This window comes from Cellvibrio sp. (assembly GCF_039207905.1).
Classification (GTDB): Bacteria; Pseudomonadota; Gammaproteobacteria; order Pseudomonadales; family Cellvibrionaceae; genus Cellvibrio.
In genome coordinates, this window is record NZ_JBCECX010000008.1 from 115,343 (window position 1) to 173,013 (window position 57,671).

The window sequence follows — 57,671 nt, forward strand, 5'->3', positions numbered from 1 at the left end:
CTCAATCAATTCCTGCTCGACAATCATCGTAAAGGACGCAAAACAGTCCTGTTGATTGATGAAGCGCAATTATTAAAAGTGCCGGTGCTGGAGCAAATTCGTCTGCTGACCAATCTCGAAACAACCACTGAAAAATTGTTGCAGATTATGTTGGTTGGCCAGCCGGAGTTGAAGAAGTTATTGGCGCGCCCGGCGCTGCGACAGTTATCGCAAAGAATTACGGCACGCTTTCATCTTGAGGCTTTGAGTCTTGCGGAAACCAAAGCTTACATTGCTCATCGATTAAAGATTGCTGGATTGCCAGAGCATCAGCGGCCATTTAATGATTCGATGATTAAAAAAATCCACACATTTAGCGGCGGCATTCCGCGCTTGATCAACGTCCTCAGCGAGCGATTATTGCTGGGAGCTTATGCACAAAACCATCATCATATTGATAAACATATTTTTGCCGCAGCGGTAAAAGAAGTTGCCGGCACCACAACCCAGGAAGAAGAGAAATTAGCAACTGCGCGCACCTCTTGGCACGTAGTCTTTGTGGCGGCGCTGGTGGGAATTATGGTGTGTGTCTGGTTCTTGGTTCCCGATGATGCTCCTCTGCCTGCAGCACCAGCGGTGGCACAGGTGGCGAGTAGTGCATCGGCTGGGCAAACATCTTCCGCGCAATCATCCATTGATAGTAAAAAGCAGCTTGCATCGGGTTCGCTCAGTGAATTGCGCAGCCAACCCAAACCCGTTCCAGCGGTAGTGGCAATGGCAACACGCGATGTGGCTTCTGCACAACTGGCTTTGTTTACCTACGTAGGTATTACAGCGGGCGATAAAAAGAACCCCTGTCTTGTCGTAAAAGATGCGGATTATGTCTGCGAAAAAGCGCGCATCAATTCGTGGGACGAGTTAAAAGATATTAATCGCCCGGGATTGTTAACGCTGGCCACGCCTGATAAAAAATGGGTGTACGCACTTTTGGTCGGGCTGAGTGAAAACCATGCGTTGGTGTTGGAAAACGGTGCAGAAAAAATTGTGCCTTGGAGTGAAATTGCCGATGTCTGGAATGGCGATTTGCTGTATGTGTGGTCGCGGCCGAAATCATTTGAAGGTGATTTACAGCTTGGCGATAGAGGTGATTTGGTGACCTGGATCGCTGAGCAATTTGCCACGCTTGATCAGCAGCCGGCGCCGTTAACCCGACAGTTTTTTACTGAGCGTTTGCAAAAGCGGGTAGAACTTTTTCAGTCGACGCAAAATATTCTCCCTAATGGTGCAATCAATGCGCAAACGTTGCGCCGTTTAAATGAAGTGCTGGGAGTTGATAAACTTCTGGTGGAATTGGATGAGCAAAAATTACTTGCTCCTACATTTGCTCCCACAGAAAAACAAGGGCTTTAGTTGTATGTCATTAATTTTGGATGCCCTTAACCGCGCCGAAAACGAGCGTAAGAATCAGAACGCAGTACCTGACCTCAATACCTCGCACAGCCCGCGGGAATTTAATTCCGGATCGGGTGAGCGCCGTACATTGTGGTGGATATTGGGCGGAGTACTTGCCCTCCTGATCATTATTGCAGTGTTATTTTTATTGTTTCGTCCGGCTGTATTAACGCAGCCAGTGCAAGAAAAAAGTGCGGCTGTGCAACAACCTGTTGCCGCTCCTTCGGTGGAACAAAAACCGGCTGCGGTCGTATCGAATAAAGCTGTCATAAAAACGGCTACACAGAATCCGGTATCTGATCCGGCACCTGCCGAAGTTCCTGTGGTGGAAGCCGCTCCCAAAGCAACGGCTCCCAGTGCAGCGGTGGAAAGCCTTTATGCAAGTGAGGATGCTACGCCGGTAGCGACAGTTGACGCAGGTGTTAATGAGCTTTATGCAGCGGAGGCGGCGACTACGGCATCTGAAACTATTGTTGATCCATTTAATGGCGCTGGTGATGTCGGTGGTGTTGGTAATAGTGCAGTGGCATCGGTCGCACCTGTCGAGCAGGCGCCGCCGCGCACTTACGACAGCATCACGAATATTCCCGATTTCAATTCTCTGCCTTGGAATATGCGTCAGCGTGTGCCGACTATTAGCTATGCGCGACACAATTATCTGGCGGGTGGAATCAGCAGTGTGGTGATCAACAACCAAACTACAGGCGTGGGTAATATTATTGGGACAGGGCAGTTTGTAGTGCAGGAAATTTATGTCGATGGCGTAGTGTTAAAACATGGCGATATCGTATTTAAACTGCGCGCGCTAACCGGTTGGATCAACATGTAGTTTTGCCCAAGTGGTCCGGACAAAAAAAAGGAGCTCAAGGCTCCTTTTTTATTTTGCGCACCGCGAGGTATTAAGACTGCGGAGCCATCTTGCTTTGCAGATAATTCTGGATACCGACTTTGTCGATCAGTGAAAGTTGGGTCTCCAACCAATCCACATGTTCCTCTTCTGATTCGAGGATGCTTTTCAGCAAATCGCGGCTTACAAAATCGCGCACGCCTTCGCACACGGTAATGCCATCGCGCAGGTCAGGAATGGCTTTCAGTTCCACTCTTAAATCGGACTTCAGCATTTCCTGGGTGTCTTCGCCGATATGCAGTTTGCCCAGATCTTGCAGGTTTGGCAGGCCTTCAAGAAACAAAATACGCTCGACCAATGCGTCAGCGTGTTTCATTTCGTCGATTGATTCGTGGTACTCGTGATCGGCCAGCTCTTTCAAGCCCCAATCTTTGTACATGCGTGCGTGGAGGAAATATTGGTTGATAGCAACCAGTTCATTACCCAGAACTTTGTTTAACACGGCTATAACGGTTGGATCGCCTTTCATGGAGTTCTCCTTATGCGATAAATACAAAAGGAGAGTCTGGCCTTCGCGGCAGGTGATGTCAAGCAAATAGCTTCGCTAAGTGCTTGATGGAGAAGGAAAAAGTACTAAAAATGGTAATGATTTAGATTCTGTTTTGGCCCGTTTTCAGGTATTAGGCCACTGCGTAGAACTGCGGTAAGCCATTGATCATAGGGGTATCGTTCAAGGCTTCGTCAAGGATTTCACGGGTCATTACCGAGCATTTGCCGCACTGGCTCGCAACGCCCAAGGCTTTGCGCAATTGCCCAAGCGAGTTTGCGCCATCATCGATAGCAGCTTTGATTTGGCGATCAGTAATACCTTTGCAAACACAGACGTACATAAACTATTCCGAAGTAAATTGCCTGAAATACGATCAACTGGCAGATGAATAAACTTTAATAGTAATGAGAATTTGTGTCAATGAAATATGGGAAGGAATCGCGTTTAGGATCGATTTATATTCTCTGTTATAACTGCTCGATAGGAGAGGGAATAATGTGCCAACAAAATCGTCATAGTTACAGTTTTGGCCGCACTATATAGAAAATCAATATGACTAGTCGGCGTGCCTGTGTATGATAGTCGCGCACTATCGATAAATATCGGGTAATCAATAAATGACCGTCATATATTCATAATCGATGAATAGTATTCTGGTTTCCTGTTCCTGATTTTGTCCTCATCCACCATTGAACGTTAACCATTAGGAGATTAGATATGGGCGTATTAGTTGGTAAAAAAGCACCGGATTTTACTGCATCAGCAGTATTGGCAAACGGTGAGATCGTAGACGGTTACAACTTTGCTACTGCCACCAAGGGCAAAAAAGCAGTTGTTTTCTTCTACCCACTGGACTTCACCTTTGTATGCCCTTCAGAGTTGTTGGCATTTGATCACCGCGTGGAAGAGTTCAAGAAGCGCAACGTGGAAGTGATTGGTGTTTCTATCGATTCACAATTCACTCACAACGCATGGCGTAACACTCCAGTTAACGACGGCGGTATTGGTCCGGTTCGTTACACTCTGGTTGCTGACATCACTCACTCAATTGCCAAGTCTTTCGACGTTGAATCTGCTGATGGCGTAGCTTTCCGCGGTACTTTCATCATCGACGAAGCTGGTGTAGTTCGTTCACAAATCGTTAACGACCTGCCAATCGGCCGTAACATCGACGATACCATCCGCACTGTTGACGCGTTGATTTTCCACGAGCAACACGGTGAAGTTTGCCCAGCTGGTTGGAAAGAAGGTGATGCAGGTATGGACGCGTCGCCAGCAGGCGTTGCTAAATACCTGGCAGAACACGGCGACAAACTCTAATTCAGTCTGAATTGGATGAAGCGCGAAACCCGGCAGAGATGTCGGGTTTTTTGTTTTTCGGGATTTATTTGTGTGGCGGCTGAATCGTTCTCTAGCAGTCCTGAAGTGCTCTGCTAGGCTTGTTACAAAGCATATCAATAATGAATGAAAGGCTCGTAATGGCACGACTTTGTCTAAAACCATTTTGGTGGATTACATTGAGCATGTCTTGCGCTGTATCCGGCTATTCGCGGGCGGAGGATGCTGATTTGCTAGCGCTTTCGCTGGAGACCCTTCTGCAGACCAAAATTACCGGTTCCACCCTTACCGATGAGTCCCTCCAGACAGTTCCATCCTCAATGACCGTCTTTACCCGTGCCGATATCCGCCGCTTGGGTTTGCAAAATCTTCCCCAGTTAGTGAACCTGGTTCCCGGTTATCAGGGTTACCGTTCTGATGCTTCTACGCTCAATCTAAGTATGTCCAGTCGCGGTCGCCGCTTGGGTAATAACGGTAGTGAAATACTGATTTTGCTGGATGGGCAGCGGCTCAATAACGATTGGTCGGGTGGGGCGAATCAAGGCGATAGCCTTATCAGCATTGAGAATGTAGAGAGGGTGGAGTTTATCCGCGGTCCCGGCTCTTCCATCTATGGCAGCAATGCGGTGATGGGAGTGATTAATATTATTACTGCTGGCCGGCGCGAGCTGGTAGTCGATGCCGGTAGTTATGGGCGTCGTCATACTAGTCTTGCTTGGAACTGGCAGGGTGAGGTCGGTAGTTTGGCGATTTACGCGGGGCGCACTGAAAGCGATGGTGAGCAGATGGAGATCTATGAGCCGTTTCCCAATCCTGCTACGCCAGTTTACGTAGGTGCGCGAGATCCATTTCAATCGGATGATCTTTATCTCAGCGCCAAAATGGGCGAGTTTTATTTAACCGCGCGCATTGCCGAGCGCGATATGAACGGTTTCTATGTATCTGGTTACGTGGACAACGACGTTAATCGCTATACGACTTCATCTGAAAGCGTGAATATCGGCTGGCAGCGCGAGTTTGATAATCAAATCTCCATCAAAGGCCATGTTTTCAACGGGCACAAAGCCTTCGATTTGCGTGCCGCAGCATCTCTTATTCCCTACTCAATTATCGACGGTGGAGTGCATGAGGATGAGATGGGGACACAGTGGATTCTTCAGGGCGAATTCGGCCGTGCCCATTGGTTAATGGGATGGGAATGGCGCAATCCAGAGTTGGTGGATACTGACGCGCACGTTGAATCGCCCACTAATCAGTCCTTGGTAAACGTACCCCAGGCTCCTGAGGATGACCGCATCATTAATGGCTTTTTTGGTCAGTATCAAACGCCGATCACTGATCAATTAGCACTGACTTTAGGTTTGCGTCGTGATAGCTATTCAGACTTTGGCTCGCATTTGAGCCCTAGGGTTGGATTGGTGCAGCAACTGGGCGATGCCGACACATTAAAACTGTTGTATTCCGAGGCGTTTCGCGCCCCAAGCCGGATTGAAACCTCGGTACTGAACAGTACTGGTTTTGAACAAAACCCTAATTTACGTCCGGAAACTGCCCAAACAACAGAGTTGGTTTGGATGCATTTGTTGAGCGAGGGTTACATTTCTTCAACCTTGTTTAGTACCGATGTTAAAGATGCGATTGTTGAAACTATAACCCCGCAATTTAAGCGCAGTTGGGGCAATAGCCAGCAAAGTGTTGCAGGATTGGAGTTTGAGTGGCAGAGCGCGTGGGGAGAGCACTGGGAGTCGCGGCTTGCGCTCACCCATATTATGAGCCCGGTGGGTTTCATTCATACGGAATCAAATAATTTGTTTAGTGGCAGCCTTAGCTATCATCGCAATCAGTGGACATACAGTTTGCTGGCGAATTATCAGGGCGCCAAACGCGACCCTAATGAACAGGAGTCGCCCGCTAATATCGCGACTACGGAATATACGGATTTTGGTGGTCATACCCTATACAGCACGCATTTGTCGTACCTCACACGCAGTGATGTAGAGATTTATCTTCATATCGACAATCTGTTCGATAAACAGTATTTGCTGCCAGCTAATCGTCCTTCTAACTATGTTGGTGTGCCGGGGGCGGGGCGTGTTGTCAGTGCTGGATTGCGCTGGGTATTTAACTAGCGAGCTGCAATTCTTTCTGTTTTAGTAATCCCGGTGGTAGAGTGCGTCAAACTTTTTTGGTCACTCTAAAATGAATACTTCTCGCAAACCTATCGATTTACATCCCAGCTGGCTCGCGCATTTGGCGCCGGAGTTTGATCTCCCTTACATGCAGCAGATGAAGCAGTTTTTGCTCATGGAAAAGCAGGCAGGAAAGGTGATCTTCCCTGAATCCAAATTTATCTTTAATGCATTTAATTCAACCCCACTTGATCAAATCAAGGTCGTTATTCTTGGGCAAGATCCTTACCACGGCCCCAATCAGGCTCATGGGCTTTGTTTTTCGGTTCAGCCGGGTATTCCTGCACCGCCATCATTACAAAATATGTTTAAAGAGTTGCGTCGCGACCTCGGGTTTACCATCCCAAACCACGGTTGTCTCCAAAGCTGGGCAAATCAAGGCGTTTTGTTGCTCAACGCTACTTTGACAGTGGAACAGGCTCGTGCCGGCTCGCATCAAGGGCAGGGGTGGGAGATCTTCACCGATAAAGCAATTCAATTGGTTAATGATCAGTGCGAAGGTGTTGTGTTTTTGCTGTGGGGAAGTTACGCGCAGAAGAAGGCTGCGTTCATTGATCATCGCAAACATCTGGTTCTCAAGGCTCCTCATCCATCCCCACTGTCGGCGCATCGGGGATTTATCGGTTGTGGCCACTTCTCGCAGGCAAATGGTTATTTACAAGGCCATGGTCGGTCACCGATTAATTGGCAGCTGTAAGGCACCAGGATAAGCCTGTTTATTATTTTGTCATTTTGACCATAAGTTCGGTGCAATTTCTATTGCTTAAATTTACACGTGAAAGCTCTTTCAAATAATTGACAGCGCTGTCACATAGTAGTAGTTTTGTGCGCAAATTAAGGGGAGGTATTCGTGCGCCAAATAGTCAAAGTGTTAGTAAGTGTTATTTATACGTAAAAAACGATAATTAAGGTTTTTATATCCAAAAAACCGTTCTAGAGTTAGTGCAACAAAAACTATAGCTAGAAACTCAGCGAAGAATTCATTCTCATCCCGAGAGTGAAAATGTTTGAAGTGTAGTCATCCCCGGCTGCAGTTCAGGCATGTGTGTACCGGAAAAACATAATTCCTGACGATAATAAAGGAGAGCTCCATGTACAAAACTATAAGCTTTAAGAAAAAAATACTGGCGACTGCCGTAGCATCAATTGCTGCAGCAAGTTTCAGCAGCGTGACGTTTGCACAAGATGACACCGTAGAAGAAGTAACCGTTACTGGTATTCGTGCGTCTGTTGCACAGGCGATGGATACCAAGCGTAATGCTGTGGGTGTTGTTGATGCTATTTCTGCGGAAGACATCGGTAAAATGCCTGACTCAAACTTGTCAGAATCTTTACAGCGTATTTCAGGTCTTTCTATTAACCGTTCAGATGGTGAAGGTTCTCAAGTAACTGCACGTGGTATCGGCGCAGAATTGAACATGGTTACCTTGAACGGCCGTGTTATGCCTGCTGTTGCTAGCGGCAATACAGGTGATTCATCAACTCGTGCATTCGATTTTGGTAACTTGGCATCTGAGTCTGTGTTTGGTGTTGATGTTTACAAAACCGGTCGTGCTGATGTTGCAACAGGTGGATTGGGTGCAACTATCAACATCAAAACCCTGCGTCCTTTGGAAGCAGGTAGTCGTGCAAGCGTTGGTGTTAAAGCAATTCAAGATGAGACCGTGCGCTCTGGTGCTGGTGATGAAATCACTCCAGAAGTTTCTGGTTTGTACTCTTGGGTAAATGACGATGATACCTTCGGTGTTTCTGTAACTGGTTCTTACCAGCGTCGTGATAGCTCAAACGCGAATAACTTCGTAAACAACTGGGCTAACATTAACAAGTGGGATGCAGCTTCCACTAGCCGCTTCCAAGCTGGTGCAAAAATCAACAACGCTCCAAACGAAGGTGATTTATACGCATTGCCAACCGATTTGCGTTATGAAGTACAGGACAACAAGCGTGAGCGTACCAATGCTCAAGCAGTTATCCAATTTAAGCCGACTGAGCGCTTAACAACTACTTTGGATTACACCTATTCTGAGCTTGACCGCACTTCTGAGCGTGCACAGCAATCAGTTTGGTTTAATACCAATGCAATCTCTGAATTAACCTTCGATAACGGTGCCGTTCGTACTCCAATCCTGTACCGTGAATCTTACAATGGTACCAAAGACGTATCTTTTGCTGGCGGTCAGCAAACGTCATTGACTCAAAACAACTCTCTCGGTCTTAACTTCGCATTTGAAGTTAATGATCAATTGAAGTTGACTCTTGATCATCACACCTCTAGTGCTAATAACTACACTCAAGGTCTTGAGCTCGGGTTAAATGCAAATGTTGTAACGGAAGAGTTTGTTGACTGGTCGAAAGAAATGCCACTCATGAGTGTCAAGATTAACGACAACCTTTTACGTGATCGTTATGACGACAAAAACAAAAATGGCATTAAAGATCCGGGTGAACAAACTCACGAGCCATACTATAACGGTAATGGTAACGGTATTGTTGATGGTGGTGATGTAAGTGGGGCAATGAGTAACAACCCACGCTCACATACCCGTACTGAAATTGAGCAAACCCAATTGGTCGGTGAATTCCAATTCAACGGCTCAGGTTTCTTTGAAAACGCTGGTTTGAAATTTGGTATTGAACAACGTACTGATGAAAACAGCAGCCGTGCTTCTGGCGATAGCCGTCAAGGTATCGGTAACTGGGATGGTGTTGATCCGACAGCATTCCCTGATCAATTCTTTGAAAGCCGTGATTTCGGAAAAGATTTCCCTGACTACGGTTCAACCACTAAAAATGATCTGTTCTTCGTTGGTGTTGATGCCAATATTCCTAAGCTTCGTGAAGCTGCGGAAAGCATTTATGCTAGCGGGAAGTATCCAAGAGACTTCTATGATTTTGTAAATGGTAAGGTGCAGTGGAATGGTATTTACACCACTAACCGTACCATCGAAGAAGAGAGCAAATCAGCATTTGCCCAGTTCAACTCTAACTTCGAGATCGGTGGTTTAGAGTCTAACCTGGTAGTTGGTTTGCGTTATGAAGAGACTGATGTAACTTCATCCTCTTTGGTAAATGCTCCAGAGCTGCTGTGGTGGCAAAGCGATAACGACTGGTCAGTTGTTTATGCACAAGAGAAAACCCAACAAAGAGAAACTGGTTCATACGATTACCTATTGCCGAACATTGACTTCGACATTAGCCCAATCGATTCTCTGAAATTGCGTTTCTCTTACAGCGAAACTATTGGTCGTCCAAGCTACGCCGATTTGCGTCCTGATGTTGGTCTGAACGATTTGTACCACCGCACTGCGAATGCTGGTGATGCAGGCCTTAAGCCAATGGAATCGCAAAACATCGATCTTTCTGCGGAATGGTATTACACCGATGACAGTTACGTGTCAGTAGGTTACTTCCGTAAGGACGTAGATGGATTTATTGGTACTCAAATTTTCGAAGAGAATGCATACGGTTTACGTGATGTGCGTTTAGGTCAACTTGCGACCGGAAGCGGAATTTCTCAAGGTGATGAAGCTGCGTTGCATGCATATGTACGTGCTAACTCAGATGACGCATTCCTTTCTCCGCACAATGGTGGTTTGTGGGTTCGTGCTGACAATGATGACCCATTGTTAGTTTGGGCTGTGAACAAGCCTGTAAATGACAAGGCAACTGTTATTGATGGTCTCGAGTTTGCAGCTCAGCATTGGTTCGGTGACTCTGGTTTCGGTGTTCAGGCTAACTACACAATGGTTGATGCTGATGTTGAGTTCGATAACCTCTCAACTGAAGGTCAGTTTGCGATGACAGGTTTGTCAGACACTGCTAACTTTGTTGGTTTCTATGACAAAGATGCATGGCAGCTGCGTATCGCGTACAACTGGCGTGATGCGTTCTTGTTGAGCCGTACCGCTGGTGGTGGTAACCAACCACAATACGTTGAAGAGTATTCACAAATCGACGTGTCAGCTGGATATGAGATCAATGAGAACCTGACTGTTACTCTCGAAGGTATCAACATCACTGGCGAAAACTATCGTACTCACGGTCGTTCAAAAGCTCAGTTGTTATCTTTGGAAGACTTGGGGGCTCGTTATCAGGTAGGTCTGCGTTACAACTTCTAATGCGGATGTTTTATATCTGATTGTTCAAACAAAGCCGCTGGTAACAGCGGCTTTGTTTTTTGTAGTTATTAAACTATAGCTCTACATTGAGGTAATCGTGTGCAGCGAAAAATAGTGATACTGGGCGGCGGTACGGCAGGCTGGATAGTGGCAGCGCGCTTGGCTGCTGAGCGTATAAAAATTGACTCCGAGCCCATTGCAATTACTTTGGTTGAATCGTCCGATGTTCCTACTATTGGAGTGGGTGAGGGGACTTGGCCCAGCATGCGCGATACGCTTGAGAAAATTGGTATAGGCGAGCAGGAATTTTTACAGTTTTGCAGTGCATCCTTTAAGCAAGGTTCTCGTTTTATTAACTGGTGTGTGGGTCAAGGCGAGAGTTACGATCATCCTTTTACGCTTCCGCCGGGATCTGGTAAGGCTTCTCGTGGTGCGACCTTTCAGGATATAAATCCCCCGACTTCTTTTGCACATTGGCTTTGTGTGCAGTCTCATGCAATTGATGCAGGAGTTGCTCCCAAGCAATTGCAAACTCCGGATTATGCCGGGGTATTAAATTATGGTTATCATCTTGATGCGGGAAAATTTGCCCAGCTATTGAAGATGCATGCGGTCGATCGGCTTGGAGTAATGCATGTTATCGGGCATTTTAAGACTGCAGATATTAGTGGTGAAGGATTAATAACAGCCTTAAATCTCGCTGATGGCACCAGGCTGGAAGCTGACTTTTTTATTGATGCTAGCGGAACGCATAATCAATTAATTGGTGGGGTATTACCAAGCGAATTTGTTTCTTTGGCGGATGTGTCCCCCAATGACCGTGCCTTGGCTATTCCAGTTGCGTATCCCAATGCGGATGATCCAATTCACAGCGCGACATTATCGACGGCGCAAGAGGCGGGTTGGATTTGGGATATTGGACTACAGCATCGTCGTGGAGTCGGATATGTATATGCAAGTGCATTCTCTACAGAGGAGCGTGCACGCGAGGTGTTAGCAGCGTATGTCGCAAATATTAATAAAGATGTTTCCGTAGCTGAGGCTCGGCAATTAGTTATCAATCCTGGTTATCGTTTAAATCCGTGGGTTGGAAATTGTGTTGCAGTCGGTATGTCCGCTGGATTTATCGAGCCTTTAGAGGCGTCTGCGTTAGTGATGGTGGAGCTGACAGCATCCTATCTTTGTGAGAATTTACCTGCACCAAATTCGGCTTTAGCGGGTATTGCGCTGAGATACAATACGCTTTTTGTTCAGCGCTGGAATCGGATCAGGGATTTTTTGCAGCTGCATTATCTATTAAGTGATCGCCGTGACTCTGCTTATTGGCGCCATGTAACTGAAAATATACCGGTCACCGATCGGTTGAAAAATTTATTGGAAGAATGGCGTTATCGCGATCCGGTGCTGAATGATTTTGGTCACTTTATGGAGTTGTTCCCATCCGCAAGTTACCAATATATTTTGATGGGGATGCAGCCTTCCTACATGAAGCTTTGCGTTTCTCGTACAGATGACAAGCGGAGAGAATTGCTAAAGGAAATAGAAAGCTCAATGGCAAAACGAGATGGTTACCTCACGCATTTGCCGCATAATCGTAATTATTTTAATAAACTAAAAGAAAAAATGAACAACTAGGTGGAGTTTGGTTATGGCTCAGTATCAATTGCTTAATAATATCGCCCATAAAAATTTGCGCATTATAAAACGTCGTGGTGCGGAATTAGGTGATGCTGTTGGAGGCAGCGTAGTTTATCCAACTGAATTCAATGAAATACATAAACACTACCCGATTTTGTTTCAAGCGGCAGAGAATGGAGGGTGGCTCACTATTGCTCTTTTTGGTTTTGAGATGAATGAAAATTTATTTTTATCGGGTGATGAATGGCTTGTGCCTTATATCCCAGCAGTAATTGAGCGAGAGCCGTTCATTATTGGTATGCAAGAGCGGACTTCAGGTAATGTGGAACCTGTTATTCACATTGATATGGACAGTCCGCGGATCTCAAAAAACGATGAAGGTGAGTCAGTTTTTTTACCCTTTGGTGGGAACTCTCCATTTCTGGATCGTATGGCCGATGTACTGTCGGTAGTGCATGAAGGTGTGGCAGAAAATGCCAGGATGTTGGCTGAATTCAAGCGTCTGGATTTGATTGAAAATATCACGCTGGATATAGAGTTCTCAGGTGGTATGCATTATAAAAATAATTATTACGCGACAGTTAGCAAAGAAAAATTGATGAAATTACCCGATGCCGAAGTAGTTAATTTGCATCGATCGGGCATACTTCGTTATGCCTATTTAATAATTGGTTCAATTACAAACATTCAACAAATGGTTGATATTAAAAATAGCCGTCTTTAATAAAAACAGCTGCAGTATTGCTACGCACAAAAATAAAGGTTAGAGAGGTCGGATATGCAGGCGATAAAAAATGTAGTCATTGTTGGCGGCGGTACTGCTGGTTGGTTGGCGGCGGCTGCCATCGGAAAAATATATCAAGGAAAGGTTAGTGTCACTTTGCTTGAGTCAGATGCCATTGGCACCATAGGTGTTGGTGAAGCGACTATTCCGACGATGATGGCATTTCATAAATTGGTTGGTATTCCAGAACAAGAGGTGATGCGTGCTACACACGCGACTTTCAAATTAGGAATTAATTTTAAGAATTGGGGCGAAATTGGTGAAGATTATATTCACGCATTTGGTCAGGTTGGACGTATTTTTTGGGGAGGTGAGTTCCAGCATTTTTGGGCTAGATCCCAAAAGCTGGGAATGAAAGCTCCCTTTGGCGCATATTGTTTGGAGCAGGAAGCTGCTCGTGCGGGCAAGTTTGCTATATGCGAGAACCCGGTTCTAAATTATGCGTTTCATTTTGATGCGGGCTTATACGCAAAATATTTGCGTGGCTTCAGCGAGTCTTTCGGAGTTGTGCGACAAGAAGGGAAGATCGAGCGTGTTGAGCAAGATGCTGATTCTGGTTACATCACTCGTTTGCATTTAGAAAATGGCTATACACTGGATGGTGATTTTTTTATTGATTGCACCGGTTTCCGTGGGTTGTTGATCGAAGAAACATTAAAAACGGGTTATGAAAATTGGCAGCATTGGTTGCCATGCGATACGGCACTTGCTGTGCAGTCATCCAAAGTTGGGCCCGCAACAGCCTATACCAGTGCCACAGCGCACGAGTTTGGTTGGCAATGGCGTATTCCGTTGCAGAACCGTACGGGTAACGGCGTTGTTTATTCAAGTGAATTTGCGGATCGCAATTGGGCGGAAAAAACTCTCGCAAACAATATTGATGGCGAGATGTTAATGAATCCCCGTTTAATTCAATTTAAAACCGGTCGTCGCAAATTGGGATGGAATAAAAACTGCGTCGCGCTTGGATTGTCCTCAGGTTTTTTAGAGCCATTGGAGTCAACCAGTATTCATATGGTTACATCAGCGCTGATCCGCCTTTTGCGATTATTCCCGTTGCGCGGAGTTCAGCCGGTCTTGGTTGAAGAATATAATCGTCAATCGCGCGAAGAAGCCGAAAGTATTCGTGACTTTATTATTTTGCATTATCACTCCACGCGTCGTACCGATACCGAATTCTGGAATTACGTGCGAACTATGCCTGTACCCGACACGCTTCGTCATCGTATGGATATGTTTGTTGAAAGTGGAATGTTGTTCTTGGGTGGTGATGAATTGTTCAGGAGCAATGGTTGGACGCAAGTGATGATCGGGCAGGGTTTTGCTCCACAGCACTACCAACCAATCGTCGACAACATGGCGGATAATGAATTCAGGGCATACATGAAAGGCTTTAGTGATCATGTTGCTAGCAATCTACGTTTGCTGCCAAATCATGAAGATTTCATTGCGAAGTACTGCGCCATGGAAGAGTTCAAGGCTCAGCCAGCATAAATTTTTATTGTTAAAGAACCCCAAAATATGCGTTTTTGAGCGATTGATCCCATATTTTTGGGTTCTTTAAATATTAAGTTTGACAGCGCTGTCATTAAGTTTTAAATTAGTCCCAGTTGATTGCTTTTACTTGGCTTTATCCTCGAACGAAGCTGAGCTTTAAATGGTTAATGGTCTCTCACCGTCGATGTCTGGTTGATGCATCGACGTCTCCCTCTTGCCCCCTGAGTTTCAGAGGGCTTTTTTTTGTCTCCGAATTACTGGCTTGCTTTATTTCCTCGCGAATCCCCATTCGCTGGCTAGGTTATTTGATGTGTAGCTGGCATAATCGACGCCCCGAATTTTCCGGGTTTGCCCTGTAAGTTGGTTGAGGGCGAGCCCCGTTTGGCGGGTGCTGCCGGTTTTGTCCTGCAGGCTCGCTTTTCTTGTCAGCTAGAGGATCACCATGAAGCCAGCAGTAAAACCCAGCAACCCCAATTTCTCATCTGGCCCTTGCAGCAAGCGCCCGGGCTACAGCTTGGATCAACTCGATATTTCTACCTTGGGGCGTTCACATCGCTCGACTATCGGTAAGGCGGCGTTGCAACGTGCGTGTGAAGACACTGCCGAATTGCTCGGTCTGCCGGAAGGCTATCGCGTAGGTGTCGTACCAGGTTCGGATACTGGCGCAGTTGAAATGGCCATGTGGTCGCTGTTGGGCGCACGCAGTGTGGATATTCTGCAGTGGGAGTCATTCGGTAAGGGCTGGTTGAGCGATGCCACTAAAGAATTGAAATTGAATGTCAATGCGCACGAAGCGGATTACGGTTTGCTGCCCGATTTGTCCAAAGTGAATTTTGATAATGATGTTATCTTCACCTGGAACGGCACCACCTCCGGCGTAAAAGTGCCTAATGGCGATTGGATTCCTGCTGACCGTAAAGGTTTGACCATTTGCGATGCGACCTCGTCTGTATTCGCAATGGAAATGCCGTGGGAAAAGTTGGATGTGATCACTTATAGCTGGCAGAAAGTACTCGGTGGTGAAGGTGCGCACGGTATGTTGATTCTCAGCCCGCGCGCGGTTGAGCGCTTGGAAACCTACAAGCCGTCATGGCCGATGCCAAAACTGTTCCGTATGACCAGTGGCGGTAAAGTTGTAGAAGGTATTTTCAAAGGCGATACCATCAACACTCCATCTATGTTGGCAGTTGCTGATTATCTTGATGCGCTGGATTGGGTGCGCGCAATTGGCGGTGTGAAAGAAACCATCGCGCGTTCAAATGCCAATCTTGAAGTATTGAAGAAATTTGTTGCGGCAAATGAGTGGATTGATTTCCTGGCGCAGGCAGATGAAACCCTGTCTAACACCAGTGTGTGTTTCACTTTGAAAGCAACTCCTGATCAAGTTAAAGCGATGATCAAATTGTTGGATAAAGAAGGTGTGGCTTACGACATTGGTGCATACCGCGATGCTCCTCCAGGTCTGCGTATCTGGTGTGGTGCAACTGTTGGTGCGGCAGATCTGGAAGCCTTGTTGCCATGGTTGACCTGGGCATACGAACAAGCCACGGCCGCCTGATTTGTTAGTGATTTTTCGCAAGGCCGTGTTTTTACACGGCCTTTTTGTTAGCGCTCTGAGGATTAATGATCATGTTTAAAATAAAAACATACAACGCGATTTCTGTAAGAGGTTTGAATCGTTTTCCGCGTGAAAAATACGAAGTCGCCAGCGATATTGGCCATCCAGATGCATACATCTTGCGCAGTCACAAATTGCACGGCGAAGACTTGCCGGCAAGTGTGAAGGCCGTAGCTCGCGCAGGTGCCGGCACCAACAATGTTCCGGTTGAGGAGTACACCAAAAAAGGTGTAGTGGTATTTAACTCCCCGGGTGCAAATGCGAATGCGGTAAAAGAGTTGGTGTTGACCGGCATGTTGCTGGGTTCGCGCGGCATACTTCCGGGTATGACCTATGTAAATAGTTTGACCCACATGACCGACGCGGACGAGATGTCCAAGTTGTTGGAAAAAGAAAAATCCAACTTTGCCGGTTTTGAATTGCAAGGTAAAACACTGGGTATTGTCGGCTTGGGTGCAATCGGTTCATTGATTGCGGATGCTGCACTTGCGTTAGGTATGAATGTAGTGGGTTTTGATCCGGCGCTGTCAGTTGAAGCTGCGTGGCGTTTGCCGAGTCAGGTTGGCCGTATGGAAAACCTGCAATCATTGCTGGCGCGTTCAGATTACATCACCTTGCATGTCCCTGCGATTCCAGCCACCAAACATTTGTTGAATGCTGACACGCTGAAAGTGACCAAAAAAGGCGCGACCTTATTGAACTTCGCGCGCGAAGCTATTGTGGATGCGCATGCTGTTGTTGATAGTTTGAATGCCGGTCACCTGGGTAAATATATTTGCGATTTCCCTGAGCCAATTTTGCTTAATCGCAAAGATGTTTATGCAATGCCACACATCGGCGCCAGCACTGAAGAAGCGGAAGAGAATTGCGCAATTATGGCGGCTGACCAGCTGGTGGATTATCTGGAAAACGGCAACATCAAAAATTCTGTTAACTTCCCGGCAGTGTCAATGGATCGTTCACCTGCAATCGGTGCGCGCATCACTTTCTCCAACGAAAATGTGTCTGGTGTGTTGGGGCATGTGTTATCTGTGTTGGCTGATCACAAAGTTAATGTGGTTGATATGGTCAACAAGAGTCGCGGTGATGTTGCCTACAACATTATTGACGTTGAGCAAGCTCCATCTGCTGCTGTTATCGATGCGCTCGCTAAAGTGGAGCACGTAATCGCGGTGCGCGTTATTTAAAGCAACTTATCCACATTCGAATTCGGGGGCAGGGTAGATGTATAAATTAGTCTTCTTTGTTCCTGAATCTCATCTCGATTCTGTTAAGGCAGCTGTCTTTGCTGCCGGTGCTGGGCGCATTGGTGATTATGACCAATGCAGTTGGCAAGTCCTCGGGCAAGGTCAATTTCGCCCACTCGTAAATTCAGCTCCTTTTATCGGCACTTTAAATCAGTTGGAAACTCTTCCTGAGTATCGGGTTGAAATGGTTTGCGCTGATGAATATATTCGTACTGCTATCGCTGCGTTACGCACAGCGCATCCTTACGAAGAGCCCGCATTTGATGTGTGGCAATTGACTGATCCGGAGTTGTTGCCATGAGTGCCGGAATGTTCGAGGCTATATCGCAGTATTTAATTCATGATCCATTGATCGACGTTGTACAACCGCAAGCAGCGGTAATCCTGTTGATTAGTAATGATGATAATCCTTCAATTCTGTTTACCAAGCGCGCTGCGCATTTGCGCCAGCATCCGGGCGAAGTTTGTTTTCCGGGTGGGATGTGGGAGCAGGGCGATATTGATTTGTTTGCCACCGCCCAACGCGAAGTTCACGAAGAAATAGGTTTGCCGAATACGGGAATCCAATTGCTGGGGCGCTTACCCCAATCCCACACGCGTGCGGGAACCCCCGTCACTCCATTTGTCGCCAGCTTTGATCCTGGCTTGCCGCTTTACGCTTCTCCCGATGAGTTGGATAGTATTTTTCTGGTGCCGCTCAGCGTTTTCAAAGAGGGTATCCAGGTGCGTGAAGATACTTTTGAACGGCACGGCAGAATGATTCAAATCCCCGTCTATCATTATCAAGGTTATGAAATTTGGGGCTTCACCGCAGCAGTGACTGCGCAGTTGCTGGACATATTGACCCGCACAAACAATTGGTCCGCATAAATCGCTGAATTGCTACTGATTCAAACTTTTAGTTCTCGAAGTGTTAAAAAGCGTAACTATTTGCGATAAGGATTGCACTTGCACTGGCGTAATTCGTTAGAATCCTGACGCTAGATATTAACAATAATGAGATTATCAACCGGTTAGCGGGCACCTGAGCTCGCTGTTTCAACTCATCAGCAGGTTATTACCTGGGTGGTTAAGGATGAACAATTACCAAACGCCCTTGCGCGATATCGACTTTACCCTTTTCGAATTATTTAACTACGCCGACCACTGTCGCGCGATTGGTCATGCCGCGTTGGATCGCGAATTGACCAAGGCTTTTTTCGGCGAAGCGGCGCGCTTTGCAGAGCAAGTATTAGCACCACTGAGTGCAGTGGGAGATGAGCAGGGCTGCCAATTGCGCGATGGCAAAGTCTTTACCCCGGCAGGATTTAAAGAGGCCTATGCACAATACTGTGCAGCAGGTTGGCCTACCTTATCGCGCTCCAGCGTTTATGGTGGCCAAGGATTACCGCAGTCGCTCGGTGTGATTCTGAGTGAAATCCTCGGCACGCCCAATTGGTCTTGGGGGATGTATGCCGGTTTGTCCCAAGGTGCTATGCACACCATCGAAACTCACGGTACCGAAGCACAAAAACAACAATATCTGCCCGCGCTTATTTCCGGCCATTGGACGGGAACTATGTGCCTCACCGAAGCGCAAGCAGGCAGTGATTTGGGCTTGCTAACTACGCGTGCTGAGTTGCAGACCGACGACAGTTATCACATCACCGGCACCAAGATTTTTATCTCCTCGGGTGATCACGATCTCGCTGACAATATTGTCCATATCGTGCTCGCGCGCTTACCCGGTGCTCCAGCGGGAACCAAAGGTATTTCCCTGTTTGTTGTACCTAAATTCCTCACGGCAGCGGATGGGGCAATCGTTTCTGCCAATGCAGTGAGCTGCGGTTCGCTCGAGCGGAAAATGGGTATTCACGGCAATGCTACCTGCGTACTGAATTTTGATGGTGCGAAGGGCTGGCTGTTGGGAGAAGTGAACAAAGGCTTGAATCACATGTTCACCTTTATGAACCTCGCGCGGATCGGCTCGGCATTACATGGATTAGCGCACGCGGAGCTGGGCTACCAAAAGTCCCGCCGGTATGCACGTGAGCGGTTGCAGATGCGTTCGGCAACGGGCGTGAAAAATCCCGAAGGCGCTGCTGATCCAATTATTGTCCACCCCGATGTTCGCCGCATGCTGCTTACCCAAAAATCATTGGTTGAGGGCATTCGTATGCTCTGCTACTACGCCAATATCAAAATGGATATAAGTCAGCACTCCAACGACTCCAGTGAGCGGCAGCAGGCTACAGACCAGCTCAGTTTACTTACACCGATTGTGAAAGCATTTAGTACAGAGGCAGGTTTCGAGTCTGCCAACCTTGCCCTGCAATGCCTTGGTGGTCACGGTTATATTCGCGAGTGGGGGCTGGAGCAGAATTTGCGCGATTGCCGTATCGCCACTTTGTACGAAGGCACCACCGGTATTCAGGCGCTGGATTTGCTGGGACGCAAAGTGCTGGGATCGGAAGGAAAAGCGCTATCACCACTGGTTGATGAGATAGACGCGTTTTTGGCTACTTGTGTTGGAAATGAACAACTCGCTGCACATGTTGCCCAATTAGCTACACTCAGTCAGGAGTGGCGGCAACTTAGTGTGAATATTGCGGATCGGGCTGAGCGCAACGCGGATGAAACCGGGGCGGCTGCGGTAGATTATCTGATGTATTCGGGCTATCTTGTGTTAGCGTTTTTATGGCTTAAAGCGGAAAAGACGTCGCTTGAGCAGCTTGCGCAACCGGTTTCTGATCCAGGTTTTTATCGCGCCAAGCTGGCTGCTGCCGATTTTTATTTCGCGCGCCTATTGCCGCGAACCATTAGTTTAGTGAGGGCGATTGAGTCAGGTGCGGATAACCTGATGAATTTAGCCAGCGATGAATTTTAATGTCGGTGTAACAATATCGATACAATAATGAAAGTGGAGAATGTCGAATGTCATTGAATTACAACAGAACACTTACAGACGTTTTTGCGGGATCCTGTAAAGAATATGCTGAGAGCAATGCGTTCACCTGTATGGATCGCACATTGACTTATGCTGATTTGGATCGGCTCTCTGGCCGTTTTGCCGCTTATTTACAGCAGCATACTAATTTAAAACCCGGCGATAGAATTGCCGTGCAGCTGCCGAATATTCTGCAGTATCCAGTTGCAGTGTTTGGTGCGTTGCGCGCTGGTATGGTGGTGGTGAATACCAATCCACTTTACACCGCACATGAAATAAAACATCAATTGAATGACTCGGGCGCTAAAGCCTTGGTGGTGTTGGCTAACATCGCTAAAAATGCGGCCGCCATTATTAAAGATACCAGTGTTGAGCAGGTGATCGTAACCGAGCTTGCCGATTTGCATTCCCCACTGAAGCGTGTGTTATTAAATTTTGCGGTAAAGCATCTTAAAAAAATGGTGCCGCCATTTGAATTCCCCAATCAAATAGCGTTTAACAAAACCCTCGAACTCGCTACCAAACCATGGCAACCAGTTGCACAAACGCCCGATGATGTTGCCGTACTGCAATACACCGGTGGAACCACTGGTGTAGCGAAAGGTGCGATGCTGACCCACCGCAATTTGGTCGCTAATATGGCGCAACTGAATGAGCGGATGAAAAATGTTTTCCGCCCGCGTCAGGAGTTTTACGTTGCACCTCTGCCGCTCTATCACATTTACTCTTTTACTATTCACTGCACATCCGCAGTGTCCTTGGGTAATCACAACTTGTTGATTCCTAATCCGCGTGATATTCCCGGTTTCGTAAAAACCTTGAAAGGAAAACCGTTCACATTTTTTGTAGGGCTGAATACCTTATTCAATGCGTTGATGCGCAACAAAGATTTTTGTGAATTGGATTTCAGTCATTTACGCCTTACCTGTTCTGGCGGTATGGCACTGACAGCAGAAACCAATCGCCACTGGATTGAGCTCACCAAAGCTCCACTCAGCGAAGGCTACGGATTAACCGAAACATCTCCGGTTGTATCCAATAACCCGATTGAAAATGTGCAACACGGAACTGTTGGTTTGCCGTTGGTTGATACGAATTGCAAAGTTATCGATGATGCAGGTAATAGTTTGCCGTCTGGTGAAGCGGGTGAATTGTGTGTGCAGGGCCCGCAAGTGATGAAAGGCTACTGGCAGCGCCCGGAGGCCACAGCAGAAGTAATTGACGCGGATGGTTGGTTTAAAACCGGTGATATTGCTGTTATTCAGCCAGATGGTTTTATTAAGATTGTTGATCGCAAAAAAGACATGATCAACGTGAGCGGTTTTAAAGTATTCCCTAACGAAGTGGAAGATGCGCTGAGTGGCCACCCAGATATCGTCGAAGTTGCGGTTGTCGGTGTTCCGGATGGCGATGGTAGCGAAACTGTAAAAGCATTTATCGTAACCGCTAACGAGCAGCTGACAATCGAGCAGGTGCGTAAGTTTGCCAAAGAATCTTTGACTGCTTACAAGGTTCCACATCTGATTGAATTCCGCAAAGAGTTGCCTAAAACCAATGTAGGAAAAATTTTGCGCCGCGAATTGCGCGATCAGGAAGTCGCCAAAGCGAAAGCGTCCCAATAATTAACTGGCCTATTCATTAACCCGTCTACGGGCGGGAGCCAAATTGCAGTACCGTTTTACCGAACCACCTCACTCAGGATCTTGATATGGATGCGTTATTTTCAATCTTAACCAGCCCAGCTTTTTGGGTTGCGTTAGTGCTGCTTTATACCTTGAAAAAAGGTATTCATTTTGTACCGCAAAACCGTGGTTATGTTATCTATCGCTTTGGGAAATACACAAAAACACTGAGCTCGGGTTTAAATTTTATTGTGCCCTATGTCGAGTCAGTAGAAGCTGATCGCAATTTAAAAGAGCAGTCGCTGGTGATTCCCAAGCAATCGGCAATCACCAAAGACAATATTGCGCTAAGCATCGACGGTGTATTGTTTATCAAGGTTATCGACGCTGCCGCGGCGACCAACAACATCACCGACTACAAATTGGCGTGTACGCAATTGGCCATGACCTCTATGCGTAATGCGATTGGCTCTATGGAGTTGGATGACTGTTTTCAAAATCGCTCGGCAATCAACGCTAAAATCCAGGAAGCAATGCAAGGTGCAACTGAGCCTTGGGGTTTGATTGTTTTACGTTGCGAAACACTTACCTCATCCAATATAATATTTCGAGTTACCAATTTTCTGAAGTCCCACGTCATGCATCCTCCAGTCGGTTTTGCGTCTGGGCCCAAATGTTATATATAACATTTCAATATAATATTTCGGGCTAGAACTGCTACCTCCGAAAATGTAAATTCTCACTATATTCTGCACAATCTACCTGCTAATTCTCCGCAATGAAAGCCTGTAAGATCGGCAACCCAATAATCTCACCGCCACGAAATAATCTCCCCATCCCCTCTAAGATTCATTGTATTTGGGCTCAAGCCTCTCCCAAAGGCTCTCTGCCGCTGCTGAAGCCTCAATACCCCCAACCGACTACGTTGGAGTCAGAATCGGGCGCAAGTATAAAGCTCGCTTCTTGAAGCAGAGTTGGACTCGATACTGGGGTATCACTAGATAGGGCTGAGATAAGCGTGCTTAGCTGCAACAAGGGTAGAGTAGAAGGGGCAGAATTGTAGATATCTGCTCTCATTTTGATGTGCTGTGATTAGGCTCACTATTTATTGAATATTTAACTCCCTGCTGTCCGTCGGGAGTTAGCGCAGGAGAAATAGGGTTATACCTTCGATGGGATCGAGATTCAAAGCTCGGCAGTAGTGAACATATTCATGCACATCTAATCTGCGTTCAAGAGTTTCTATCCTATGGATGGTGGTATGAGCTACATCTAATTCAGCTGCTAAATCCCGAATGCTCCATCCACGGGATATGCGAGCATCAATCAGCCATTTTATGAGCCCAAGATAAGATTGAGACGCGATGGTTTTCTCCATTGCGACATGATACGGACGGTGGTATCTTGTACACAAAATGTGTACGATTTTGGGTGTTTTCTGACCCCCAAATTTGGACCCTGTTTCTTTAGTGTTTATTCTCAATCATTACGGATTATGGTCATGGTGCAGGTGTAAGTAGGGCGCCATGAATGGGTGATCCTTTGCTTTTAAGTTATTTGGAAAGTGCCAACTGGTCGCACAGTGGCACTTTTTTTAACGTTCGAATTGCTGCACATAAATGCAGAAGGGCTCAATAGATTTCAGTCATCTTTATCACTCGATTTGTCAAAATTGTTTCGTTTGTCGGGCTTGATGATTTCACTGCGCCAACTCTATTCAATTTTTCAAGTGAAAGCTCCATGGAGTAGTTATTCAAACATCTGATGAGCTCGTCTGCTGTCATTTCAAGCTCGGTAGTTCCGCTGCGACTGGAAAGTATTTTTAAAACTGCGGACACAAGCAATGAGAAGTTATCGCTGCCATTTTTGTTGTGCATGCACTGAAACTCATGCAAAAGAAAATCTAGCCAGTCCTCGCTCAAGTTGCGTGGCAATAACGACTCTGGTGCTCCTGTAATAACTTCATTGTGGAATCGAGTTTTAAGATTCGGCTCGCTCATGAACTAGCTCCTGAATATGTACTGGTAAATTGAATTGTGTTTTAAATTTAAATCGGTTGGTAAGAAAAGAGCAATAGTAAAATTCGCTATGCTGGGATAGAGTGGAATTTGAATAATATTTCAAATTAAAATTTTTGCAGGTAATGATCGAAAAACCAAACCTTAAAGTCATTAATTGCGCTTAGTGATCGAAATAATGAACCTTGCGGAACAGCAATGAATATTGAAGAAAAATGTGAGCTATTGGGGCGGCGATTAAAAGAGGCTAGACTTGAAAAAAATATGACTCAGCGTGAGCTGTCAAAAATATTAGGTATGTCTCGCGGGAGAATTGTTGAGGCGGAAAAAGGGCTTGCAACAGTGGGAACAGTGCTAAAAATATTAACTTTTTTTAAAAGAGAGGGCGATTTGGATGTGCTCATATCTGAAGAGCCAAGTAGCCAAATTGCAGCTCTGAAACGGTCCAAAAAGCTGAGGGAAAGAGCGTCCGGCAAGCAGGCATGCATGGGTGATAGCATTGAAAATGACTAGGGTGAACATTAATGATTGATTCGGAAATCCAGTCGATTGCAAGTTTAATATACGAACCTGGAGAATATTTTGAATTCGGATGCGATGAGGGCGATGCGTCAAAATTCGTCAAAGTTGCAAATGAAATGTTTCCTGATAAACCTTATTGTGTTGCACGGGGTTGGGTCATCTGGGACGCAATCGTTACTGAAGAGCAGCGACAAGCATTGAAAACAATTAATATTCAACCAGTGTTCGTGTACGTCAATTTTGTGATTGAAGACCAGTACGGCTATTTGAATAGTGGACACTTTCGTAGGTCAACCGCTTTGGTGGAGATGATACAACCATGCTTCTTTGTGACCCGCAACACTGTGTACGTTCTGGTGGGGCCTGGAACTAGAAAAGATGTAAATCATACAGATGTTTTTGCGATTTACTTTTGATGATGGGTAGCGAACGTGTCGATGAGCGGCGTGCTCAGAAATTATTGAAGTCGCAATCTTGGGTGATTGCCTCAACTGAATGGATTCTTGACTCTGAACTTTTAAAGCTAGCTAGATTTGAATCAAGTTCTGAGCTCACAGAATGGAAGTCTAAGAAGAAGCTATTCAGCGTAATTTACGAAGGCGTTGAATATTATCCACTCTATGCATTTGAAGTTGAGTCTAAATTTCGTCCTATAGAGAGCTTGGCGGCGATTCTGAAAGAATTAGGCACCGCCAAAAACGACTGGGGTATTGCTTATTGGTTCTCCAGTCCTAACGGATTCCTTGGAGGATTCGCCGCACAATGTCTGTTGAAGACTGAGCCTGGAAAAGTTTTAGAGGCTGCAAAAGATGAATTGCTTGGGATACAGCATGGCTGATAAAAACGTCGATTTCGAGTGTCGCAAGGAACTCTCATCTCAAGCCATTTTTACAGAAACAAATGAAAACGAGAGTTCGTGATTTGAAGGATATCGATTTGCATTCGATCACTCCAGCCCATTGTTCGGCTAGTTTATTGTGGCTTTCGAACATCTCAAGGAAGGAAAAGTGGGGCTTGTCTGAGGCGGAACAATGCGAGCTACTTGGTGGCTGGAGTATAGAAATATATAGACAAATGATTTCTCTCAGCCTCAGCGGAAATTTAGTCGCACTAGACGAAGACAGAATCATCCGTCTGAGTTTGCTTTTGAAATTCCACAAGCTTCTTGATTCACTGAGTCCGCAAACTATGGACGCTTCAGTGCTATTTAACAGGGTGAATAGTGGTTACTTCCTAAAGGGGGCATCGATCAGAGAATATTTGTTAAAAGATGCTAGCCTTGAACGCTTCTTGGCACTGATAGACTATCTTGAGACGGCTATAGCTGATCGGTACAGTTGAAGATAAAAAAATCGATTACTACCTATGTGATTGAAGCTAGTACACGATACATATCTGTCTTTGTTGGTCGTAAGGCAGGGCAATAAAGCTTTTTGGAAATATGATTGAAAGATGACACTTAAGGGCTTCAATTAGAGAGCAATCATGAACCAGCGCAGTATCGAGCAGATCAAAAAAGACCAGAAAAATCATTACCATAGCGTTATGAGAAGCGGTTCTGATGCCGAAAAACGCTCGCTATCAGCTCAATCCGGATTTGCTGCATTTGCTCGTAACCGTCGCAAAAGCATCGTTGTTCATTATCCCGGATAATTTGTTCGCGGCGGTTTGAGATAAAGATACAAAAGGACTTAAGATGCGAACCACCGTTATTGCAAATAATAAAAACTACGAAGTTAGGCATATCGAGTTCATTGCTCCCGCAGGTTGGACTGTCTCATCCTTTTATCAAGTTGTTAAAAGCTCAAGCATTTGCATTGGTTGCTCCGATTCAGGTCATGAAGCACTGCTGTGGCTACAAAATCCCCAGTTATTGGAAGATAAGTTTATAGAAAAGCCATCAGACTTCTTTCTGGGTGAAAAAATACTGATTGGGTTAGATGAGCTAGTGGAGGGCGCCCTAAAATAGACAGTCAGCTCAACCAAAATGTTTCATGTGTTTATTGTTACAGTCTTTTATCCATACTAATTACCTCAGCACAAATACCATCTGAATAATTCACCTCCTTGTCCCCCATCATCAATTGATACATTTTCGTTCGCTAGTAGATACCCTAAGTAACGCTCAAGCATGCTGCAATATGCGGTAATTGACGTCAAGCTTGGGGGCGTGTTATGACTGCTGCGTGCCCAAAGTGGACATAAGACCTGATTAAATTTCGCGTAAAAATTTAATCTGTGTGATCAGTGTGGACTTCGTATTATTTGTTATTTTTATTTGCACATTTTTAAAAAACTAATTCATTTCAAATTGGCATAGTTTTATTTATAGGTGTCGAAGATCACTCATCTGCTGCGTCCAAAAAATATAAGATGTAGTTTGAAACGCAGCACGATGAATTATGTTTAAAACGATGTTGTGAATGTTACATCGACGCTGCGTGGTGCGCCGATGAATACAAGACCCGAAGCATAACCGGACCAGTCCGCATAGAACTCATCGGTCAGATTGCGGCCGCGCAAGGTCAGTGTACCGGCATCCATTTGCCAGGCAATGGCGCTATCGACGGTGGTGAAGCCATTAACCTTCACGTTATTTGCGTTGGACGTATAAAAGCCGTCGTTATGGCGTACGCTAGTGGTGATGGTGATTGGCATAGACGATGATGCATAAGTGATAACAGCATCGACCAGTCGTTCGGGCACGTTAGCCGGGCGATTGCCGGTGCGGTCAGCTCCGCCAGCTTCCACCAACTCGCGAAATTCCGCTTCCAGTAGTGTGCCGCTCAGAGCAAGGCTGATTGTATTGCTCAGTGCCCAATTCAAGGCCAGTTCTGCTCCTTTGGAGCCCTGGCTGCCGCCCTGTTGCGTCACCGCAGGATTGAGTGGGTCACGGGTCACTATGTCATCCTGGATAATATTGAATACCGAAGCTGTCAGTTGTGCCTTGTCCTCTGCAAAAGACGTTTTAATGCCGCCTTCATAGGATTCGCCAGTGGTTAGGTCGAATGAAGCGTTGGCTGCGCTCATAAAAAGCAAGCCACTGACCGGCGTAACCCCTTGGGTGTACTGGGCGAATAACTGGGTTTTAGGGGTAACGCTATACACGCTGCCAAGCCGCCATGATAGCGGTTCATATGTCTGGCCATAGTGCTGCGTTGCGCTGGTTGCCAGGTTTTCTACGTACCGTTCGAGGTCGGTGTTGTCGTAGCGCAGCCCTGCAACCAACAGCCATTTGTCAGTCACGTTCAGAGCATTCTCAGTGAAAAAAGCCAGTTGCTCGACATCGGCGTTCACGTCCTGCCGAGTTGAGAAGTTGGCGGGCGTATCCTGCATGACGCTGCCGCGTATAGGTGCAAAAGGGTCAACTGAGGTGGCTGTCCCGAAACGGCGCTTTGTAAAGAAATCGGTCTCACCGGCTTCAACTCCGACCATGAAGCGATTGCGTAAGCCAAAGAGTGTGTCATCCACCGCCACATGCACCCGCTGGTTCCAGAATTGGTGATCGTGTGTGAGGTAAGACGTGTATCGATCAATCAACTCCGTGGTGTTGTTAAAAGTATATTCATCTGCGTCCTGCCAATTGCGGAAGCTATCATAGTAGCTCGTATCGCTCACAATCTTGATGGTATCGGTCAGTTCATACTCAGCGCGTGCACGCAGCCAAGTGGAATCGGAGCTGACATCGCTGTCGCTTAGGTCGAAGTTAACGCGCCGCATGGCTTTGTCGAGCACTAATCCACTACTACCGGACACCGCTGATGAAGGGTTGCGTGCTACGGCACGCGAGACGAGAGGTGTACCGAAATAGGCAGTTGAAAAAGTATCTTCGAAGTAGTCGAGCGAAAGAGTGAGAGAGAAGCGCTCATTGGGTTTCATCAACAACGATGAAGAGATCGCCAGGGTGTCGCTGTCAGTATCATCGATCCAGCCGGAAGAACGCGACCAGGACGCGTTGGTGCGTACGGCAACTGTTTCGTTTAATGGGACATTGATATCACCCGCCAGACGTTGCGTATCAAAGCTACCGCTACTAGCCAGCAGGCTCCCACTGACGCGTTCGAGCGAGGGGCGGCGAGGGACAAAGTTGATGGCACCTGCAAGTGCACCTTCCCCGGATGTTACCGACGCTGGCCCCTTGATCACTTCAATGCGTTCAAACGACCAGGAGTCCCAGTTGCGCATACCCGCATCCGAGTTGGGCATGCGCACACCGTCATACAGGTAGTTCACTGCGCGATGAAAACCGCGCATCGACACCGAGCCGATGGAGCCTGGCAAATTGCCCGAAGCGACACCGGGCGCGCTGTTCATTGCTTCGATTGACGAGCGGATGCCTTGGGTCTGGAAATCCTGTTGCGTGATGATATCGACGGTCGCTGGTGTTTCCTGAATGCTCAGTCCGAGCCTGCCGGAAACCTCTGTCTTCTGGTCGAGGTTGCGCTTGCCTGTGACGAGAACGGTCTCCACCTGGGCATTGTTGCCGCTGGCCTGCTGCGCGAGAGCTGGTGTTGCGATAAGTGCTGCGGAAACTGCAATACAAGAGAGCTTCATGGTAAATCCCTGGTTAAGCTGATTTTTCGTGTGTGGAGGCGTTGTCGCCAGTAGATGACACCGGTAGTGAACATAAAAAGCGGCACAAGGCCAAGCAGCACTGCGAGAACGCGACCTGTAAGCCCGCCAATAGAGCCATCATGCAATGGGCGAATCCAGCGATTGATGGCGCTGGCCGAGTTGCCCTGTCGCACATCGTGGACTGCGAGCACAGCGCCCGAATATTGATCGACGAACACAAAGCTACCGGGAAAGCGCTGATGAGGGTCGCCCGGTACTTGCACGCGAAAGCGGAAGGGCTTGTCGCCGACACCGGGCGCATCAATAAAGGTCAGGCGCCCATCCGGCAGTGCATGCCGGGCATTTGCCAGCGCTAAGGTCAACGGAATCTGTTGCCCATTTGATGCGCTGGAGCGCGGGGAAGGAACCTTGTCCGGAGCAGCGATGGTTACGGTTAACAGCGTGTCCTTGACCGTCGGCAAGGCTAGCAATGCGCCGGTCGCCACCAGTAGGAATAGCAAGAGCATGCTCCACAGGCCCGACAGTTTGTGCAGATCGCGCATCCGCCTTATCGGAGCAGCGTGACGTTTGAATGCTAGCGCTTTGCGCCAACTACCTCGGGGCCACCACACCAATAAACCAGTGAGTAGTAAGAACAAGATGGCGAACCCCGACCAACCGACGATCTGGCGTCCTGTCTCTCCGGCGAGCAAATGCATGTGTAACTCGTAGAGCCAGCTCATCAGATAACTGCCCCAAGGCTCGGCTCGCAGAATGCGCGTGCCATCGGCAGAGAACCACACCATCTCGCGGTCGGCATGGTGGCCACTAAGATGCGAGGGCGGGTAATAACGTGCAGGGATGGCGCCACCTGCGCCGGTTACTTCGAATGACCAATCACCCTCTGGGTCAACGCTGTGTTTGCGCGCGGTTATCAGCGCTTGGTCCCATACGGATGCATCCCACTGCGGCGCAGGAAGGTGAGTCTCGCTTACGAGTTCTCTATGCAGTGCTTTATCGATTTCAACATAGAACACCAGTGCCGATCCGCTCAGGGCGAGCACCACAAACAGCAACCCGAGGCTGAGCCCCAGCCAGAGATGCAACTGTCTCAGGAGTTTACGGGCAGGGCTAATCATGGATTGAACCGGGTGCAGCAGTAGAAAGGTGCGAATGAAAACAGCATTGAGGGCTTCTATGTGTTGCGGAATTTTTTATTGCGTCGGTATTTTACTGAGTTAGAAAATTTGGAAAATGTGACAAATTGTCGCAGTTTGTCGGCGTTGTTACGGGGGCTACAAAGGAGGATGCGTGGCCGAGCTGTAGCTGGACGCGGATTGCCCAAACTTCACTAACTTTTAACGGGGCTTTTTGCCCAATTAGTTTTCCTTTGTTCCACTGTTCTGCTTTTGGGGCTTTATTATCGCTGGATGTAGTCATAATAAGTCACCTGGTGAGCTGTAACGTTCTGCAAATCAATGCCGTGGGTCTTGCTCGTGCGCACTTATTTTTCTGTGGAGCGTGCGGCGATTAATACCCAAGAGTCTTGCCGCAGCAGATATGTTTCCTTTCGTTTGTTGAAGCATCTTTTTCATGTGATCCCATTGTAGATGGCCGATAGGTGTGTATTTCGGTTCTTCAACAGCTACTTTGTTATCCCCAATTTTATTCAGATGTTTAGTAATCCATAAAAGTGGATCACTTGCCTTTGCGTAATAATCATCAGCACCCGATTTGACCGCCAATATCGCGGTGGAAATGCTGGGGAATTTAGTAATAACAATGATAGGCGTAGATGATATTTGCCTGAGCTCAGCAATTGAATCTAGGTGACACTCGTTATTTTTGAAGATTTCCAAAACAATGAGATCGTATTGTTTTTTTTGTAAGCGGCGCGATGCGCCAGGGACATCGCAACAATAGTCGACGGTAATTTTACGGATCGTCTTAAGTCCTGTTAGCGTTTTCTTAAGGTCGTTTTCCTCATCAATGAGTAGTAGATGCATAGCTTCCTTTTTTAAGTAGAGGTGGTGATATTTTTTTAAAATTGGAAAAATTATTTTTACCGTGATTTTAGATTTTTGGCTATGCGACAAAATGTCGCTGTCGCATATAAAATCTGCTAAAAATTAATTTTATTTCGATTGCAATTTGGTCAGTGCGACAATTTGTCTCATTGTAAATGTCGCATCGTTGTTTATGCTGCACCCCAATTTTATTCATCATTGGGTGTTATCTATGAATACTTTGCTTAGCTTCAGAAGGTCTCATGCATTACAAATCTTTTCGATTGGCTTTAGCAGTTTGCTGTTAGCTGCTTGTGGCAGCAGTTCGAGTTCCGATTCGAGCAAACCTGCTTCAAGCTCGTCGCTTGCCAGTAGCTCATCAGCTGCGTCCAGTTCCGCTGCGAGTAATGAACCTGTTGCTATCACAATTCCTTTTGAAGCATTCTCGGGTTCTACAGAAATTAAATGTGGCGTACCCTTGGAAGGGCTTGGGAAAGTTAGTACGCGCGCAACAATTGCAGATTTTCGTTTTTATGTGCACAACTTGCGTTTAGTTACCAGTACTGGTGTTGAATTGCCTATTACATTAGATGAGACCGATCTCCAGGTAGACAATATTGCGTTACTGGATTTCCGCGATAAATTAGGCACTGGTGCAACATCCTGTCAGGGTGAAGCTAATCCCGCGATCAATAAACAAGTTGTTGGCAAGGTATTAATTGGCAATAACACAATTTCCAGCATCCGATTTGTTCTTGGTGTTCCCGCTACACACAATCACGCGAATCAAGCGGCAGCAAAAGAACCATTGAAATCGCCCGGACTTTCTTCCGGTATGAATTGGGGTTGGAATATCGGCTATAAATTTACTGGCCTCGATGTATTCACCGATGTAGCTATCACCCGTCCGGGCGATACCATGACGTTTAACCGTTGGAATATTCATTTGGGTAGTACAGGTTGTACTGGCGCACCTGAAGCGGGCGAAGCAGTTACTTGTACTGCGACTAACAGAGCAGAGTTCACACTGAGTAACTTTGTCGTTGGTAAGTCAGCTGTAAAATTAGACTTCGCCAAAATTGTTGAGAATAGCAACATGGGGCAAGATGTGGCTGGTCCATCAGGTTGTATGTCTGGTGCAACTGATCTTGAGTGTGCGGAAATTTTCGCAAGCTTTGGGCTAGCTCATGCGGCGCAGACCAGCATCCCATCTGCGCAAACTGTTTTTTCAGTCGTTACCAAATAAATTTCAGGCAGATGTTGAGCGTGAAATTTATATTCGTATGTTTCGTATTGATGGCGCTGAGCGGTTGTTATGGCGATAGCCAAACAAAAGTGAATGACACCTCGGAGAGTACAACAGAGTTCAACTGGAATTTGCCACCGCAAATGGCGCTTCCGGTTGAGCCTGCTGATAACCCGGTTACCGAAGCCAAGTTCCAACTGGGTCGCCATTTGTTTTACGACAATCGTTTGTCTGGCGGGGGCGCTATCAGTTGCGCATCCTGTCATGAACAAAAAAAAGCGTTTGCTGATGGAAAAATCCGTCCCACCGGCGGCGCGGGTGATTTGCATCCGCGTAATTCGCAAAGCCTTGCAAATGCAGCATGGTTTGCGACAGTGACATGGGGCAATCCATCACTTACGACTATCGAACAACAAATCATGTTGCCATTATTTGGCACTGATCCTATCGAACATGGGATTAACGAAACAAATCATCCTGCCATTCTTCAATCGATTCTGCGTGACCCTCGATACACCGCGTTATTTGCAGAGGCATATCCAACGCTTCAGCAGATCGATTGGAAACAACTGGTGGATTCACTCGCGACCTTTGTGCGCGGCATAACGTCATTCCGCAGTGCGTATGACAGTCATCTTGCGGGCGATAAGTCCGCACTTAGTGACAGCGCAAAACGTGGATTGCAACTGTTCAACAGTGAGAGGTTGGAATGTTTTCATTGCCACGATGGCCATTTATTTACCGATTCTGTCCGTGACCGTTCAATGCGTGTAGTTGAAACACCTTTTCACAACACTGGCTTGTACAACATTGATGGACTCGGTGGCTATCCTGAACCGAATACCGGCGCTCATGAAGTTACCGGGCGTATTGTGGAAATGGGTGCATTCCGTGCTGCCAGTTTGCGCAATGTCGCGGTGACTGCGCCCTACATGCACGATGGCAGTATCGCCACACTCGAAGAAGTCATACGCACATATGCAGCAGGTGGACGCAACATCACCGAAGGTGAACATATCGGTGATGGCAGGCGTAATCCCTATAAAGACAGTTTTATTGCCGGTTTCGACATTACTGAAGATGAAATCAACGATGTCATCGCATTTTTAAACAGTTTGACCGATGAAAAATTGTTGAATGACGCTCGCTACGGAAATCCCTTTGAATGAAATATTTTTCCCGTTTAATTCCCGTAACCGCTGGAGTTTTTTTCTTACCTCTGGCAGATCAATTACATGCTCATGGTTTGCAACTGGATGATTCTGCGACGAGCTCGCTCAGTGCAGCCGCCGTTGTCACGTGGCGTTCTGCGGCCGCAGTGGATGACAATACCGCATGGCGTTTACCAGGCTTCCTGATGGGAGGGGAAAGTTGGCCGGTTGATGAAGGCGTGGGCTTGGATGAAATAAACGTAACAACCCGCTACGCCATCGACAAAAACATTTATGCCGTCGCTAAGGCTGGAATTCATGGTTCTGGAAAAGGCAGCGATCACGGTGATTCAGTTGAAATACAGCATGCTTATCTTGGATGGCGCAGTGATTGCACTTCGTTTTGTTTTGCAGCGGAAGCGGGAAAGATGTCCGCTTTATTCTCGCCTGCAATGACCGAACATGCATCGACGCGCTCTTTCAGCGAGGCCTCGCTGATAATGGATTCCTTTTTTGGGCGTGACTTTCACGATCAGGGGGCGCGAATTTTATTCCAGTCTGATTGGGGTGTTAGTGGCGGTGTCGAACATTGGCGAGGGCAATCATTTCCATCTACACCCACCGATAATGGCGGCAACAACGATGTATTCCTTCGCTACGATGTCATGAATGAACATATTGTTGCGAGTATAGGCACATGGGTAATGCGGGCTGATGCAGAAAATCGTGTCGATCATCGCTACAGCGCAGACCACACGCACAGTTCCAATACTGCGCCACTTTTCCCTTCGGTCGGGTTCACTGGCACAACGGATTTCTACGGCATCCACGGAAGTCTACGTTGGAATTTTGCATCTGACTGGGCGCTTAGTGTGAGTGGCGAATGGGTTGAACCTGAAGCGGATGGTTTCTTGCAAAATAATCAGCGCACAGCCGATTTACTAAGTGAAGCAAAAGGCGCATGGATTCAGCCTGCTGTGCATTGGCGCAATCACACCTTAGCGATACGGGCAGAGGAATTACAAGTAGATAATTATTTAGAGGGGCCTGGTGCACCAGCGTTAACTTTGGATTCAGGATTATCTACCCAAGGGCACAACCCCGAGCGAATTTCAGCCGTATGGCTATGGGACTACAAGCGCAATGTGACCTTCCGTTTTGAAGCCATTGATGATCGCAGTTTGCCTAACGATGCATCGCGGATAAATATCGGGATTATTTGGCGACAGGATTTGTGGAGAAAATAGATCTTCGATCTAACTCACCTAATGATGAGAGTGTGTTTTGGAAGAGTTTTGGTGTCCATGATCTTTCCCATGATCTGCTTGGTGAGTACCTCGCACCACACCTTTAAAACTATCGAACAGGGCGATTTTTTCGCTGCCTAATTTCGTTTCTGCGGACGCTAATTCGGTAGCGAGTAAATCTGCTTCCGCTTTAGAGATGCCGGTTTTTACTAAAAAATCTGTTTCTGTTACTGCTTTGCCGGAGCAAAGCACAATATCCCAGGCTCCTTCTACACTACGATATAACACTACGCGGCCACCCTTATCCTGCTGAATCCAACTGGCTACGGCATGATTACCCTGAATTACTATTGGGTCGATCAGGACTTTATGTTGCGGTGTGTCATAAGTGCTGTTGATGACATGGCGAATACTTTGTTTATCATCGACGGCATCGTGAGCATTAACAACCGAAGCCATCGCGATCAAACAGGTGGCAATTATTTGGTAAGAGTTCTTAATGATATTTTTCATAGGGTTCTCTCTCGGGGTATCTATAAGTTGACGAAATTAAGCTGTTGAATTTGTTGCTAGAGGAGCTAATAGTTTAGCTCCCGTTATCAGGCTTTTATTTAAAACTGAAATTTTGCACCGACATAAAATGAGCGTGGCTCACCCGCTTGTAAAATGGCGTCTGTGACACTCGCAGCATCACGAACTGTGTGCACACCCACATATTCCTTGTTTGTTACATTTCTTGCCTCGCCATAAATTTCCCAGCGATCCTGCGTGAGACCAACACGCAAACCCAACAGCGCGTAGGAATCAATGGTGTAAGTATTTTTAAAATCTGCGTAGCGTTCATCTACGATGTCAAACGTCGGGCCAACAAAAAATCCAGTCGCGTTGCGATAAAGGATTTCTCCTTTAATTGCATAACCTGGCGCAGCGGGTAATTCATTGTTGCCATAGTTACTATCGTTATCGAAGGAAAATTCATTTATCGTCACACTCAACAAAGGCTCAATACGACTACCTGTATCATTTAACGCGAAGCTCGCGCCGAGCAATGCCTCAATACCGGCATGAACGGTATCATCGACATTAGTGGATAGCGATGTGCCGGGTGCAGTTGGATCATCTACTGATAGAATTTCATCTTGTAGCTGTCCGTAGTAGAAGGCTACATCCCAACGCCATTGATTATTGCTGCTGAGTGATTTACTGCCGCGAGCTCCGATTTCAATGACTTCTCCGCGCATCGCATCGAGAGGTTTGCTGTCGGGACTGATATCGTCTTCCAATTCATAATTGGTTGGAGCCTCGTAAAGACGGCTAATATTTGCAAAAAATTCTGTGTTATCACTGAATTGATGGATTACGCCAATTCGTGGATTCACGCTGTCGTAGTCTGCTTTAGGATTATAGAGAGCGCTGTTTACCACTGTGGTGTTTTTCACTTCGCGACCTGCATCAACAGCCTGTATTCCATATACCACTTTCCACTTCGGTGCTATTTGCCAACGGTCCACCAAAAACAATTCCAAACTATCCGCGTTATTATCTACAAGTGTAGTGATTCCATTTCGACGGCCCGCATCGTTGCGATAGTTACCACCCTCAACAGTCGTTTCGCCGTAATTCAATCCAGCCAATAAATCGTGATCGCCTGCGTGCAAGTTGTAGCGCAAGGTAACTCCGCTGTTTGCTTGCTCTGTATTAATTAACAAACTGAATACTTCGAAAGGAGGATTGGGGCCAGAGCCATCGAAATCCACCATGACTTTATCAACAATCGGGTGGTACAACTTCTGTTTTTCATGAGATATACCGACGGTCAGACTACTGTTTTCATTAATATCCCAAATGGTTTTGTTTGCTATACGCCATGAATCAACATTGTATTGGTAATGTCCTGACACCGCGCTTGCTTCGGCTTGATAGGGATCTTCGTCAAATTGCTCTTTGTTTAATACGCCGGGTAACTCTTGCTCATTTTCAATGTAAGTGAGGTATAACCTGGTTTTAACTGCATCGTTGAATTGCCATCCGGCATTTGCATTAATACCTTTACGCTCTTGTTCATGGTGATCGCGGTAGCCCTCCCATTGTTTGGATTCCACTGTCAGCAATCCATCAAACCCACCATCGACGACTCCTGCTGTGACCCGTCCTTGTACCTGGCCGTGGCTTCCTCCATTCAAAACAACTTCTGATTCGGTATCTCGCGCTGTTGGGGAAATAAAATCAATCGCGCCACCTAATGTACTGGCACCGTATGTCAGTGCGTTAGCACCATGCGCAACTACTGCATAACGCGTACTCAGCGGGTCAACAATGCGGTTGTGATTGTTGCCGTCCGCTGCGGTGACCGGTAAGCCATCTTGTAGCAACTTGATGCCGTTTCCATCGTAATTTGTGGCATCGAGATTAGAGCCACGACTGGAGAAAAATGTAGAATCACCGGTAGATCCGCTCGCGGTCCACACACCGGGAACGTAGCGCAGCATGTCCCCCAAGTTGGCAACATTTCGTTGGTAGAATTCGGCACTATCGACAAGCGTTACGCTACCTGGTGTTTTTACTTGCTCCGCTTCAAGTTCCTCTTTCACCTTTTGTCCAATAACCAAAACCGTTTCGAGTTGGTGCGACAATTTTGGTGTGTCTTCTGCGGCGAAGACGGATAATGGCACACTTAAGGCCAAGCCAATGTAAGTGGCAAGTTGGTTACGCTTGTATAAAAGCACAGGAGTGTCCTTGGTTGATAGATTCTTATAAGTGCCGGATGGCGTAAGAAGGGTACCAAAAGGACATGGATGGAAGGATGCGACAAAAAGTCGCAGTGTTATGTGAATTGTTTTGGACTGGTGTAATTTGATGCTACGAGCCGTAGCAGGTTAAAGTCCACTTTTGCGGATACCGGTCCAGTCAAAATGCCTTTAAAAGCTATTGGTAACACTGGTGGCATTCCATAGCGATGTTTATATTAATTTCCTTACGTACTACGGTGCTTTCGAAAATTCCTTAGTGTCGGCGTCAAACCAATTCTGCCAGGAACTTGTACCACGCACCTCAATTGGAACAGCAGGAATTAAATTTTCCTTTAAAACATGCGTTTGATTTACGGTTTCCGCCAGCCGAACTTTGACTGAATGAATACACTCACGATCACCAAACTCACATCTATCTAAATGGGTTCCACCACAGGGTCCATTAGCCAAACCTTTAGGGCAAGTTTCCGGGCACACATATAAAGTATCTGCCAATCGACACTGCCCACAGCTTTCACAAGCTACGGCAATATGCTTGGCTAAAAGCTCTGCTTTCAATATGAATTTGCTGACTAAAGGAGCCTTCCATAACAACGATTTAAACACAATTTTGCCAATTGATTTGGAAACTTTTGATTCAAAAAAAGCCCCATGAATAAAGCTCAAATATTTGTATTTAAGAATATTTTTCGCCGGAAAAGGCTTGGCTTGGTTATTAACCTCTGGAGGAATAAATTCTTTTCCTGTTTGAGTTTTCCAAAGCGTATTCCAAAGTGACATGCAAGCAGGTAAATCCAGGTTTCGATATTCCTCAATATACCTTTCTAATAGTTCTTGTTCTTCGGGCTTATGGCAAGCAGACAGGTGCACGCCTGAGAAACCCAAATGTTTGCAGATCAAAATTTGCAAAGCACAGCGCTTATAAACATGAGATTCATTCCCTTCTTTTTTCTCTTGCTTAAGTACTGATACCAAATGGGGATGAATGACAATGCCTGCCACCTTTTTCTTCAGAATAAATTGAGCACGTTCTAAGGTTAATGGCATCACACAGGCTAACATCTTTTGCGAATATTGATTCCGCTTTAAAAAATCTTGCGCTTCTTGTAGCGCAGATAAGTCATATCCCAACTGGGTGATTACATAGTCTGCGCCTGCTTTAATCTTTTTGTGTAATTTTAAATACTGTGCTTCTTTTTCTGATTCGGTGTATTTGAAGGGGTTAAGCGCTACACCAATGTAAAAACCACCGTGTCGCTTAGCCTCCATCACTGCATTTATTGACTCTAAATAGCGTGTTCTAGGGGCGCCATCATCACCAAACTGATGATTTTTGAGCTTATCACCTGTCAGCAATAATAAGTTTCCCTGGCCCTGTGATTTCGCTTGATGTAAAAATTGTACAAAGTCCTCAATGTCTCGTCCCTTGCCTGAATAGTGAATGAGTTTTTCTACATTCTCTGGATACAGTTTGGATATCTCCAAGGGGGCGGCGTCATTATCTGAATGCACCCGATCTGCCAATGTCACGCAAACAGGAAAACCTGCAAGCTGTGCTTTCACAGGGAATCGACTCTGGCTGGGGGTTAAATATTCAAAAAGTACGCAGAATTGATCCTGCGAAAGATAGTTGGAGAGTAAAGACATATAGACAATTTGTTCTGCACAGGGTCGAAATCAGGGTAATCCATAGCGATTACCTTCGGTGGCGAGCCTAATCTTAGCTGTCCTTTCGGGCTTCTTTCCAGCTCAATTCCGTCAAAAAGCCGCCCACTTATCTATGTTTTTCGCAATTTTATGAAATTTATTCATGAAACAGTGAAAAAATGTCATTTTTATTCATGGTTTGGTTCGGGTATAAAGCTCACCTAACGAAACTTAGGCTTTATACATTAGGGTGCCAGACGCAATGAACAACGGTTTTACTTTTACAATCAAAAGTATTCGCTTTGATGAGAATTATCATCCCGCCGACAATACTCGCATCACCACGAACTTCGCCAACTTGGCCAGAGGTGAGCGGCGCCAGGAGAACCTGCGCAACACATTGAAGATGATTGATAATCGTTTTAATGCCCTGGCGCATTGGGATAACCCTGAAGGGGACCGCTATTCTGTCGAACTGGATATCATTTCCGTTGATATTAATATTGAAGGCCATGGTCATACCTTCCCCTCGGTTGAAATATTGAAAACCAATATTATTGACCACAAAACTAACAAGCGCATCGAAGGCATTGTAGGAAATAATTTTTCGTCTTATGTCCGGGATTACGATTTTAGCGTTCGACTGTTAGAGCACAATAAGAACCAATCCAGTTTTAGCATTCCGGATAATTTTGGCGATTTGCATGGAAAACTGTTTAAAAGTTTTGTGAATTCGAATACCTATAAAGAGAATTTTAATAAACCCCCCGTGATATGCCTGAGTGTTTCGGATAACAAGACCTATCGTCAAACTGAAAATCAGCATCCGGTATTGGGCGTTGAATACCAGGCGAATGAGTCGTCGTTGACTGAACAGTATTTCAAAAAAATGGGCTTGGACGTTCGTTATTTCATGCCGCCACATAGTGCTGCGCCTTTGGCTTTTTATTTCTTTGGTGATTTGCTGAGCGATTACACAAATCTTGAACTTATCAGCACTATCAGCACCATGGAAACCTTCCAAAAGATTTACCGGCCCGAGATTTATAACGCGAATGCAGCCGCAGGTGCATGCTATCAGCCAAACTTGAAAAACCAGGATCATTCATTAACACGAATTGTTTATGACCGGGAAGAGCGTAGCCGTTTAGCTATTCAGCAGGGAAAATTTGCGGAGGAGAATTTCATCAAGCCGCACTTGGCTATTCTTGAGCAATGGTCTGCGAATTACGCGCTTTAAATAAAAATCCTATACAAGATAATTTACGTAAAACACTTATTTAGACAATATCATTTATTATGAAAAAATTATTACCTACGTCGACTGCGGGCAGCTTGCCTAAACCATCCTGGATTGCGGAACCGGAAAAACTTTGGTCACCCTGGAAATTGGAAGGTCAGGAATTAATTGACGGCAAACACGATGCGTTGAGTTTGTCGTTGCACGAACAGCAACAAGCCGGTATTGATATTGTTGGTGACGGCGAACAGTCGCGCCAACACTTTGTTACTACGTTTATTGAGCATCTCGACGGCGTTGATTTTGAAAAACGTGAGACCGTTAGAATTCGTGATCGCTATGATGCAAGTGTGCCGACGGTCGTTGGTCCTGTTTCTCGTACAAAACCAGTTTTTGTTGAGGATGCCAAGTTTTTACGTCAACAAACCGATCAACCGATTAAATGGGCTTTGCCAGGTCCTATGACTATGATCGATACGCTTTATGATGCCCATTATAAAAGTCGCGAAAAACTAGCGTGGGAATTTGCCAAAATCCTCAACCAGGAAGCCAAAGAATTGGAAGCTGCTGGTGTCGATATTATCCAATTTGATGAGCCTGCATTTAATGTGTTTTTTGATGAGGTGAATGACTGGGGAATTGCCACTTTAGAAAGGGCAATTGAAGGACTCAAGTGCGAAACTGCCGTACACATTTGCTACGGTTATGGCATCAAGGCCAATACAGAATGGAAAAAAACCTTGGGCTCAGAGTGGAGACAATACGAAGAAATTTTCCCCAAACTGCAAAAATCCAATATCGATATAATCTCACTGGAGTGCCACAACTCTCATGTTCCAATGGAGCTACTGGAACTCATTCGCGGTAAAAAAGTAATGGTAGGAGCCATTGATGTGGCAAGCAATACCATTGAGACGCCGGAAGAAGTTGCGAACACCTTAAGAAAAGCACTTCAGTTTGTAGATGCCGACAAACTCTATCCTTGCACTAACTGCGGTATGACGCCCTTATCTCGTGGAGTAGCAAGAGGAAAGCTGGAAGCCTTAAGCGCAGGTGCAGAAATCATTCGAAAAGAGCTCTTGGCCAAATAAGCCGCTCCAATAATGTGCAGTAGGGTTACCTTTTCGATTGGATTTGGAATCCATGGTCGAACTGGTAGCCCTCACTTCAATTAAAAGAAACCATCATTTCTACTCAGACCCCCATTCAAATTATGTGCTTACGTGATGGAATTGCGTGGCTGGACTACATCTGAAGAAAAACGTTAGGGCTCATATCAGGAACAAGGTGATGATCGAAGCAACAGACTTTAGAAATGCAATGTCTTTATTAACAAGTGCAGTCAGTGTTGTGACAACAACAGGGGCATCTGGTCGTTATGGATTCACGGCATCCGCCGTATGCAGTGTCACCGATACTCCGCCGACATTATTAGTCTGTATGAATAGAGCGTCATACTTACATACACATTTTGTAGAAAATAAAATTTTAACCGTGAATGTTTTAGGTGCACATCACCAGTCTATTTCAAACGTATTTTCGTCCAAACTGAATTCAGAAGAACGGTTTAAACATGGTGTTTGGACAGAATTAAAAACGGGTGCGCCGGTTTTGGAAGATTCTTTAGTGAGTTTTGATTGTCATATTGAACAAGCTCAAGAAGTCGGTACGCATGATATTTTCATTTGCCGGGTTGTCGCTATCCAACAAGCTCAACAGGATCAAGGCTTGATTTATTTTAATCGCACTTATCATCAAGTGGGGTATGCGACCGGGAATGACTCACGCATTGATAGTGCCAGTCTTGTGAGCGAAGTTCGGTGATGAGCGAATTATTGAGTCAGTGGTTACCCACGATTATTGCCATGCTTATCACCGGTGCTTTTGCGGGGATACTTGCAGGTCTGCTGGGTGTTGGAGGCGGCATTGTTATTGTGCCCGTACTGTATTTTGTATTGCAGGCTGCACATGTTAGCCCTGCAACTGCCATGTTGGTGGCTACCGCAACATCGCTATTGACGATTGTACCCACCAGCATTTCTTCCATTCGTGCCCATCACAAACGGGGCAATGTGGATTGGCTATTGGTGAAACGATGGTGGCCCTATATGTTGATAGGCGTTGTGTTGGGTAGCGCGTTTGCGCTCCACGCTAGAGGGACTGCTGCCAGCGCAGTCTTCGGTGTAGTAGCGTTATTGGTCGCGGCCAATATGTTGTTTCGCGCAAAAGCAGCACCCATTGCCCATCAGTTACCCGGAATGAAAGGCCAGGGTGGAATGGCGGGACTCATCGGTTTTTTCTCTGTGATTATGGGTGTTGGTGGTGGCACTGTCGGGGTGCCGTTACTGACTGCATGCAATTATTCCCCGCATCGTGCCGTAGGCACCGCCTCGGTATTTGGCATTCTCATCGCGTTACCTGGCTCAATAGCGATGTTGCTTGCGCACACACCTACAGATGCCCCCGAGGGCATGATCGGCATGGTCAATTTGCCGGGTTTTCTCTGTATCGTACCGCTCACCGTACTGCTGGCACCTGTCGGTGCATGGATCGGTTCCAAACTGGATTCGGTGATGCTCAAGCGCGTATTTGCGATTTTTCTATTGATCAGCGGTGGTCGCATGCTGATGCAAGTTTTGGGATGGTAATCTCGTCTCTATTGAAATATATACCGAGCGAGGCTCGGCATTTTCACAAGTCTATGGGTAATTATCATGAGTGACGACAAAGAGTTTCAACGAAAGCCGATACCATTGCCTAATGGACATAACAAGGTTTTGTTACATTCTTGCTGCGCACCCTGTAGCGGTGAAGTCATGGAAGCTATGTTGGCATCTGGTATTGACTACACCATATTTTTCTACAATCCCAATATTCATCCACGTAAAGAATATGAATTACGCAAGAATGAAAATATTCGGTTTGCCGAAAAATATAACGTGCCTTTTATCGACGCTGATTATGACCGTGATAATTGGTTTGCTCGTGCCAAAGGTATGGAAGATGAACCCGAGCGTGGCATTCGGTGCACCATGTGTTTTGATATGCGTTTTGAGCGCACTGCACTTTATGCGCACGAAAATGGTTTTCCTGTCATTACCAGTTCGCTGGGCATTTCGCGCTGGAAAAATATGCAGCAGATTAATGATTGCGGCCAACGTGCAGCAGAAAAATATCCCGATTTACAATACTGGGATTTTAATTGGCGTAAAGGCGGTGGCTCAGCGCGAATGATTGAAATAAGCAAGCGTGAAAATTTTTATCAACAAGAATATTGCGGCTGTGTTTATTCTCTTCGTGACACCAATGAACATCGCGTTGCGAATGGGCGTGACCGAATTAAGTTGGGTGTTCTTTATTATGGTGATGATGTTGATTGCTGAAAGTATTTTATTTCGTTAGCCAATAGATGAAAGGTCTGCTTTTAGCCGACGGCGGAACGCCAATTTAGTTGGAATAACGTTTATAGTCGGTGCAATTTAATAAACTGTTAGGCGTTACTATGAGCCAACCGAAGTCCACCAAAATGCCCAGCGCAGAGTTGAGCTTGGATCAGCAGATTGACTACCTACGAAAATTTGGAGAGGTTTGGCCCCTGCGGACCGTAGCTGTCGTTTCCGCTTTGATAGCAGCTGCCTGCGCATACGCGTTTAGCCAATGTGAGCATGTGCAGCTAAACGTATTCTTACTATTTGCTGCTGGTGTAAGCGGTTTACTAGCCGTTGCCATCTTAATTCAACTACCGGAGTGGCAACGAGCAGCTCGGGCAACTAGGGCAGGCCACCGAGTTCAAAGTTCACTCAAGCTCATCGTGGACCGTACCGATTCAGAGAGTGTGGTGATTTCAGGTGAAGCGCACGAAGGGAGTGCTGTGTGGCACCTGCATTTCAGCAAACCGATCGGCTGGATGCCTGAAAGTGGTGAATGGCCCTGCATAATTGTGATGCTTTCGGATGAGCCAGTTCCTGCACTTATTGAATTGGAGGGCGGATTGTTGGTGCCTACCCGGAGGTCCCGACGGACTTAAAGTGGCGGCGACTTCAATAAGCCTGACAGGCGACTGAGGTAACAAATCAGCGAAGCTGGAATCAGAAATGTGTTTGCTTCTGAGGAAATTTAATTATCCTCAAGTTCCGCTCTTGGCCGAATTGAGGCGATGTATAGACATCAAGAAACTCTGATCCACCGACTCGTTTTCGCTCGGAATATTTCCACCGTCCAGTCCACAAATGCTCTTACCGCAGGTGAGAGATGCTGTCTATTTGGGTACAACACTGACAAAGGGAGTGTCACATGTTGACGGTCAGGAAGCACTTCAATTAAAGCTCCACTTTTAAGTCGATCTTCAACATAAACGCCAGCCACTTGAATTAACCCCATTCCCGCCATTGCGCAGTCAACGTATGCGGCGGTGTCATTAACTAACATTGATGAACGCATATGGACGATTCGTTCTTTGCCATCTTCAAAAATATTCCATTCCATCCGACGACGGCCTCGCCCAGAAAAATAAGTGACCGCATGGTGCTCCGAAAGATCTTCTATATTTTTTGGCGTTCCATAGTTGGCTAAATATTCTGGTGACGCACAGAACACCATAGGGATGTGTGCGACTAGGCGACTAACCATAGTAGGAGGCGAATTGCCTCCAATACGAAGGACGCAATCAACTCCATCGGCGATTAGATCAGTAGGTTGGTCACTTACGCCCAATATCACTTCAATGCTTGGGTATCGCCTTTGGAATTCTGGTAATTGAGGAATAATAATCGTACTTGCTACTGCGACAGGAATGTCAATGCGAAGCCGACCATGTGGTGAGTCTCCCGAGCCCCCAAACAAGTTTTTTGTTTCCGCGACTTCAGATAAGAGCTGCATTGCCTTTTCATAAAAGATCTCTCCTTCACCAGTTAAGCTCGAACGCCTGGTTGTCCTGTGCAACAGGCGAGCCCCTATACTGCTTTCAAGCGCGTTAATTGCATTGGTGACGCTAGGGCGTGTCATGCTTAAGGCATCTGCGGCCTTAGCAAAACTACCCAAGTCAACGACCGAAACAAATACTTTGACCTGTTGAACGAACTCCATTGCCGCTTTCTCACGCCTGTCTATTGTTATCAAATACTATAACAATGAATTCGAAACATGCCATCTTCTGAGTAATAAAATTCGGGGATATCCTGACGGCGACAAATCGAATCATCAGCCGTTGAAAGCTGGAAGATTCATTCTTAGGCATCATTAAAAGCAGAGGTGTTAAATGGCTCGCGTTGTTCGCATTCATGAATATGGCGATGCAAGTGTTCTTAAATTGGAAGATGTTGATGTTCCGTCACCAGCAGAGAACGAAGTGCAAATCGAAGTTCGCGCAATCGGTTTGAATCGTGCTGAAGTGATGTATCGAAATCATGCATATCTTCAAGAAGCTGTATTCCCTAGTCGGTTGGGTTACGAAGCAGCCGGTGTTGTAGCTGAAGTGGGGTCAGCAGTTAAGGATTTCGTGAAAGGTGATGTGGTCAGCTTAATTCCTCCGAGTGACATTGCTCGTTGGGGCACCTATGGTGAAATTGCCAATGTTCCCGCACGCAATCTTGTAAAGCATCCTGCGAATATCTCTTTTGAGGCTGCGGCTGCATCATGGATGCAGTACGTAACTGCTTGGGGCGCATTGATAGATCAGGCGAAACTGACTAAAAATGATTTTGTGATCGTAACAGCTGCTTCAAGTAGTGTTGGTATTGCTGCATTTCAGATTGCACGTATCGTAGGTGCAACCGTTATTGCTACCACTCGCACGTCTGCAAAACGTCAAGCCTTGCTTGATGCGGGTGCTCATCATGTCATCGCTACGGAAGAAGAGGATCTGGTTGCGCGCGTAATGGAAATAACTGAAGGTGTTGGAGCCAGAGTTGTTTTCGATCCGGTTGGCGGACCAGCATTCGAACCTCTGACTGCAAGTATGGCTCGTGGTGGAATTCTGTTTGAATATGGTGCCCTGAGTACTGAACCGACGCCGTTCCCATTGTTCACGGTGCTAGGAAAAAGTTTGACCCTCAAAGGTTATTTGTATAACGAGGTTGTGTCTGACGATGCTACCTTGGAGCGAGCAAAAGTTTTTATTAGTGCTGGTTTAGCTTCTGGTGAACTTAACCCAATTATTGCAAAGACCTTTCCACTCGAAAATATTCAGGAAGCGACTCTATTCCTCGAATCTAATCAACAGGTCGGTAAAGTAGTTGTTATCGTTTAATGGGGGTATTGCTCGTTAACTGAGTTTTTCATGTGCGAGCCAAAGTTGAATCACTGCATTTGACTTTGGCTTGTTAGTGTCGGCTTTTGGCTGATATCTGACTACATATTCGAAGTAGAACTGCTTTAAAATTACAAATGAAGCGTAGTCATTATTTGCAAAGTGTTACTGCACGTTATTTACGTTGAAACAGTGATGCTTGAAAGCTTGGCGCGATCAATTCTGGATATCGAATAGGAGGTTATAGAACCTTCTTTCTGACTCCGTAAGTGTGAGTGGGCTGACGTTATTGCTAGTGTATAGATATCTGCATGCACGCGAATCGAGCTGAGTTGCAGCAGTTTTCTCACATGCTATTTGATTTAACACGGGATAGTCAGACAGTTTGTGTAAGGTTGCTTCATCTATTTTCATGATGGATCTTGACTCAGGGCTCAGGATATCGGTTGGCCATATTAAATATGATGAGCAAATATCAGTAAATTCCGGATGGTTCGAATATGGATGCTGGGAGGCAATGGGCAACGTTTCGTTGCGCGCTTCGTTTCCTTGCGTACATAGTCAGCTGGCATTTTTTGGTTTTTAAAAATGACAGGCGTTATTTACTTATCCGAAGTTGATGATGAAAGAAACCAGATTGCAAACAAAGAAAATAAAGTCAGTGCTAATAGTCCCATATAACTCTCTCCTAGAGAACCTTCCTTCAAATTTGTACATGTTGCTCGATCTTGGCAATGGTAGTGCCGCAGTCTATTAACTTGCAGGAAATATTAATAACCGCTAAAAAAAGATATTTGCTGTGAGATATATCGTACACAGGTCGGATATTAGGCTAGTCGGCGTCGAGCAGTTAGTGCTAGACCAGCCAAGATCAATAAATATATGGTTGATGGTTCTGCAACAGATGTTGTATCTTTTATCCGTACATGTATCTCGCTAATGTCTACCCATGCGTTTGATATTCGCATTTCATCAGATGTAGAACTGCCTATATCGATGTAAGCTTGTGCATATGAAGTGGGATCGCCAATGTCATACCAATCAAACTCCTGAATAATGCCCAAGCCGTCCAATAATGTTTTATCTTCATTGGAAACTTCGACCATCAATCCAACTGCTTTGTAACCACCGCCATTTCCACCGCTGCTAATGTTATCGAAGAGATAAAATATGTCTCTTGCAGGATAGGGGTAATCAGGTGTTGTTTCGAGATCGAATAAATTTAATCCTTCAGACTTTATGACGTAGCGGTCTAGAGGGACATGATCTGAAATATAATACGTTTTTCCGTCTACTGAAAAATTTGAGCCCATCCATTCATCAGTGTAACTGCGATATTCGGCGTAGTAGTCGTTCAGCGAGGTATTGGCAGGAGCTTTACTGGTGTCATACCAAAATGATCCCGTTACTACACTTCCTACGGAAACATTTTCCCAGTACCCAGCGAATGTTCCATCTTCAGTGCCATTCTCAAATGATCGAATATTCCCGGTGAAATGTCCCTCGATGATTACTGCATTAGCCTGCATAGCTGTTAACGCGAGCACGAACCCAAAGCTTTTGAAAACAATGTTGGTTTTCATGACAAATTCTTTCCTGTGGCTTGGAAAAAAGATTAAGCGCTCTTTCGGACGAACTTGCAATTGAATCCAACTGGCATTTAGAGAATTGGCACATGGCTCATTAAAAATATTATCGGCTCAGCTGGGGAGTGGAAACCTCCCATCTATCTTTGGTGTTGTGACAAAGTACTAACTGTTTCGATTTAGAGTTAATGTCTCACAAAATATGGCGACATAGCTTACATACATATCTGGCCTGCGCATGTAAGTTGCTGTTGATAAATTACAAAAGGATTTGAAATGCGAGTGACTACTGTTTTTACTAAAGGGAAATACGAAATTAGGCTATTTGAGTTTATATCTCCGGCTGGGCGGATTATCACGTATTTTTTTCAGCTACATCGTGCTCCCGGTGTCAGCCTTGGCAGCTTCAATACAATAGAAGAGCCGATGCTGCTATTGCAAAACACTGACTTAGTTGAAAGGAGCTTTATTGAAAAGTCAGCCGAATACTTTCTCGGAGATAGAGTTTTGATTGGAAAAGATGAATTGATTTCAGGGGTTCTAGTAAAGGGGGCCAAGAAATATTGAATTTTTTTAGCGATTATTAACTAACGCTTTCTCCCAATATTTTAACTCCAGCCAAATTTCACCGAAGATGAAATAATAAATCTGGTAAGCGTTTTGCAATATCAGGTATTCGACACCAAACGAATTCGATGTTTTTCTCGTGCTTTGGGGTTAAATTAATCCACATTCGATAAATAGCAATGTCCATAACTATATTAAATATAATTATTGTTGTTCTACACAAGCACTAGTCTGGCCATTTTCTTGCGACTCAAGTAGAAGTTTGATGGGTTTTGATAGATCCAAGATATAGTTCATCGCCAAAATGAATCCTAGAACTATTCCTAAAAACGCTAAAATCCATCCCCATTCGCCATTTAATTCTCTGCCAGCTATTACAGCTATGCCTGCTATTACATAACCGATGTAAACCTTGGAAAGCTTCTTTAGAAGGCTCATCCATCGAATTGCATTGTGTTGAGTCTGGGGGCACGCAACTAAACTACAGGTGATGTGATAAGCAGCTCCACCTCCCCACATTAAAATCGCAAAATTCATAAAGTTCATTAGGCTGATCCCAGCCTCCATGGAGACTGAAAAGTAGTAGAGAAAAAAACTGATAGCAAACCCCCATATCAACAATACTGATCTTTTTGTTACGCCAGGTTGAATTTTCATTGGATTTTTCTTGTTTGAAGTGTGAGTTAAATTTGGTTGTACTATATTAAATATAAATTATTTTACTGCTAACAAATAAAATTTACTGAAAATTAAAAATACATTTTTCCATTTAAATTAGTTGTTAGAAAATATTTTTCTGGGTTCAATGCTAGCTTCAACAATAAAATACGCCAATTAAAAATTAAATATATTCTATTAATTATGTTTTAAGTGACAAATTGATTTATTTTTAACCTTTGTAATAGCCCGTAATATTTTTATGGTTTGAGTGCGTAATAGGCTTCTATTGCCTACTATTCGGATTAAATGGATTAGGCGTAACTTAATATTTTACAGGAGTAAAAAGATGAAATTACGTAAATTGTTTAAAGCAGTGTTGGTCTTAGGCTTGGCATCTGCTATTCAGCCGACATTTGCTCAGACAACTTCAATATCAATTATCCCGGAAGATAATTCTTATCAGGCCGAGGCTGCTAGTCCTATTGCCGCACTTCTTAGTGGTGCTTGGATTAACAGTGGTGTGGGGCCAACGATGACAAATAGATCCACTAACTATGCGTTGACTATTCCAGTGTTAGGTCCAGTTCCAGCGGGTTCTGTAATCACTTCAGTGAACTACTCATGGAACTTGTCTACATTACCGTCTGGATTGACGGTGAGCCTTTGCCACGATACCACCGCGACTTGTGTAAATGTAACATCATCTAAAAATGGCTCGGTTTCGAACTTCAACGGTTTAGATGCGAATAAGAAGTTTATTTATGTGTTCCGTGCATCTGGGTCAGGTTCAATTTTCCCTGTCGCATATGGAATGTCAGATCAAGTAATCGTTAATTACAACTAGTAATAATGCTTTGGCCACAACTGAAATAGTTGTGGCCATTTTGACTGAACTATACATAAATACTGTATCTGCTTAATCCGGTCTTCAGCTGGTAATCCATAGGAAGGGATTTATTAAATTCCATCAATGATTTAAAAATTTCTGCATCAGTCGCATTTTCTGATTTCATCTGGTTGTATATATCGATCCGCTGTTCCGTTACTCCCTCTGCTATTTGGCTGAACTGGTTGGTTCGATCCTGAAAAGCTTTCCACGCCTCAATATCCGACGGCACATCATTAGCATCATATATCTCTCTGTCAGGGACAAACGTGTATATCTCGACCATCTCTTTAGCGAATTTTGGGTCTTTCTCAACTTGATCAAAAATTTTCTGAACACCGTCAATAGTTCCAGTGGTTTCACTGTTAGTTACGTTACTAATTGACGAGATATCCGATTTTGCAATTGAAGTGACATTATTTATTGCTGAGGATTTGAGTGGATAATTTAATGGGTTGCTTAACAAGCTGCCAATGCTAGAAGTAACTGACATTTTGAATCTCCTTTAAGTTTCTCTTTATTGATATTGCAGAAGACATGCCCACGGAAAAATAATGAGTAAAGTCAATAATTTATAGGGCTTGATATTTAAGGTGCCATCAAAAAAGCGGCAATAGTATGCCGCAGGTCGGCAATTAACTTCCCAATTTGATTTGCTTGCCCGAAGAAAACTATCACCTACATGGCCTCGCAATGAAATTTGTTAGGTGGATAAAACTCCTCGAATAGGCAGAATTTCCTTAATATTGTTACTAACCGTAATCCAATTCATAAGAGTTATGTGTAGTAATTGACGCCAGTATAGCTACATGGTATCAGTCGTGTTTGTGCCCAAAGCGGAAGTTGCAAATCCAGATAATGAGAGAACAGAAAAAATTGCAACTGTGCTTTCCATTGGTGAAAAAAAGTCTTACCCCAAAAGCTTGTTGCTTCAAAGAAGTTGAGAAAAAGGCCTTGTTTCAGCTGCTGTTAACAGGTGGGCACAGGGTAAAAATATAAAAATGGAGCATAAATGAATCTTTCCAAACCACTTATTAATTTAGCAATTCTAGAAACCCTAAAAACAAGTGATTTTAGGGATGAAATTGATCTGTTTGTTCCTTATATCGCTATATCACTCAGCAGACTGCGCGAGATCCCTTTCGCGGCTGACGATCTTAGAGTGCAACTAAAAAAGGACTTTGGTATTGATGCGCCCTTAGCTGCGGTCGAGGTTTTGATGGCAAGGGCAAAAAAGAGAAATTTAATTAGATTGGAAAATCATGTCTATTTTCCTGTTACTGACAACATACAGCCGTGGCAAGACCAATTCAACGAAGGAGCTCAGCAGGTTGATGATTCGGTCGGATTAATAGCGCAAGCTTTTGTCAGATATGCAGGTGAGCATTATAAAAAGCAAATTACAGAAGACGATGCCACGGATTTAATTTATGAATTTCTAAAGGATAATGTTGGCGATTCAGCATTAATATCTATAAAAAAGAGTGCTCAGTTATCCGAAACAATTAAAAACTCAAAGCATCTGACGGCAAGTTTTATTGCCAATTTGCACTCATCGAAATCCCCGCTTTGGCCAAATTTCGAAGTTGTGACCAGAGCAATTATGCTGGCAAGCTATTTAGGCTATGCCAATCAAATTTCTGGTAAAAAAGACTATTCGAAAATTTCTGTTTATCTTGATACACCTTTAATCATCGGATTGCTGGGTTACAGCGGTGACAACAAATCTAAAACTATTTTAGAAATGCTTAACTTGCTTCGAAGTTTCAATATTAATGTCATCGTTTTTGATATAACCCTGCGGGAACTTGAAGGCATACTCGATGCCTGGAAAAATGATCTAAGGGCAAGAAATTATGAAAGGTTCAACCCCAAAACCCTTGATCTTTTGAGGCATAGAAAAATTGATTATGCAACATTGGAGACGCATCTAACTCTGCTTGAGAAGCGCATTGAGGATCATGGAATTAAAATTCAGCGCGGCTTTAAGTTAAATGAAAAGCTTAACTGTGACGTTGCTGCCTTAGAAGAGAAAATTAAACAAGAGTTTAGGGGTAGATGGGTTGATCCGCGCCATGATGCTGACGCGTTAAACCGGATACTCAACACAAGAAAAGGGCAGCGAATTAAAACCTTAAATCAAGAGTTTAGTCTTTTTGTCACACCAAACAATGCACTTGTAGATATAGGGCAAGATTTTTTTGGTGATTTAGATCGATCAATACCTTATGTGGTGACCGATCGCTGGATTACAACGATGTTTTGGTTCAAGCATCCGGAAATTTTTAAGGATCTTCCCACTAGAATGTTAGTAACAAGTGCATATGGTACGATGTTTGCAGACAACGGTTTTTGGAAAAAATTCACAGATAGACTGGAGTCACTTCAAAGCAGCAAGGCAATAACAGAAGAAGATTTTGTGCTTGTACGATACGACGCAGATCTATTGTTGAGAGTTCATGAGCTGTCAGTAGACCGAGGAATGGAATTTACTGATAAAGATGTTTTTGAAATTGTTGAACATGTTAAAAACAAACAAATTCAAGAAAAAGATAAGGAAATATATGATCTTCAAGAAAAGGCTAACTCTGAGATAATCCAACTTCAATCTGAAATCGTCAATAGAGCTGATGAATTAGAGTCAACAAAACAAAAAATCACAAAATTTTCAAACATAATCGGGGCAATTGTGTCTTCGTTTCTATGTGTACTAATTTTTTGTTGTGTTTTTTGGGCTTCTTACACCGGCCTTCCCATTGAAAGCATTAATAATTCATTTATACAAAATTACAAAAATAGCTTTTTAGCTGCTATCGCGCTTATCGTAACGGCAATATTTGGTTTTATGGGAACACTCTTTGGCTGGAGTATAGTGACTGTGCATCAGTGGATTAAGAAAAAAGTATCCGAATGGTTATTTAAAAATCTTATTGGTTGATTGCGTAAAAAATACTTCATGAAAGATGGAATAATTAATAAATTCGTACACTATAAAGCTTAAATATAGGAAGTCTAATTAATGACTAGTATAGTTGCTGAACGTTGTTTCCAAGGTGAAAGAGGAAGGGATGAATTCCAGCGCGAACCCGTTGCAGCCAAGGTAATTTCGTTACTTGTTTCTGATGCACAAGTGTCACCAATAGTTATTGATGGCGATTGGGGTACAGGAAAAACTGAGTTCTGCCATAAATTAATCAATAAATTTAAAGCGGAGCATGACAGCTATCGCATTGTTTATGTAGATGCATTCAAGGCTGATCATGCTGATAATCCTTTAATGACCATCTTGGCCGAGGTGCTAAAACTTTTACCTGAGGGTGAGCAACGCAAAGGGTTTATTCAAAAAGCATTACCAGTTATACGCTATGGATTAAAGACGGCGTTGAAAGTTGGCGTAGGCCATGTGCTAAGAAAAAATGCAGACGATATAGCTGATGAGCTGGAAGACGTTCTTGAGGAAACCACGGAGAAAGTTATTGATGCCTCAGTTGAGGCCCTTCTTAAAGAGCATGAAAAAGCTGAAGAAAGCTTAGCTGCACTCCAAAAAACCTTGGCTCAAATTGCTGATGAATCGCCAATAGTCATGTTCATCGACGAATTAGATCGTTGCCGTCCCGATTTCTCTGTAGAAATGCTTGAGATTATTAAGCATACCTTTGATGTTGAGGGCGTTCAGTTTGTACTTGTAACCAACACAAAGCAATTAACTGCCGCAATTAACCATCGATATGGCAGTGAAGTTGACTCCCAGCGCTATTTGGATAAATTTTTGAAATTCAGGTTTTCATTACCGAATACCTTAACCCAAAGAAGACACGACAGGACACTTGCTGCGACAATGCATTTTGACTCGCTGGCAAACCAAAGCCTTATTCTTAAGGATACCCTGCTAGCAGAGGCAAATAACGGTGTTGCAGATTTTTGCAGAGCTTTAATTAGATTTAACCACTTATCTCTAAGAGAAATTGAAACGATTGTCCGTCATTTTGAGATTTACCATACGCTTACGTCCAAAAACGGATTAGCGCCTAGCGTAATATTTGGTTTCCAGCTGTTCCGCATTTTTGGCATTTATCTATTCTGCTTTGAGCCTAAAATTGCAGAAAAGATCATCCGAAATACTGCGAACGCAGATGAGATTTTGAATATCTTAAATGTCTCAGATTTGCCAAGATTATTACCTCAAGAGCACAAATACCCAGAAAATTACGAAGTGGTTGCGGTAATGCTTGCTGGAGATTGCAAATTTGGAAATGAAAAGTTCTCTAATTTGAATGATGACTGGAAAAGGCAATTCGTAGAGCTTTTTGAACGAAGATATCCTGGCCATGAAAGGTTCATTGATATTATTGTCGAAACCATTGATGTTCTTTCGTTTAGGTGATGACTAGATTGGTGCTAAGTGGCACCAATTACAGTAGCTTATTCATGAAAATTCTGCACTTCGGGCCTCAGGGCTATATGAAACTACGCATGACATAACAAAAACCAAAATTTCAGGAAGAATGCAGCGCAAAACTTCATGCATTGTATTGTCGACCTTTTGGATCAATCGAGATCATTAATGAATGTCTGGTATTGGCCGATACTGTTGAAAAACTAAATTGACCGTTGCTCCGTCATTTGCTCCAATAGATTCATAACCTATTGAGGGCTAAAGCAAATGATGGGACAGCAATCACCGCAACAAAATGCGCTGTTTTACGATTTTTGCTTAGAGCGCCACATTCCCAACAATCACTTATTGCGTCATATCAATTCATTTCTCGATTTCTCAGAAATTCGCAAACACCTGGAGTCTTTTTATAGTCATACCGGCAGGCCATCTATTGATCCGGAACTCATGATTCGTATGTTGCTGATTGGATATTGTTACGGAATTCGATCAGAGCGGCGGTTGTGCGAGGAAATTAACTTCAATTTAGCCTATCGTTGGTTTTGCGGTCTTGGTTTGGAGGCCGGGCTACCAGATCATTCCACATTTTCAAAAAATCGTCATGGCCGTTTTCGTGAGTCAGATATTTTTAGAATGGTTTTTGATACGGTTGTTCGTCGCTGCATGAAACAAGGCCTTATTAAAGGCGAAGGCTTTGCGATTGACGCTAGTGTTATCAGGGCTGATGCTTCAAGACAAAACTATAAAAACACTCCGATTGATTGGACTCCAGAACAAGTGCAAAACCGTGCAGTTAAAGAGTATTTGGAATCGTTAGATTTAGATCCGGCCTTAACAAAGACTGACCGCAATACCTCACTAGCCGATCCCATGTCCCAATGGTCCGCTATTAAGGGGCCTGCTCAGTTTTACTATTCTACAAATTACATGATTGATGTTGAACACGGCATTATCGTCGATGTAGAAGCCTCCATAAGCAATCGCGCATCTGAGGTCGCCACAACCGAAATAATGATTGAACGCATCGAGGAAAACCACGGAATCATACCGGATAAGATCATTGGTGATACCGCTTATGGTGCAGCAAAAACCTTGAATTATCTGGTTGCTGAAAAAGGTATTGAACCGCATATTCCAGTGTGGGATAAATCTTCGCAACCGCACAAAATTTGAGGAGGCTGACGCGCTTGGCAAGTTTATACCCACAAATAACAATATCGAGTGCTTAAATAAAAAGAAAAGCGAAAATTAACCTAAATATCAACCTTTGCAGACTGCATTAGATGGAAACCACATCTGATGCAAACAGAAATAAGGCCAATTGAGATTAAAACATCTCAATTGGCTCGAAAAATTAAATGAGTTTTTCAACAGTATCGGCCGAAAGCGGTATTCCACGAGGTAAGTAGTCAATCATCAAAAATTGCGGTGGCATTACGTCAATTATCTCGGTTTATAACGTTCTGCCACATAAATGGTTCAACTATGTTATTTTTGCGGTGAACTCGACAAAATTTCGTTGAGTTTTTCTAGCGACGCTGGCTTCGTCAAATGATAATCAAAGCCTACTGCGATGGCTTGTGCTTTATCAGACTCGGCGCCACGCCCTGTTAGTGCAACAAAACGAGAGTGTTTTAGCTTCGCAATTTTTCGCATCTCTACCGCGACTTCGTATCCCGACATGTCAGGCAAACCTATATCCAAAAATACGATGTCCGGTAATGTATCTGCTGCCAGAGCCAGCGCGTCTTTTCCGTTGCCCGCTGTGTATGCTGTGTGACCGCAATATTGCATCAGCGTCGCTAATGTTTCGGCGCCGTCGCGATTGTCGTCGACGATCAGAATATGCAAAGCTGTTGTGTTCTCGGTTGGAGTATCAGTCGCGACATTTTGCGAGATCTTCTCTGTCACAATACGTGGTAACCGAATCGAGAAGGTGCTGCCTTGTCCTTTACCAGGGCTAGTAACTGCAACGGAGCCATCGTGCAAATCTACCAGCCGTTTAACCAGATGCAAGCCAATCCCCAAGCCGCCTTGTGCGCGATCAACTTCAGTTTGAATTTGTGAGAATAGATTAAAAACCGTAGACACAGCCTCTGGCGACAAACCTATGCCGTTGTCTTCCACTGTTAAGACCGCAACATCTTCTTCTGCAAAAGTGGACACTACAATCTTGCCACCATTGGGTGTGTATTTGGCTGCATTGTTTAATATGTTACTGATTACCTGCGTGATACGGTGCGGATCTACATCAATCGTCACATCTTGCTCGCGTATGTTGACGACCAATTCGTGGTGACTCGCCTCGATCAGTGGCATGCTGATCTCTACTGCATTAGTCAGAATTGTTTTAAGCGCGACAGGCTCTTTTTTCAGGTTAATTTTTCCCTTGGTAATCCGTGCAATATCCAGCAAATCATCGACCAAGTGCGTCAGATGTTTCACCTGTCGATCCATCATTTGATGAACGTTGTTGGCGGGTTGATTGGCTGATGTCGACAAGCGCATGATCTCAAGACCATTGCGGATCGGTGCCAACGGATTACGTAATTCGTGCGCCAGCGTCACTAGAAATTCGTTCTGGCGCTGATTAATTTCGGTCAGATCGTTCGCGAGAACTTCCATTGAATCCTTGGCCACGCGCTCATCATGCACATCGACGACGGTGCCGACGAAGCCTGTGAGGGCACCGTTTTCAAATAAAGGTGCGCCTGAGTCGACTGCCCAGCGGTAGTCGCCGTTGGCATGCCGAAGACGGTAAATAATATTAAATGGGACGAGGGATTGTTGTGCCGATAAAAACATATCGCGAGTATGCGGTTGATCGTCCGGGTGAACGTTATCGATCCAGCCGAAACCTAAATCCAATGAGGTGTCGCGGCCAGTCACTTCGCCCCAACGCTTACTCAAAAATGTGCAATATCCGGTTGCGTCACAGGTCCATATAATTGCAGTCGAGGCATCAACAAGGGAGCGAAAGTATTTCTCACTCAATGCAAGCTCGGACTGCGCTGCTTGGCGGCGGCGAGCTGCATCGACCTGATATTTGACACGACTCAGTAATTCATTTGCAGAAAACGGCTTAACCAGATAATCGTCAGCACCGGCAGCCAAACCTTCGATCTTGGCTTCCTCACCGGCAC

At 45.1% G+C, this 57,671-nt stretch carries 52 protein-coding genes (2 of these 52 running past the window's edge); 36 read left to right on the forward strand and 16 right to left on the reverse strand.

Features of this window, described 5'->3' with window-relative positions; translation table 11 throughout:
* On the forward strand, positions 1–1,389 hold the 3' portion of the coding sequence (locus AAGC78_RS06655; protein WP_435783271.1) for an ExeA family protein. The gene continues 330 nt to the left of window position 1, outside the view; only the last 1,389 of its 1,719 coding nucleotides appear in the window; its start codon lies off the left edge, out of view; the stop codon is at positions 1,387–1,389.
* Between the two features lie 4 nt (positions 1,390–1,393).
* On the forward strand, positions 1,394–2,260 hold the full coding sequence (locus AAGC78_RS06660) for a hypothetical protein (protein WP_435783272.1): 867 nt from the start codon (positions 1,394–1,396) through the stop codon (positions 2,258–2,260).
* Positions 2,261–2,330: 70 nt separating this feature from the next.
* Here the strand turns inward: AAGC78_RS06660 and bfr are convergent, their stop codons facing one another.
* Together bfr and AAGC78_RS06670 are read right to left on the reverse strand one after the other, a co-directional pair.
* A complete protein-coding gene (gene bfr, locus AAGC78_RS06665; RefSeq protein ID WP_435783273.1) occupies positions 2,331–2,807 on the reverse strand; it encodes a bacterioferritin in 477 nt (158 codons plus the stop codon).
* Between the two features lie 151 nt (positions 2,808–2,958).
* Positions 2,959–3,168 carry a bacterioferritin-associated ferredoxin gene (locus AAGC78_RS06670; protein ID WP_435783274.1) on the reverse strand — a complete coding sequence of 70 codons (210 nt, stop codon included), beginning with the start codon at positions 3,166–3,168 and terminating at the stop codon, positions 2,959–2,961.
* A gap of 377 nt (positions 3,169–3,545) precedes the next feature.
* Between AAGC78_RS06670 and AAGC78_RS06675 the strand changes: the two genes are divergently transcribed.
* From AAGC78_RS06675 to AAGC78_RS06740, 14 genes are all read left to right on the forward strand, one after another.
* The gene (locus AAGC78_RS06675) at positions 3,546–4,148 is read left to right on the forward strand and encodes a peroxiredoxin (protein WP_435783275.1); all 603 of its coding nucleotides are present in this window, start codon (positions 3,546–3,548) and stop codon (positions 4,146–4,148) included.
* Between the two features lie 203 nt (positions 4,149–4,351).
* Positions 4,352–6,295 carry a TonB-dependent receptor plug domain-containing protein gene (locus AAGC78_RS06680; protein WP_435783276.1) on the forward strand — a complete coding sequence of 648 codons (1,944 nt, stop codon included), beginning with the start codon at positions 4,352–4,354 and terminating at the stop codon, positions 6,293–6,295.
* A gap of 70 nt (positions 6,296–6,365) precedes the next feature.
* Positions 6,366–7,052 (forward strand): uracil-DNA glycosylase, encoded by a 687-nt coding sequence (gene ung, locus AAGC78_RS06685; protein ID WP_435783277.1) that lies wholly within the window; start codon positions 6,366–6,368, stop codon positions 7,050–7,052.
* Positions 7,053–7,446: 394 nt separating this feature from the next.
* Positions 7,447–10,473, forward strand: coding sequence for a TonB-dependent receptor (locus AAGC78_RS06690; RefSeq protein ID WP_435783278.1), 3,027 nt, complete (start codon positions 7,447–7,449; stop codon positions 10,471–10,473).
* A gap of 99 nt (positions 10,474–10,572) precedes the next feature.
* Entirely contained in the window at positions 10,573–12,108 is a 1,536-nt protein-coding gene (locus AAGC78_RS06695; RefSeq protein WP_435783279.1) for a tryptophan halogenase family protein, read from the forward strand.
* 13 nt (positions 12,109–12,121) lie between these two features.
* The gene (locus tag AAGC78_RS06700; protein WP_435783280.1) at positions 12,122–12,835 is read left to right on the forward strand and encodes a SapC family protein; all 714 of its coding nucleotides are present in this window, start codon (positions 12,122–12,124) and stop codon (positions 12,833–12,835) included.
* 54 nt (positions 12,836–12,889) lie between these two features.
* The gene (locus AAGC78_RS06705) at positions 12,890–14,389 is read left to right on the forward strand and encodes a tryptophan halogenase family protein (protein ID WP_435783281.1); all 1,500 of its coding nucleotides are present in this window, start codon (positions 12,890–12,892) and stop codon (positions 14,387–14,389) included.
* 445 nt (positions 14,390–14,834) lie between these two features.
* Positions 14,835–15,950 (forward strand): phosphoserine transaminase, encoded by a 1,116-nt coding sequence (locus tag AAGC78_RS06710; protein WP_435783282.1) that lies wholly within the window; start codon positions 14,835–14,837, stop codon positions 15,948–15,950.
* A 71-nt stretch (positions 15,951–16,021) separates the two neighbouring features.
* Positions 16,022–17,197, forward strand: a complete 1,176-nt coding sequence (locus AAGC78_RS06715; protein WP_435783283.1) for a phosphoglycerate dehydrogenase — start codon at positions 16,022–16,024, stop codon at positions 17,195–17,197.
* A 37-nt stretch (positions 17,198–17,234) separates the two neighbouring features.
* Positions 17,235–17,558: an NGG1p interacting factor NIF3 gene (locus tag AAGC78_RS06720; protein WP_435783284.1), complete on the forward strand. Its 324-nt coding sequence runs from the start codon at positions 17,235–17,237 to the stop codon at positions 17,556–17,558.
* On the forward strand, positions 17,555–18,127 hold the full coding sequence (locus AAGC78_RS06725) for an NUDIX hydrolase (protein ID WP_435783285.1): 573 nt from the start codon (positions 17,555–17,557) through the stop codon (positions 18,125–18,127). The genes AAGC78_RS06720 and AAGC78_RS06725 overlap by 4 nt, the downstream gene beginning before the upstream one ends.
* A 205-nt stretch (positions 18,128–18,332) precedes the next feature.
* On the forward strand, positions 18,333–20,123 hold the full coding sequence (locus AAGC78_RS06730; RefSeq protein WP_435783286.1) for an acyl-CoA dehydrogenase C-terminal domain-containing protein: 1,791 nt from the start codon (positions 18,333–18,335) through the stop codon (positions 20,121–20,123).
* Positions 20,124–20,170: 47 nt separating this feature from the next.
* Positions 20,171–21,805: an AMP-binding protein gene (locus AAGC78_RS06735; protein ID WP_435783287.1), complete on the forward strand. Its 1,635-nt coding sequence runs from the start codon at positions 20,171–20,173 to the stop codon at positions 21,803–21,805.
* Between the two features lie 86 nt (positions 21,806–21,891).
* Positions 21,892–22,491 carry a paraslipin gene (locus AAGC78_RS06740; RefSeq protein ID WP_435783288.1) on the forward strand — a complete coding sequence of 200 codons (600 nt, stop codon included), beginning with the start codon at positions 21,892–21,894 and terminating at the stop codon, positions 22,489–22,491.
* A gap of 455 nt (positions 22,492–22,946) precedes the next feature.
* On the opposite strand, the gene AAGC78_RS06745 is transcribed toward AAGC78_RS06740, so the two are convergent.
* Together AAGC78_RS06745 and AAGC78_RS06750 are read right to left on the reverse strand one after the other, a co-directional pair.
* Entirely contained in the window at positions 22,947–23,183 is a 237-nt protein-coding gene (locus AAGC78_RS06745) for a helix-turn-helix domain-containing protein (RefSeq protein WP_435783289.1), read from the reverse strand.
* Between the two features lie 253 nt (positions 23,184–23,436).
* Complete coding sequence (locus AAGC78_RS06750) at positions 23,437–23,805, reverse strand: hypothetical protein (protein ID WP_435783290.1); 369 nt, start codon at positions 23,803–23,805, stop codon at positions 23,437–23,439.
* A 216-nt stretch (positions 23,806–24,021) separates the two neighbouring features.
* On the opposite strand from AAGC78_RS06750, the gene AAGC78_RS06755 reads away from it, so the two are divergent.
* The 6 genes from AAGC78_RS06755 (at position 24,022) to AAGC78_RS06780 (ending at position 26,314) form a co-directional block, all read left to right on the forward strand.
* On the forward strand, positions 24,022–24,336 hold the full coding sequence (locus AAGC78_RS06755) for a helix-turn-helix transcriptional regulator (RefSeq protein ID WP_435783291.1): 315 nt from the start codon (positions 24,022–24,024) through the stop codon (positions 24,334–24,336).
* 11 nt (positions 24,337–24,347) lie between these two features.
* Positions 24,348–24,761 (forward strand): DUF6957 family protein, encoded by a 414-nt coding sequence (locus tag AAGC78_RS06760; protein ID WP_435783292.1) that lies wholly within the window; start codon positions 24,348–24,350, stop codon positions 24,759–24,761.
* Positions 24,761–25,183 (forward strand): hypothetical protein, encoded by a 423-nt coding sequence (locus AAGC78_RS06765; protein WP_435783293.1) that lies wholly within the window; start codon positions 24,761–24,763, stop codon positions 25,181–25,183. Before AAGC78_RS06760 ends, AAGC78_RS06765 begins: the two co-directional genes overlap by 1 nt.
* A gap of 62 nt (positions 25,184–25,245) precedes the next feature.
* Positions 25,246–25,686: a hypothetical protein gene (locus tag AAGC78_RS06770; protein ID WP_435783294.1), complete on the forward strand. Its 441-nt coding sequence runs from the start codon at positions 25,246–25,248 to the stop codon at positions 25,684–25,686.
* 144 nt (positions 25,687–25,830) lie between these two features.
* Positions 25,831–25,998: a hypothetical protein gene (locus tag AAGC78_RS06775; RefSeq protein ID WP_435783295.1), complete on the forward strand. Its 168-nt coding sequence runs from the start codon at positions 25,831–25,833 to the stop codon at positions 25,996–25,998.
* 43 nt (positions 25,999–26,041) lie between these two features.
* Positions 26,042–26,314 (forward strand): hypothetical protein, encoded by a 273-nt coding sequence (locus AAGC78_RS06780; RefSeq protein WP_435783296.1) that lies wholly within the window; start codon positions 26,042–26,044, stop codon positions 26,312–26,314.
* Positions 26,315–26,751: 437 nt separating this feature from the next.
* On the opposite strand, the gene AAGC78_RS06785 is transcribed toward AAGC78_RS06780, so the two are convergent.
* From AAGC78_RS06785 to AAGC78_RS06800, 4 genes are all read right to left on the reverse strand, one after another.
* Positions 26,752–28,899: a TonB-dependent receptor gene (locus AAGC78_RS06785; RefSeq protein WP_435783297.1), complete on the reverse strand. Its 2,148-nt coding sequence runs from the start codon at positions 28,897–28,899 to the stop codon at positions 26,752–26,754.
* Complete coding sequence (locus tag AAGC78_RS06790) at positions 28,896–30,038, reverse strand: PepSY-associated TM helix domain-containing protein (protein WP_435783298.1); 1,143 nt, start codon at positions 30,036–30,038, stop codon at positions 28,896–28,898. Before AAGC78_RS06790 ends, AAGC78_RS06785 begins: the two co-directional genes overlap by 4 nt.
* Positions 30,039–30,129: 91 nt before the next feature.
* Positions 30,130–30,339 carry a hypothetical protein gene (locus AAGC78_RS06795; RefSeq protein WP_435783299.1) on the reverse strand — a complete coding sequence of 70 codons (210 nt, stop codon included), beginning with the start codon at positions 30,337–30,339 and terminating at the stop codon, positions 30,130–30,132.
* 35 nt (positions 30,340–30,374) lie between these two features.
* Complete coding sequence (locus AAGC78_RS06800) at positions 30,375–30,995, reverse strand: response regulator transcription factor (RefSeq protein WP_435783300.1); 621 nt, start codon at positions 30,993–30,995, stop codon at positions 30,375–30,377.
* Positions 30,996–31,137: 142 nt separating this feature from the next.
* Between AAGC78_RS06800 and AAGC78_RS06805 the strand changes: the two genes are divergently transcribed.
* The 3 genes from AAGC78_RS06805 to AAGC78_RS06815 are packed head-to-tail and all read left to right on the forward strand — an operon-like array spanning position 31,138 to position 34,549.
* Positions 31,138–32,151, forward strand: coding sequence for an MbnP family copper-binding protein (locus tag AAGC78_RS06805; protein ID WP_435783301.1), 1,014 nt, complete (start codon positions 31,138–31,140; stop codon positions 32,149–32,151).
* A gap of 20 nt (positions 32,152–32,171) precedes the next feature.
* The gene (locus tag AAGC78_RS06810) at positions 32,172–33,320 is read left to right on the forward strand and encodes an MbnH family di-heme enzyme (RefSeq protein WP_435783302.1); all 1,149 of its coding nucleotides are present in this window, start codon (positions 32,172–32,174) and stop codon (positions 33,318–33,320) included.
* Complete coding sequence (locus AAGC78_RS06815) at positions 33,317–34,549, forward strand: hypothetical protein (RefSeq protein ID WP_435783303.1); 1,233 nt, start codon at positions 33,317–33,319, stop codon at positions 34,547–34,549. The genes AAGC78_RS06810 and AAGC78_RS06815 overlap by 4 nt, the downstream gene beginning before the upstream one ends.
* Before the next feature lie 18 nt (positions 34,550–34,567).
* Here the strand turns inward: AAGC78_RS06815 and AAGC78_RS06820 are convergent, their stop codons facing one another.
* The 3 genes from AAGC78_RS06820 to AAGC78_RS06830 form a co-directional block, all read right to left on the reverse strand.
* Positions 34,568–35,062, reverse strand: a complete 495-nt coding sequence (locus AAGC78_RS06820) for a copper uptake system-associated protein (protein ID WP_435783304.1) — start codon at positions 35,060–35,062, stop codon at positions 34,568–34,570.
* 98 nt (positions 35,063–35,160) lie between these two features.
* A complete protein-coding gene (locus AAGC78_RS06825; RefSeq protein WP_435783305.1) occupies positions 35,161–37,275 on the reverse strand; it encodes a TonB-dependent receptor family protein in 2,115 nt (704 codons plus the stop codon).
* Positions 37,276–37,530: 255 nt separating this feature from the next.
* Positions 37,531–38,946, reverse strand: coding sequence for a methylenetetrahydrofolate reductase C-terminal domain-containing protein (locus AAGC78_RS06830; RefSeq protein WP_435783306.1), 1,416 nt, complete (start codon positions 38,944–38,946; stop codon positions 37,531–37,533).
* 250 nt (positions 38,947–39,196) lie between these two features.
* On the opposite strand from AAGC78_RS06830, the gene AAGC78_RS06835 reads away from it, so the two are divergent.
* The 5 genes from AAGC78_RS06835 (at position 39,197) to AAGC78_RS06855 (ending at position 43,569) form a co-directional block, all read left to right on the forward strand.
* Positions 39,197–40,186 carry a DUF1852 domain-containing protein gene (locus AAGC78_RS06835; RefSeq protein ID WP_435783307.1) on the forward strand — a complete coding sequence of 330 codons (990 nt, stop codon included), beginning with the start codon at positions 39,197–39,199 and terminating at the stop codon, positions 40,184–40,186.
* A 59-nt stretch (positions 40,187–40,245) separates the two neighbouring features.
* On the forward strand, positions 40,246–41,277 hold the full coding sequence (locus tag AAGC78_RS06840; RefSeq protein WP_435783308.1) for a methionine synthase: 1,032 nt from the start codon (positions 40,246–40,248) through the stop codon (positions 41,275–41,277).
* A gap of 199 nt (positions 41,278–41,476) precedes the next feature.
* On the forward strand, positions 41,477–42,010 hold the full coding sequence (locus AAGC78_RS06845; protein WP_435783309.1) for a flavin reductase: 534 nt from the start codon (positions 41,477–41,479) through the stop codon (positions 42,008–42,010).
* Positions 42,010–42,834, forward strand: a complete 825-nt coding sequence (locus tag AAGC78_RS06850; protein ID WP_435783310.1) for a sulfite exporter TauE/SafE family protein — start codon at positions 42,010–42,012, stop codon at positions 42,832–42,834. Before AAGC78_RS06845 ends, AAGC78_RS06850 begins: the two co-directional genes overlap by 1 nt.
* Before the next feature lie 66 nt (positions 42,835–42,900).
* Positions 42,901–43,569, forward strand: a complete 669-nt coding sequence (locus AAGC78_RS06855; RefSeq protein ID WP_435783311.1) for an epoxyqueuosine reductase QueH — start codon at positions 42,901–42,903, stop codon at positions 43,567–43,569.
* A gap of 784 nt (positions 43,570–44,353) precedes the next feature.
* On the opposite strand, the gene AAGC78_RS06860 is transcribed toward AAGC78_RS06855, so the two are convergent.
* Positions 44,354–45,271, reverse strand: a complete 918-nt coding sequence (locus AAGC78_RS06860) for a LysR family transcriptional regulator (protein WP_435783312.1) — start codon at positions 45,269–45,271, stop codon at positions 44,354–44,356.
* A gap of 172 nt (positions 45,272–45,443) precedes the next feature.
* Here AAGC78_RS06860 and AAGC78_RS06865 point away from each other — a divergent pair, with 172 nt between their 5' ends.
* Complete coding sequence (locus AAGC78_RS06865) at positions 45,444–46,433, forward strand: zinc-dependent alcohol dehydrogenase family protein (RefSeq protein ID WP_435783313.1); 990 nt, start codon at positions 45,444–45,446, stop codon at positions 46,431–46,433.
* 827 nt (positions 46,434–47,260) lie between these two features.
* Here the strand turns inward: AAGC78_RS06865 and AAGC78_RS06870 are convergent.
* Entirely contained in the window at positions 47,261–48,016 is a 756-nt protein-coding gene (locus AAGC78_RS06870; protein ID WP_435783314.1) for a PEP-CTERM sorting domain-containing protein, read from the reverse strand.
* A 279-nt stretch (positions 48,017–48,295) separates the two neighbouring features.
* Here AAGC78_RS06870 and AAGC78_RS06875 point away from each other — a divergent pair, with 279 nt between their 5' ends.
* Positions 48,296–48,586: a hypothetical protein gene (locus AAGC78_RS06875; RefSeq protein ID WP_435783315.1), complete on the forward strand. Its 291-nt coding sequence runs from the start codon at positions 48,296–48,298 to the stop codon at positions 48,584–48,586.
* 204 nt (positions 48,587–48,790) lie between these two features.
* Here AAGC78_RS06875 and AAGC78_RS06880 read toward each other — a convergent pair whose 3' ends face one another.
* Positions 48,791–49,243: a hypothetical protein gene (locus AAGC78_RS06880; RefSeq protein WP_435783316.1), complete on the reverse strand. Its 453-nt coding sequence runs from the start codon at positions 49,241–49,243 to the stop codon at positions 48,791–48,793.
* A 349-nt stretch (positions 49,244–49,592) separates the two neighbouring features.
* On the opposite strand from AAGC78_RS06880, the gene AAGC78_RS06885 reads away from it, so the two are divergent.
* The gene (locus AAGC78_RS06885) at positions 49,593–50,090 is read left to right on the forward strand and encodes a flagellar protein FlhE (RefSeq protein WP_435783317.1); all 498 of its coding nucleotides are present in this window, start codon (positions 49,593–49,595) and stop codon (positions 50,088–50,090) included.
* 49 nt (positions 50,091–50,139) lie between these two features.
* Here the strand turns inward: AAGC78_RS06885 and AAGC78_RS06890 are convergent, their stop codons facing one another.
* Positions 50,140–50,625, reverse strand: a complete 486-nt coding sequence (locus AAGC78_RS06890; protein WP_435783318.1) for a hypothetical protein — start codon at positions 50,623–50,625, stop codon at positions 50,140–50,142.
* 519 nt (positions 50,626–51,144) lie between these two features.
* Between AAGC78_RS06890 and AAGC78_RS06895 the strand changes: the two genes are divergently transcribed.
* From AAGC78_RS06895 to AAGC78_RS06905, 3 genes are all read left to right on the forward strand, one after another.
* Positions 51,145–53,070, forward strand: a complete 1,926-nt coding sequence (locus AAGC78_RS06895; protein ID WP_435783319.1) for a hypothetical protein — start codon at positions 51,145–51,147, stop codon at positions 53,068–53,070.
* Between the two features lie 81 nt (positions 53,071–53,151).
* Positions 53,152–54,516 carry a KAP family P-loop NTPase fold protein gene (locus AAGC78_RS06900; protein ID WP_435783320.1) on the forward strand — a complete coding sequence of 455 codons (1,365 nt, stop codon included), beginning with the start codon at positions 53,152–53,154 and terminating at the stop codon, positions 54,514–54,516.
* Positions 54,517–54,795: 279 nt separating this feature from the next.
* On the forward strand, positions 54,796–55,701 hold the full coding sequence (locus AAGC78_RS06905) for a transposase (protein WP_435783321.1): 906 nt from the start codon (positions 54,796–54,798) through the stop codon (positions 55,699–55,701).
* 315 nt (positions 55,702–56,016) lie between these two features.
* Here the strand turns inward: AAGC78_RS06905 and AAGC78_RS06910 are convergent.
* The coding region annotated (locus AAGC78_RS06910; RefSeq protein WP_435783322.1) for an ATP-binding protein crosses the window boundary (this coding region is incomplete at its 5' end): on the reverse strand, positions 56,017–57,671 show 1,655 of its 2,721 nt. 1,066 nt of the annotated region lie beyond the right edge of the window.

Coding starts and splice junctions, on each gene's coding strand:
- AAGC78_RS06885 (WP_435783317.1), top strand. CDS start 49,593: ATGAAATTACGTAAATTGTTTAAAGCAGTGTTGGTCTTAGGCTTGGCA.
- AAGC78_RS06705 (WP_435783281.1), top strand. CDS start 12,890: ATGCAGGCGATAAAAAATGTAGTCATTGTTGGCGGCGGTACTGCTGGT.
- AAGC78_RS06765 (WP_435783293.1), top strand. CDS start 24,761: ATGATGGGTAGCGAACGTGTCGATGAGCGGCGTGCTCAGAAATTATTG.
- AAGC78_RS06745 (WP_435783289.1), bottom strand. CDS start 23,183: ATGGAGAAAACCATCGCGTCTCAATCTTATCTTGGGCTCATAAAATGG.
- AAGC78_RS06775 (WP_435783295.1), top strand. CDS start 25,831: ATGAACCAGCGCAGTATCGAGCAGATCAAAAAAGACCAGAAAAATCAT.
- AAGC78_RS06795 (WP_435783299.1), bottom strand. CDS start 30,339: ATGACTACATCCAGCGATAATAAAGCCCCAAAAGCAGAACAGTGGAAC.
- AAGC78_RS06730 (WP_435783286.1), top strand. CDS start 18,333: ATGAACAATTACCAAACGCCCTTGCGCGATATCGACTTTACCCTTTTC.
- AAGC78_RS06750 (WP_435783290.1), bottom strand. CDS start 23,805: ATGAGCGAGCCGAATCTTAAAACTCGATTCCACAATGAAGTTATTACA.
- AAGC78_RS06720 (WP_435783284.1), top strand. CDS start 17,235: ATGTATAAATTAGTCTTCTTTGTTCCTGAATCTCATCTCGATTCTGTT.
- AAGC78_RS06840 (WP_435783308.1), top strand. CDS start 40,246: ATGAAAAAATTATTACCTACGTCGACTGCGGGCAGCTTGCCTAAACCA.
- AAGC78_RS06865 (WP_435783313.1), top strand. CDS start 45,444: ATGGCTCGCGTTGTTCGCATTCATGAATATGGCGATGCAAGTGTTCTT.
- AAGC78_RS06725 (WP_435783285.1), top strand. CDS start 17,555: ATGAGTGCCGGAATGTTCGAGGCTATATCGCAGTATTTAATTCATGAT.
- bfr (WP_435783273.1), bottom strand. CDS start 2,807: ATGAAAGGCGATCCAACCGTTATAGCCGTGTTAAACAAAGTTCTGGGT.
- AAGC78_RS06820 (WP_435783304.1), bottom strand. CDS start 35,062: ATGAAAAATATCATTAAGAACTCTTACCAAATAATTGCCACCTGTTTG.
- AAGC78_RS06690 (WP_435783278.1), top strand. CDS start 7,447: ATGTACAAAACTATAAGCTTTAAGAAAAAAATACTGGCGACTGCCGTA.
- AAGC78_RS06900 (WP_435783320.1), top strand. CDS start 53,152: ATGACTAGTATAGTTGCTGAACGTTGTTTCCAAGGTGAAAGAGGAAGG.
- AAGC78_RS06755 (WP_435783291.1), top strand. CDS start 24,022: ATGAATATTGAAGAAAAATGTGAGCTATTGGGGCGGCGATTAAAAGAG.
- AAGC78_RS06710 (WP_435783282.1), top strand. CDS start 14,835: ATGAAGCCAGCAGTAAAACCCAGCAACCCCAATTTCTCATCTGGCCCT.
- AAGC78_RS06815 (WP_435783303.1), top strand. CDS start 33,317: ATGAAATATTTTTCCCGTTTAATTCCCGTAACCGCTGGAGTTTTTTTC.
- AAGC78_RS06895 (WP_435783319.1), top strand. CDS start 51,145: ATGAATCTTTCCAAACCACTTATTAATTTAGCAATTCTAGAAACCCTA.
- AAGC78_RS06675 (WP_435783275.1), top strand. CDS start 3,546: ATGGGCGTATTAGTTGGTAAAAAAGCACCGGATTTTACTGCATCAGCA.
- AAGC78_RS06870 (WP_435783314.1), bottom strand. CDS start 48,016: ATGAAAACCAACATTGTTTTCAAAAGCTTTGGGTTCGTGCTCGCGTTA.
- AAGC78_RS06670 (WP_435783274.1), bottom strand. CDS start 3,168: ATGTACGTCTGTGTTTGCAAAGGTATTACTGATCGCCAAATCAAAGCT.
- AAGC78_RS06860 (WP_435783312.1), bottom strand. CDS start 45,271: ATGGAGTTCGTTCAACAGGTCAAAGTATTTGTTTCGGTCGTTGACTTG.
- AAGC78_RS06875 (WP_435783315.1), top strand. CDS start 48,296: ATGCGAGTGACTACTGTTTTTACTAAAGGGAAATACGAAATTAGGCTA.
- AAGC78_RS06845 (WP_435783309.1), top strand. CDS start 41,477: ATGATCGAAGCAACAGACTTTAGAAATGCAATGTCTTTATTAACAAGT.
- ung (WP_435783277.1), top strand. CDS start 6,366: ATGAATACTTCTCGCAAACCTATCGATTTACATCCCAGCTGGCTCGCG.
- AAGC78_RS06780 (WP_435783296.1), top strand. CDS start 26,042: ATGCGAACCACCGTTATTGCAAATAATAAAAACTACGAAGTTAGGCAT.
- AAGC78_RS06905 (WP_435783321.1), top strand. CDS start 54,796: ATGATGGGACAGCAATCACCGCAACAAAATGCGCTGTTTTACGATTTT.
- AAGC78_RS06660 (WP_435783272.1), top strand. CDS start 1,394: ATGTCATTAATTTTGGATGCCCTTAACCGCGCCGAAAACGAGCGTAAG.
- AAGC78_RS06740 (WP_435783288.1), top strand. CDS start 21,892: ATGGATGCGTTATTTTCAATCTTAACCAGCCCAGCTTTTTGGGTTGCG.
- AAGC78_RS06735 (WP_435783287.1), top strand. CDS start 20,171: ATGTCATTGAATTACAACAGAACACTTACAGACGTTTTTGCGGGATCC.
- AAGC78_RS06805 (WP_435783301.1), top strand. CDS start 31,138: ATGAATACTTTGCTTAGCTTCAGAAGGTCTCATGCATTACAAATCTTT.
- AAGC78_RS06850 (WP_435783310.1), top strand. CDS start 42,010: ATGAGCGAATTATTGAGTCAGTGGTTACCCACGATTATTGCCATGCTT.
- AAGC78_RS06790 (WP_435783298.1), bottom strand. CDS start 30,038: ATGATTAGCCCTGCCCGTAAACTCCTGAGACAGTTGCATCTCTGGCTG.
- AAGC78_RS06760 (WP_435783292.1), top strand. CDS start 24,348: ATGATTGATTCGGAAATCCAGTCGATTGCAAGTTTAATATACGAACCT.
- AAGC78_RS06890 (WP_435783318.1), bottom strand. CDS start 50,625: ATGTCAGTTACTTCTAGCATTGGCAGCTTGTTAAGCAACCCATTAAAT.
- AAGC78_RS06830 (WP_435783306.1), bottom strand. CDS start 38,946: ATGTCTTTACTCTCCAACTATCTTTCGCAGGATCAATTCTGCGTACTT.
- AAGC78_RS06785 (WP_435783297.1), bottom strand. CDS start 28,899: ATGAAGCTCTCTTGTATTGCAGTTTCCGCAGCACTTATCGCAACACCA.
- AAGC78_RS06715 (WP_435783283.1), top strand. CDS start 16,022: ATGTTTAAAATAAAAACATACAACGCGATTTCTGTAAGAGGTTTGAAT.
- AAGC78_RS06770 (WP_435783294.1), top strand. CDS start 25,246: ATGAAAACGAGAGTTCGTGATTTGAAGGATATCGATTTGCATTCGATC.
- AAGC78_RS06680 (WP_435783276.1), top strand. CDS start 4,352: ATGTCTTGCGCTGTATCCGGCTATTCGCGGGCGGAGGATGCTGATTTG.
- AAGC78_RS06855 (WP_435783311.1), top strand. CDS start 42,901: ATGAGTGACGACAAAGAGTTTCAACGAAAGCCGATACCATTGCCTAAT.
- AAGC78_RS06880 (WP_435783316.1), bottom strand. CDS start 49,243: ATGAAAATTCAACCTGGCGTAACAAAAAGATCAGTATTGTTGATATGG.
- AAGC78_RS06700 (WP_435783280.1), top strand. CDS start 12,122: ATGGCTCAGTATCAATTGCTTAATAATATCGCCCATAAAAATTTGCGC.